Below are 57,671 nucleotides of genomic sequence, written 5' to 3'. Positions count from 1 at the left end.
GATTTATTAGATTTATGTTATGCTGTTTTGCATTCGTCACTTTATAATAAGGATTTAGAGAATGATATTCAGAAAATCCCTCTTCCTATGGATTCTAACGTGTTTTGGAAACTGATTCAAATTGGGAGTACTTTGCGAAATCAAGAAAGGGAATAAATAAAAAAGCATCAGCTATGGCTGATGCTTTCTAATTTTTAGGGCAAAAAATTAGCGGCGAAAAGATGGACTTTCATTTACTGATTCGTCTAACTTTACGGTTTTACTTTTTTAGAAGCAACTTTAATTTCATGTTTTGCAACCTTATCATTTGCTTTAACTTCAAGAACATAAGTTCCAGCTGGAAAACCTTCAAGACTTATTGTTTTTGAAACCTCTAATTTGTTTGCTGCAGATTCTCCAGCATAAAGTAAATTGTGATTTTCGTCGTAGATAGAAAATGATGATTTTTGAACAGCGTCTAAAGTAAAACTTACTACTTTTCCTTCTCCGGTTTTAATGTTCAAAATATAATCTCCTTTTCCATCAATGGCATAAGAAAATACAGTTGCTAAAAAAAAGGCCGCAACTAACCCTGTTTTGGTAAATCTTGTCATGTTTTTTTTAATGTTTATTACTAATGTGGAACGCGCAAAACTACAAATACAAATTTAATTTTATGCAAAAAAAAGCTCTTTTTTAATGGTGTAAAATGCTGATTTAAAACTATTTCTGTATTTTGTTTACACTATATACGTAATTACTGGTGTTTTGGATGTTTTTTTACATCATTTTTTTAATGACATAAAAACCAGTGTTATACATTTATTAAGAATAGTTTTTCAAAAAATAATAAACAATGAAATCTGCTTGAGTTTAAAACAAAAAAAAACAGCTCAATAACCACAAAGAGCTGTTTTTAAAACTTACGTTTTTTAACTTTACTAACTATCTAACCTTGATTTATACTTTATGAGAAGTATAACTTTTTTAGCGTACTGCTACGCTTGTATTTTTTGCAGAAAAACCTGCTTTGTAAACTGATGAAACCGCTTTTTTGATAATACAGTTGCATCATCTGTAATGGTGATTTGATGCGTTACTTTTTTTACATTATCCTCAACTTCTAAGAAGTAAGTTCCTTCTGGAAATTCTTCAAGATTAAAAGTTCTTAAAATTCCATCTTTACCTGAAGCATTTTCAGAATAAATTAGAGATCCGTCTTTGTCGTAAATTGCCAGATTTGCTTTTTGCACTTTATTAAGAGCAAATGTTATAAGCTTTCCGTTAGCTTTTATTACATGAAGATTAAAGTCTTCATTTCCATCGATTGCATACGTACTCATTCCAGTAAAAAGTACCGCACATACTAAACTCAATTTTAAAATCTTTTTCATAATACTTAGTTTTAAATTATTAGTTTAATTCTCTGATGTAAAATTACTACAGAAGTGCGTGTATTTTAACAACTCTATTTTCCAATTTCGATGCTGTATTCTCATTTACGAAACCGTTATAGGTTAAAATATGAATATTATTTACTGTTTTTGTTAATTTGGTTGTTATTTTTCAATGATTTTCTTGATTTTGAATTTACGTTGAGTTAAGAATTTATTTACATGTATTATGTGGGTTTAACCGCAAAGCACGCAATGAGTTTTAATTCGTATTACATTCAGAAAACACAAAGTTCGTAAAGCAATTTCAACACAATACTTTGCGAACTTTGCGTTTTTATAAATTTAGCATATTAAAAATCCTTGCGTGCTTTGCGGTTAAAATCTCATTTCAATAAAGCACAAAAAAAACAGCTCAATAACCACAAAGAGCTGTTTTAAAACAATCACGTTTTTTAACTTTACTAACTATCTAACCTTATACTTCAAACAAAGTATAAATTTTTACAGCGCATTGCGGCGCTTATTTTTTGTTTAATAAGCAGTCAAAAGAGCTTTTGAAGATAAAAGCGAACTTTCGTTTGTTATTGTAATTTCATGTCTTGCTTTTTTAACGCTGTCTTCAATTTCTAAGAAATAAGTACCAGCAGGAAATTCTTCTAAGCTAAAAGTTCTTAGAATTCCTTCTTTACCAGAAGCATTTTCAGAATAAATTAAACTTCCGTTTTTGTCGTATATACTAAGGCTTGCTTTTTGAGTTTGATTTAAAGCAAAAGTGATTACTTTTCCATTAGCTTTTAATACGTGCAAATTGAAAGCGTTACCTCCGTCAATTGCATATGAACTTATTCCTGATAAAAGTATTGCACATACTAAACTCAATTTTAAAATCTTTTTCATACTATTTAGTTTTAATTATTTATCTCCAATTTCTGAATGTAAAATTAGGCTCTAGATTGCTGTTTTCTATTTACTCTATTTTCCAATATATGTGCTATATTCTCATTTACGAAACCGTTATAGGTTAAATTTTGCGTTATTTGTTATGTTTTGGTTAATTCGCTTGTTATTATTTAATGTTTTGTTTAAAAATAAGATAGGGTTGATTTACCGAAGTTTCTTAGAAAAATGATCTTCATAAAACTCTTTGCACATTTTAAGGTTAAATCTTACCGGTTAAAATCTTAGTTCAATATAAGGACAAAAAAAACAGCTCAATAACCACAAAGAGCTGTTTCTAAAACTTACGTTTTTTAACTTTACTAACTATCTAACCTCATTTTTATACTGTATGAGAGTATAAACTTTTTTAGCGTATTGCTACGCTTGTATTTTTTGCAGAAGAATCTGATTTGTATACTGCCGAAATTGCTTTTGATGATAATGTTGTAAAATCATCGTTTACGATAATTTCATATCTCACTTTTTTAGAATTGTCTTCCACTTCTAAAAAGTAAGTTCCGTTTGGAAAATCTTGTAAATCAAAAGTTCTTAAAATTCCATCTTTACCTGCGGCATTTTCAGAGTAGAACAAATTTCCTTCTTTATCGTATATTGCTAATTTTGCTTTTTGAACTTGGTTAAGACCAAAAGTGATCATTTTTCCGTTTTTCAATACATGAAGATTAAAGTCTTCATTTCCATCAATTGCATAAGTACTGAATCCTGATAAAAGTACTGCACATACTAAACTTAATTTTAAAATCGCTTTCATAGTATTTCGTTTTAAATTGTTATCACTAATTTTCTGATGTAAAATTACTTCAGTGATTCCTGTTTTTTATTTACTCTATTTTCCAATTTATATGCTGTATTCTCATTTACGAAACCGATATAGGTTAAAATTTGAATTATTGTAGGTGTTTTTGTTAATTCAGTTGTTATTTTTTAATGATTTAAGATTGTTAATATTTTTTATAAACTCCTGTATTCTTACAAAAAATACCAGATGACTATAAAAACGTTTGATTAAATACGATTTTGGAAAAAAAACATTCAGAAAAATATCAGTTATGAAAAAAACGACGATTTTCTCCTGTTTTTGAATTGTATTTTTGTGCAAAATTCTCAGTTACGAAACCGTTATAGGTTAAAATTTGAATTATTTTAGGTGATTTTGTTAAATTTGCTATTATTTTTTAAAGATTTTATCATGAAGACAATTGCCCCAGCTCTTGAAGTGATAACTAGCTCATACGGAAGTTCTTTTACCTATACTAAACACGCCGAAAAGACCAATAGCAAAGCTCATTTATGGCATTATCATCCAGAAATTGAGTTGGTTTATATAAACGGCGGGGCAGGAAAAAGACAAATAGGAAGCCACGTTTCTTATTACACAAATGGCAGTTTGATTCTGATAGGCTCTAATTTACCGCATTGCGGTTTTACAAATGAAAATACGGGAAATACAAACGAAACAGTCATTCATATTAAACCTGAATTTTTAGGAAATGACTTTTTTGTAGTTCCAGAGATGAAGAAAATCCAAAATATTTTAAGTCAGTCTAAAGGCGGAATTGCTTTTGGCGGTGAGACTAAAAAACAAATTGGAAAGAAAATAGAAATGATGGAACATCAGCTTCCGTTTGAGCGTTTGCTGACACTTTTGAGTGTTTTGGACGAACTTGAATCTTCTGAAGAATACACCATTTTAAATGCTGATGGTTTTTCGTTGGAGCTTCAAACGCAAGACAGTGATCGTATGAATGTGATTTTTAATTATGTAAAAGATCATTTTCAAGAATCGATTGCTATCGATGAGGTTTCGAATTTGGTGAGTATGACTACACCTTCATTCTGTCGTTATTTCAAAAAGATTTCAAATAAAACATTTACAGAGTTTGTGAATGAATATCGTTTGGTTCATGCTTCAAAATTATTGGCCGAAAAAGCAATTAGTATAAACGAAGTCTGCTACGAAAGCGGTTTTAATAATTTCAGTCACTTTAGTAAATCATTTAAACAATATACAGGTAAAAGTGCCTCGCAATACCGCCACGAGCATAAAATTATAATTAGTTAACCCGGTGGGTGTATTTATTTTCAACACATAGGAACATAGCTTTTACAGTCGAAAATTAGGCGTTTCACTTTTTTTAAACACACATAGCTACGCTATGCGAAAGAAACATGTTTCTTTTGTCTCCTTTTAGGTATAAAATCGTATGTTTCTATGTGTTAGATTGTTTTTTGAACAATTATACCCAACGGATTTAGTTAATAGTTTTGATTAAATTTATCAGTCACGACCCGAGCGATAGCGAACAGGCGAAGCAATTACACGAATTAGTTTGTGGAGAATTCGTGACACTTTTTGCCACTGATTAAAGGATTATATTGATTTTTAGAATCTTTATATAAGTCACACAAAAAAATAAATTCGTGGAAATTTGTGTAATTAGTGGCAAACCAGCTTTAAGAGAAAATAATCTATTAAATCTGTGCAATCTGTGGCAAAAGAAAATAAATCCGATTAGTGAAAACTGGTCGGATTTTTCATATAATTATTTTGAAAAAAGGTATATTTACATTCCTTAATCGAAAAATGATAAAAATGAAAAACTTTAAAATTTGGGTATTTGCCGTTTTCTTGTGTGTTTCGTCAATGTCGTACGCGGCAAAAGTAGACACGCTGCAAATTGCCAGTACAGCGATGAGTAAAACGTACAAAGCAGCTGTGGTTTTACCCAATTCGTATGCTAAAAGTAAATCGGCTTTTCCGGTAATGTATTTGCTGCATGGCGCTTACGGACATTTTGGTGATTGGTTAAAAAATACTCCAAATAAAAAATTAGTTCAAAATTTATCAGATCAATACAATATAATTATTGTAATGCCAGAGGGCGAAACGTTTAGTTTTTATTTAGATAGCCCTGTAAATCCAGGAAGTCAGTTTGAAACGTTTATTACGCAGGAAGTAATTCAGAAAGTGGATAAAACATATAAAACCATCAGCAATAGAAACGGAAGAGTAATAACGGGACTTTCTATGGGCGGACACGGGGCTTTGTACTTGTCAGCCAAACATCCTGATTTGTTTTGCGCTGCGGGCAGTATGAGCGGAGCAGTAGATATGGGTACAATGCTTAATCGCGAATCTTCGGCACAAGTGGTAAAATTGATGCAGCCCGTTTTTGGAGATAAAAGCGATAATTCGGCATTATATGCACAACACGCCGTTATGGGAATGCTGGATAAAATAAAAGACAATAAACTGCCGTTAATAATTGATTGTGGTGTTGATGATTTTTTGATTGAACCGAATAGAGAATTGCATCGCAGAATGGTTTATGATAAAATAGAACACGATTATACAGAGCGTCCGGGAGCGCATACTTGGGAATATTGGGAAAATTCGCTGCCGTATCATGTATTATTTTTTAATAAAATACTGCTTAAAAATCAGGTTGTTGCAAAAAAATAAATGAAAATCTCGTTTCAAAGCCAACTAAAAACTTTTTTTGGTTTGGTTTTTGGAATACCTTTATAAATCTAAAAAATAAAAATTATGAAAAAGATACTTACCCTTTTTGCGGTTGTTGGATTAATCGCTTTTACAAGTTGTGAAGGACCAGAAGGGCCTCCGGGATTGGATGCTCCAATGCCTGTGGCTTTTGAAATAGAAACTAGTTTTAGTTTTAATACGACTGATGGATACATAATTTCTGATTCTTTTTCTAAGTATTTGAAAACAGATTTATATCAGAATGAGTCAGTTTTAATTTACAGATTAGAAGGAGTTAATAATTCAGGATCTGATGTGTGGCAGTTAATACCAACTACTGTATTTTTCCCAAATGGTGACTCTATCACCTATGATTACAATTTTAGTAAACAAGCATTTACAATTTTTGTTGGAGGGGATAATGTAGCAGGAAAGCCATCTTTTATTAACAAACAAGTGTTTAGGTTTGTTGTTATTCCTGCTGATTTTGGGGTGTCAGTTAATAAAAGTAATTATTTTGAAGTGATGAAAGCTTTAAATTTGAATGAAAGCCAAATACAAGAAATTAAATTGTAGTTATAGAGTTTGTAGCATATAAAAAAAGGAAATCGTAAAGATTTCCTTTTTTTATTTTATGTTGCATGTATTTTTTAGTTCTTAATAAATGGTTTTTGAATAATGCCGTAAGAAGAGCTTCTTTGCATTGTAATAAAATATGTTCCTGTTTTTAAATTTGAGACATCTAAACTTACTAGATCTGAGTTTATTATTGTTATTGGCGTATTAACTGTTTCTCCTTTAATATTTACAATATTAATTTGATAGAGTGATATATCGCGGCTTTCAATATTTAATAATGATGATGTTGGATTCGGATATATTTTTGTTCCATCTTCATATGTGCTTCCGTATAAAGAAACTTCATTACTATAACTAGAAACGCTTCCATATGTTGATTTATCTATGTTGATATAGTTTATTTTAGAAATTCGTCTATACTTGTATGATTCATCGAATATAAAAACCATACCAGTTCTACCAGAGCTTCTTATTGTAAATTTTTGAGAAGGTAAGTAATTTTTTGATGTAGCTCCTAAAATGTTTGACCATGTAGCTGTAGAATTGCTTTGAGTGCCAATTGATTGAACTTGCCATTGATAGGAAATATCATTAATCATGAAATTTTTGCCTGTTATATCAGTATTATCTATTATAGGTGTAGATCCAATTATAGTATCAGGTGTTTCAAAACTTGTACTCGATAATATCTTTACGACTTGATCACAACAGATAGTATTGTTGTAGCCAATTGTTCTGACCAAAACCTTTAATAAATTACTACAGCTTTTGATGTCTTTGTATATTGAGATTCTTCTTAATAAGTAGTAGTTGTCTTCTGCATCTGATATTTCAGTGGGTTTAAAATAATTTAATGTTGAAGAGTTTTCATTTGGTATTGTAATCCATTTTAGAGAACCTCCTAAAGCTTTATTGGTTTTAGCATATTCCCATTCAAATCTTTCAACATCAGTGAATCTATCAAGTCTAGAGTATGTATGGAATGGATCGTCTAAAATGTCTAAGTTAACTTTAACTTTATTTTGACCCCCACTTACATCAATTGGATTAATATTTATGTGTTCAATAAAACCATCTGAATTTGGCTCTGCGTATACTAAAATGGTATTCGATGTTATTGGTGAAGGTACAAGAGTAATAGTTACACTGTTGCTTTTATTAGGTTTGTCATAACTATAATTATAGCCAAGACTTCTGGTAATAGTAAAATTACCAGGTTCTGTAACATAGTCTATATATAGAATCTTATTTACATTATCTAAATTTAAGAATCGCACACTTGTGTTTCCATTGGATGCCCAAGATGAGTTTATGCCATAGGATTGATCTTGATAAGGATTTAAATATTGAGATCCAGTTATTGGAGCAGGTTTGTCTCCTAATCGCACAGTTTGGTTACAGCATAAAGTATTTGGTATTTTTGTTGGGTTTGGTGCATCAGCAGGAGGATTAGCGCCGCTATTGTTCATTGTTGGGTTTTTGGTAACTTTAATATAGCCGCTTTTGTAAGCAACGTTGCTGCTGGTTTTATATTCAGCATAAATTTGACCACCCAATTCAGAAATACTGTTCCAGTTTATATTAATTATAAAACTTTGGGAGGCTGTTTTACCTTCACCAAAGAATAAAGGTACACTGCTTCCGCCAATTGCTACACTGGGGTTTAGTCCGCTTACAACATAAATAGTAAGTGTGCCGTTGTTTCCAGGGATAGTTGGCATTTCGACTTTTACACCTAAAGATATACTTGAGTAAGGTGTGCCTCCAAGATTAATTGAACTTCCATCAAAACCTGCACCATTCACTAAAGTTGGTGTAAGTGTAACTTTTTGCCCAAACATCGAGATGCTTAGTATAAAAGCTAAAACGAGGTAAATGTAATTTTTTCTCATAATAAATAATTTAAATAGTTTGTAATGAGATAAATATAAGTTTAAAAGACGTGTAATCTTTCTTTTTAATGTTAAAATGTAGTATTTGTTTTATAATTTAACGTTTGTATTCTTGTTAGATATAAAAAAAGGAAATCCTAAGATTTCCTTTTTTTGTATTTATATGTTTTGAAAATTATTCTTCTTCGCTGTTATCAGTAAGTTCTTTTTCTTTACCAAATTTAAGTGAAACCATAATTCCAACTAAAAGTGAAAGTGCAATAAATCCTAAAGAAGCCCATTCTGGTACGTGGATGAAATCGTGCAGTAACATTTTTAATCCCACAAAGGCTAAAATAGCAACTAAGCTGTATTCTAAATAACTGAATTTTGCCAGCATATTGGCTAAGAAAAAGTACATAGAACGCAGTCCAAGAATGGCAAAAATATTAGAACTAAATACTAAAAACGGATCAGATGTAATGGCTAGAATGGCAGGAACACTATCAACAGCAAATAAAACATCCATTACTTCAATTACAATCAAAGCAACAAACAATGGTGTTGCGGCTCTTTTGGCTGTTTTTGTCGAAATGAAAAACTTTTCGCCTTCCATATGAGAGGTAATCGGAATGATTTTCCCTAATGCTTTGTAAACGAACGAATCTTTAGGCTGAAAATCTTCGTCTTCGCCTGAAAACAACATTTTTATCGCTGTAAATAATAAGAAAGCTCCAAATAAATAAGTCGTCCAAGTAAACTTATTGATCAACATTACTCCGAAGAAAATCATTAGACCACGGAAAACAATTGCACCTAAAATTCCCCAGAATAATACACGGTGCTGGTATTTTTGCGGAATTTTGAATGACGCAAAAATAATAGCAATTACAAAAATGTTATCTACACTTAAGGATAACTCGATTAGGTAACCGGTAATGAATTTCATTGCGGCTACAGCTGGTTTTAAATTATCAGGGTTTTCGATATAGTCTGTAGTGTACAGCCAGTAAATAACTCCTGAAAAAAGAAAAGATAAAGTAACCCAAATTAAGGTCCATTTGCTGGCTTCTTTGGTGCTGATGATATGGGGTGTTTTATTGAATACACCTAAATCTAAAGCAAGAATAAAAATTACGGCTAACAAAAAGAAAGTCCAGACTATCATGATGAATTTTTTAAATGATGTACAAAGATAAGTTTTGAAGTTTAACTTGAAAATTAATTATTGAAAAGTTAATGGTGAATTTTAAGGAAAGAATGTGTTTGCAAACCCCGTTGTGTTTATACACAAAGTTTGTCATTTCGAAGAATGAGAAATCACACTAGAAATTCTGTAAAGAAACTCTTCAATCTGTGTCGATCAACGAGTGTGATTTCTCCCTTCGATCGAAATGACAAGATTGCGTAAACGGATTAATAAATAAAAAAAGTGCCAACAATTACGAAGGCACTTTTATAATATAATGTAAGCTTTGAATTATAGCGCTGAGTTAACAGTTTTGATAATTCTAGCAGCAATTTTGTATGGATCTCCGTTTGAAGCTGGTCTTCTGTCTTCCAACCATCCTTTCCATCCTTTTTGAACAGTCATTAAAGGAATTCTGATAGAACATCCTCTGTCTGAAACTCCATAAGAGAAATCGTGAATAGAAGCAGTTTCGTGTTTACCAGTTAAACGTTGGTCATTGTAAGCACCGTAAACCGCGATATGCTCAGCAGTAACAGGACGGAAAGCCTCACAAATTCTTTCGTAAGTAGCTTGGTCTCCACATGATCTTAATACTTCGTTAGAGAAGTTAGCATGCATACCTGAACCATTCCAGTCTGTATCTCCAAGTGGTTTTGGGTGGTATTCGATATAGTAACCATATTTTTCAGTCAAACGATCTAATAAGTAACGAGCAACCCAAATTTCGTCTCCAGCTTTTTTAGCACCTTTAGCGAATAATTGGAATTCCCATTGTCCGCAGGCAACCTCTTGGTTAATACCTTCAAAGTTAATTCCAGCAGCGATACATAAATCAGCATGTTCTTCTACTAATTTTCTTCCGTGAGTGTTTTTTCCACCTACAGAGCAGTAGTACATACCTTGTGGAGCAGGATAACCTCCAACAGGGAAACCTAATGGCAATAAAGTTTTAGTATCCATGATGAAATACTCTTGTTCGAAACCAAACCAGAAATCATCATTATCATCATCAATCGTAGCTCTTCCGTTAGAAGGATGTGGAGTTCCGTCAGCAAACATAACTTCACACATTACTAAATATCCGTTAATACGAGTTGGATCAGGGTAAATTGCAACAGGAACTAATAAACAGTCAGAAGATCCACCTTCAGCTTGTCTTGTTGACGAACCATCAAATGACCAATTTCCAAGTTCTTCTAATGTTCCTTTGAAATTTTCATGCTCTTCAACTTTAGTTTTACTTCTAAGATTTTGAGTTGGCTCGTATCCATCTAACCAAATGTACTCTAACTTAATTTTAGCCATAATAATATAATTTTGTTTTTTTGTTTTTTCGCTGGGTCAAATATAGATTTATTTTTTTAGTCCTAAAAATTAGGGGGCTATTTTGTTTATCGGACTATAATTTTTTTGAGAAGCGCAATTTTGAGAGGGGTATATTTTTAAAAAAAGCAATTTTTAACACCATAAAAAAATAAATTCGTAATAATTTGGGGCTCTTTTTGAATTTTAAGGTTAAGGAATTATGAAAAAATGTTTATTTATTGAGCAATACTGTTGTTTTTTGTTATAATTCTTTGCGAGAGATTCATTATTCTTTGAAAAAAGTGTCTTCTGTTGAGAAATCGTTGTTCAAAATTCTCGAATTTATGTTTAAAACAGGGGATTTTATTGTTTATATTTGTCGATCATTTTTCAATGAAAATTAGTACGAATTTTTAAAATTATATACATGTCAACATTACGTTTCCAAGCTTTGCAAGAAGCTTCTACTAGAAAGCCGGTACATTTTGAAGAGATTGGTAGAAAATCAAATCTTTTTGGTTCAAATGTGTTTAATGAAAAAGCCATGAAGCAATATTTAACTTCAGATGCTTTAAAAGGAGTAAGAGATGCTATTCAGCATGGAACTAAAATCGAAAGAAAACTGGCAGATTATATTGCCATGGGAATGAAAGAGTGGGCGTTGGCAAAAGGTGTTACACATTATACACATTGGTTTCAACCTCTTACAGGAACAACTGCTGAAAAACATGATGCTTTTTTTGAAACTTCGTATGATGGCAGTGATCCTGTAGAAAAATTTGGAGGTGCGCAATTGGTACAACAAGAACCAGATGCTTCAAGTTTTCCAAACGGCGGAATCAGAAATACTTTCGAAGCTAGAGGTTATACAGCTTGGGATCCAACTTCGCCAGCTTTTATATATGGAACAACTTTATGTATTCCTACTGTATTTATTGCTTATACAGGAGAAGCTTTAGATAATAAGATACCTTTATTAAGAGCATTGTCTGCAATTGACGAAGCAGCTACAGAAGTTTGTAAATATTTTGATAAAAACGTAAAAAAAGTAACAGCAACTTTAGGTTGGGAGCAAGAGTATTTCTTGATTGATAAAGCTTTGGCAAATTCTCGTCCTGATTTAATGATGACTGGAAGAACTTTATTAGGACATACTTCGGCAAAAGGACAGCAGTTAGACGATCATTATTTTGGATCTATTCCAACTCGTGCACTTACTTATATGAGAGATTTAGAGCAAGAATGTATGCTTTTAGGAATTCCTGTAAAAACACGTCATAATGAGGTTGCGCCAAATCAGTTTGAGTTGGCTCCAATTTTTGAAGAAACAAATCTTGCTGTAGATCATAACTCTTTATTAATGGATGTAATGCAAAAGGTTGCAGAACGTCATGATTTTAAAGTTTTATTTCACGAAAAGCCTTTTAAAGGAGTAAACGGTTCGGGAAAACACAATAACTGGTCGCTGGCGACAGATACAGGAGTTAATTTATTGAGTCCGAGTAAAACGCCAATGAGCAATTTACAGTTTTTAACCTTCTTTATTAATACCATCAAAGCGGTTAATGATAACGAAACTTTGCTTCGTGCTTCTATCGCTACAGCAAGTAACGATCATAGGTTAGGAGCAAACGAAGCGCCGCCGGCAATTATGTCTGTATTTATTGGAGCACAGTTAACAAAAGTATTGTCTGAATTAGAAAGTGTAACAACTGGAAAATTATCTCCAGAAGAAAAAACAGATCTTAAATTAAATGTAGTTGGTAAAATTCCAGACGTATTATTAGATAATACAGACAGAAACAGAACTTCGCCTTTTGCATTTACAGGAAACAAATGGGAGTTTAGAGCTGTTGGTTCAAATTCTAACTGTTCTAATGCCATGACAACCTTAAATGCTATTGTAGCAAAACAGTTGTTTGACTTTAAAAAGGAAGTGGAGAATTTGATTGAGTCAAAAGACATGAAAAAAGATGATGCTATTTTTAACGTTTTAAGAGAATACATCAAACAGTCTAAAAAAATACTTTTTGAAGGCGACGGTTATAGTGAAGCTTGGGAAAAAGAAGCAGGAAAAAGAGGTTTAAGTAATTTTAAAACTACTCCAGAGGCTATTAAAGCTAAAGTTTCTAAGCAAGCTTTAGACTTATTTTCTGAACTAGGCATCTTTAATCATGTTGAAGCTGAAGCGCGTTACGAAATAGAATTAGAAGAATACACTAAGAAAATTCAGATTGAAGGAAGAGTTTTAGGTGATATCGCTAGAAATCATGTTATTCCTACTGCAATACGCTATCAAAATACTTTGATTGAGAATGTAAAAGGTTTAAAAGAGATCTTTGGAAAAGAATTTGAAACGATTGCAAAAGAGCAAATTATTTTAATAAAAGAAATTTCAGGTCATATAGAAGGAATCAATTCTAAAGTATTGGCAATGACAAACGAAAGAAAGAAAGCAAATCAATTAACTGATGCACAAAAAATGGCAGAAGCTTATTGCGATAAGGTAAAACCTTATTTCGAAGACATTCGTAACCATTGTGATAAACTGGAGCTTTTGGTTGATGATGAAAGCTGGACATTAACCAAATACAGAGAATTGTTGTTTACTAAATAACTTTCATTAACATTAAGTTAAAGCCTGTCTGTAAAAAGATAGGCTTTTTTTGTGATTATGTTAATATAACTGTTTCAGGTTTGAAATATATCTTTTGTTTTGGCATAAATGTAAGGAAAATGTAAAAAGTAACTTTTTTCTTATTAAGGTAAAATTGAAATACAGCAGTTCGTCGTTATAGTTTCGCATTTCATCGAAAACAGATTAAGATCTTGTAAAATACGTATTTATACCTGTTTTGATTATCGAGAAGTTTTCTAATTTTGAATATGAAAATGAGAGAATTAGCAGAAAAAACTATTCTCAAATGATGGTTAAAATCCCCCAGATTTTCTCCCCAAATTGCATATACCTACATAATAATTTGTATTAATAACCAATTAAATATATTTATTATGAAAAAAGTAATTTTAAGCATCTCCGCGATGCTATTTGCAGGTGTAGCGTTCGCTCAAGGTAATGTGAGTGATGTAGATCAGTTAGGTTTGTTAAATGGTGCATTGGTAATCCAAGTGGGATCATCAAACAATTCAGATGTTGATCAAATAGGTATTGCAAACGTTGCAATTGTTGGACAATACGGAGATGATAATGAGTCTAGTGTTGCACAATTAGGAGCAGGAAACGTTGCTGTAGTTACTCAAATTGGAGATGACAACAGTTCAACTATCGCACAAGGAATCTGGGTTGGAAACTTAGCAGTTACTACTCAAATCGGAGCTTACAACAATTCTGATGTATTGCAAGTAGGTAATTTTAATGATGCTTACACTACTCAATTTGGAGCATTTAATAATTCAACAACATTGCAATTTGGAGATGACAACACTGCAGCAACTACTCAAGTAGGTTTCTTCAACAATGCCGCTACATTGCAATTAGGATGGGATAACTACTCTAGCATTGAACAATATGGAATTGGAAACTTTGCAGCAACTGCTCAATTTGGAAACGACCATATTAGTACAGTTACTCAAACTGGATTCCTAAACGGAAGTATAGTAATCCAATCTAACTAAATAGAACCAAGAAAAGGAAGAATTTGATTTATTAAGTTCTTCCTTTTTTTTCTTAGAATTCTTTTTTACCACAATACCACAATTATGAAACGTTTTGCCACTTATATTTTCCTATTCATTACAGGAATTTTATTCTCTCAATCAATTGATGGGAATAGAAGTGATTACGTTTTAAATGAAATGAACAATCGCAATCAAAATCAAATAAACCAATACATTAAAAGCAGAAATATTGTAACGGTTTCGCAAATTGGAAATTACAATCAGGCCAATATAACCATTATCAGTAATAATGCAAATGTAACCGCTCAGCAAACAGGAAACACCAATTATATGAATGTTTACAAAAAAGCTGACGAAATCAATCAATCCTACACGCAGACAGGCAACAATAATTATATAAGCGATTATTCCTTGTACACAAGAGGAGTCGCTTCAATGTCAATAAATCAGAACGGCAGTAATTTAACGGTTTTTAATTCAGGTTCAAATTCTATATCTAAAGATTTGATTATTAATCAATCTGGAAATTCAGGAACAATATTTATATTCAATCGTTAGAATTATGAAAAAGTATTGGAACATAGGAATTGTTTTTTTTGCCCTTTTTTTTCTGAATCAGGATTCTCGCAGGTAGTTTATAAAGAAGTAAAAGCTAAGATAGAAGTAAAAGAAATTGAAAATCTTCTTGCTATTACTGGAACCGTAGAGAATTTAAAATCTGAGTTCAAGAATATCTCGTATAAGTTGACAGTATTCAAAAAAAGCAAATCAGGTTCAAATAAATCAAATAACGGACAAGACGGCAGAGTCACATTAGAGCCCATTCAAAAAGTTGAGTTATCAAAAACACAGGTCAATTTTACAAAAGAGGATGAGATCATAATACTGTTATTAATTTATGATGAAAATAATGCCATTATAGGCAAGGATAGAGTTGTTTTTGGAGAGAAAAATGAATCAGATTCCGGTAAAGCTATTCCACAAGACGGAATCGAAATGATTGGAATTGTTGCTAATGACACTAAAACAAAATTGGGAAATGATTTTTACGATTATTTTTATTCGCAATATTCGAAACTAAAAATCAATACCAGTAAAATCGTAACTGTTCAAGAGGAATTGACTTTTGGGCGTACAACAAAGATTACGATTTTAGTGGATGGCGAAATAATAGAAGAATTTATTTCACGTCCAGATGAAGATTTCTTAAAATATATGGCTGATACAGCTGCTTCTAAAGCATTTAAATATTTTAAGGATCTTGAAAAACAAAGCAAAATTATAACTCAATACTAAAATTGAGGAACGTTTTGTGTCAAGAAGAGTTGTGTTTTTAATGTAGGAAATAAAATTTATCAATATGAAAACTTTAGCTTTACTAGTTTGTCTAGCAGGTTTTAGCGCAGTCTCAAATGCGCAGGATCTTGCTTATAAGCCTATTAATCCTGCTTTTAGCGGTGGTGATACTTTTAATTATCAATGGCTGCTTAGTTCTGCCCAAGCACAAAATGATTTTAAAGAAGATCCAACTACAGGATATAAACCACAGACTGATTTGGAACGTTTTAAAAGTACTTTGAATAATCAGCTGTTAAATAGGATTTCAAATTCGTTATTCGATGATCAATTTGGATCAGCAACAGGTTCCGGAACAGGAACGGGGACAGGCACAGGTACTGGAACAGGAACTGGCGGCGGACTAAAACCAGGAACATATGTCTTTGGAACATTGTCTGTAGATATTTATAATTCTAATTTAGGAATGGTAGTAGATATTTTAGATATCGATACAGGCGAACAAACACAAGTAATTATACCAGCTCGATAAATTCTGGTTCCTTGTTTTTTTTCTTATACGTCAATTAGGTTCATGTTTTACTGTAAATAACTTATTATGAATAAAAGTCCCCTTTTTATACTTTTAATAACTTGCCTATTCTCAGGATGTGGAGCTTATTTTAACCAGCCAGTAGGAGTTCAAAAGGCAGTTTTTGGAGAAAATACTCCTGCAACTACCGCATTAGTCGATATGCCTAAACCTAAAGAACAAATTGTTGTTGGGGTTTACAAATTTAAAGATCAGACTGGGCAGTATAAAGCTACTGAGTTAGGAAGTACTTTTAGCACTGCGGTTACTCAAGGTGCAACTTCAATTTTAATTAAAGCGCTGGAAGACTCTAAGTGGTTTATTCCTATAGAGCGTGAAAATCTGGGTAACCTTTTAAATGAACGAAATATTATCCGTTCGACACGTCAGGAATATGCCTCAAAAACAGAAGCTAATGAAGCCGTTTTAACACCGCTTTTATTTGCAGGTGTTTTACTTGAGGGTGGAATTATTTCTTATGATACTAATATTATTACAGGAGGTTTTGGTGCAAGATACTTTGGTGCGGGTGGTTCTACTCGTTACAGACAAGATCGTGTAACAGTATACTTAAGGTTGGTTTCAACTTCTAACGGAAAAATCTTAAATACGGTTTATGTTTCTAAAACTATTTTGTCTCAAAGTGTAGATGCGAGTTTATTTCGATATGTAAATCTAAACCGACTTTTAGAAGTAGAAACCGGTTTTACTCGAAACGAACCTATTCAGTTAGCAGTAACAGAAGCAATCGAAAAAGCTGTTGAAGGACTTATTGTAGACGGAATTAAAGATAAACTATGGGAAGTAAATGCTCCTCAGAATAAAATTGATGCTTTTGTCGCTGAATATGATAAAGAAAAAAGCGAAGCCGATTTGGCTCAATTATACAATAGAAATTTGAGTGAAAGAAGAGCCCGTTTTGGATTGGAAGCTTCGGGAGGAGTTGCCTTAATGCAGGGTGATTATGCAAATCCAGTTCCAAAACCACTGATTAGAGGTGCCGCAAAATTTTTCTTTACACCAACATTTGCTTTAAGTGCATCGTCAAATGCATTTTGGCTGGCAAACAAAAATAAACTCGATGCAGGATATGTTTCCTTAGACCTCAATTTAGAATGTTTAATCTTACCTCGTGATGTATTTACCCCTTATATTTTTGCTGGAACCGGGGTTGAGTTCAATAAAAAATACGAAAACATAGCCAGTAAAGTTCAGTTTGGCGGCGGAGTCGAATATCTCGCAACAAATTATCTGGGAATAAAAGCCTTTGGCGAGTTTAATGTTCCCTTTAGTGATAATGTAGATTACTTAGTCAGCGGCGTTCGAGATGATTACTACTGGCGGTTTGGTTTAGGATTGACCTATTATTTCCCAAAAAGTTATAAGTACAAGAAGAAATAATAAAACCTCGTGATATTTCCAGGTTCTTTATAAAATGATTACAGGAGTAAATACAATGTAAGTTTAATAAAATTATGTCTCAAATGAAAATAGGATTAAAAATTTTGGCGTGCTTTATTCTTTTGATGTCTTGTAGTGAAGAACAAGTTGACGACACAGGAACAGCAGTAGTAAAAGGAAGAGTTGTTGATATTCGAACCTACGAAGGAATCGCAAATGCCCGTGTTTTATCGAGCCCAACAACAAGCACTGTATTCTCAGATAAAGATGGTTACTTTATTATGGAAAAAGTACCAGTAGGAAAATATTCTTTTCAAGCGCAGAAAGATGGATTTATTGCCAGATTTCAACCCGCTACAGTTGAAAAAGATGTTCCGGTAGAAATTATTTTTGAGTTAGAAGTATCTACAGCAAATAATAAACCACCTGAAATTCCTACGCTTACAGCTCCTTTGGATAATGCTACTTCTCAGGCTTTAAGTTTAGACTTGACTTGGACTTCGACAGATCCGGAAAAAGATCCAATGACGTTTCAAGTTACCGTTAAAAACGGAACGACTGATGAAGTTAAAACTTATTCTGATCTTAAGGCTACAACTTTAAAAATTACAGGTTTAGATTATAGTACAAAATACTATTGGCAAGTATCGGCAAATGACGGAATCAATAAACCTACAAATAGTGCAATAACTTCTTTTACAACATTAGCATTTCCAAATCCGAGATATTTGTATGTTAAAAAAGTAAAAAATAATAATGTCATTTATACTGCAGATGAAGCTGGAAATGAGCTTCAGTTATCGCCATCATCAGTTAATAGTTACAGGCCGAGAAAAAATTTGAGTATCAATAGAATTGCTTACATAAGTTCTGACGGTTCATTAAATCAAATTTTTACCATGAATCCTGATGGTACAGATGTCAAAAAAGTGACCAACTTTATTCCAATCGCTGGATTTAATATGGATCATGTTAATTATTGCTGGAGTACAAACGGTAGACAGATAATTTATCCTAATTTTGATCAGCTCCTTCGTATAGACTCAGATGGTTCAGGTTTAGTCCAGATATTTAAAACCCCTAATGGTAAGTTTATATCAGAGTGCGAATGGAGTCAGGACGGCAGTCAGATTGTACTAAAAGTAAATGACGCCTCAGGTTATAATGTCGAAATATATGCTATAAATATGGCTGGAGATGTCTTGTATCAAATACTTTCTGGAGAAAAAGGTGCTGCGAGCGGTCTTGGTATTACGATAGATAATAGTAAAGTAGTTTATACCAAAGATGTTTCTGGTTTCGAAAATTCGACCTACAGACGATTAGATTCTAGAATATTTATTTACACAGTAGCAACAAATACTTCGGCTGAATTAGACACTCAAAAAGAGAATGGTTTTAATGATTTAGACGTTAAATTCTCGCCAAACGAAGCAAAAGTCATCTTTGTTAATACGTCGAATGATGGATTATCTGCTAAAAACATTCAAACAGCAAGTATATCTGATAGTTCAACAAGGACAACTCTATTCCAAAACGCAGCAATGCCAGATTGGAAATAAACTTAAAAGACCAATTTTTTCAAAATAGTTAATCAGGGGAAATCGGCAGAAATTAGTTTCTGCCGATTTTTTTGTGAATCATATAATCGAATAAGTCAAAGAATTAAAAAAAGGGATTATCTTTGCACCACATCAACACAAACTAATTTTCATGAGTTCAGATTCTAGCAAAAGATATGCACAAAGAGGTGTTTCGGCATCAAAAGAAGACGTACATAACGCTATAAAAAATATTGACAAAGGCTTGTTTCCGCAGGCATTTTGTAAAATTGTACCAGATTACTTAACGCAAGATTCAGAGCATTGCTTGATTATGCATGCAGATGGAGCAGGTACAAAATCATCTTTGGCATATATGTACTGGAAAGAAACTGGAGATATTTCAGTTTGGAAAGGCATTGCGCAAGATGCTTTAATCATGAATATTGACGATTTATTATGTGTAGGAGCTACAGATAATATTTTGCTTTCCTCTACAATTGGAAGAAACAAAAACTTAATTCCTGCTGAAGTTATTTCGGCAATTATAAACGGAACAGAAGAATTAATTAACGAATTAAAATCATTTGGAGTAACTATTCACTCAACAGGCGGTGAAACTGCAGATGTTGGCGATGTTGTGCGTACAATAATTGTAGATTCAACTGTTACAGCTCGTATGAAACGCAGCGATGTTGTAGATAATGCTAATATTAAGGCTGGTGACGTAATTGTTGGTTTGGCTTCTTTTGGTCAGGCAACTTACGAAAAAGGATATAACGGCGGAATGGGAAGCAACGGTTTAACTTCTGCACGTCATGATGTTTTCGGGAAATATTTGGCTAAAAAATATCCAGAAAGTTACGATGCAGCAGTTCCAGAAGAATTAATTTATTCAGGTCAGGTTAGTTTAACTGATGATGTTGAAAACAGCCCAATAAATGCTGGTCAATTAGTGCTTTCGCCAACGAGAACGTATGCACCAATTATCAAGAAAATTTTAGACACTTATACACCAAACGATATTCACGGAATGGTGCATTGCAGCGGAGGCGCACAAACTAAAATTTTACATTTCGTAAAAGATTTACACATTATAAAAGACAATTTATTTCCAGTTCCGCCATTGTTCAAGTTAATTCAAGAACAGTCAAAAACAGATTGGAAAGAAATGTATCAAGTTTTCAACTGCGGTCACCGTATGGAAATTTATGTTCCTGAGAATATTGCACAAGATATTATTGCCATTTCGAAATCATTTAATGTTGATGCACAAATCGTAGGTAGAGTAGAAGCAGCTGATGCTAAAAAACTAACAATTACCAGCGAATACGGAACATTCGAATATTAAAATAATTCACCATATAAGTGGTATAAGTTCATTTTAGTTACTTTTCAAGCGATTTTAATATGAACTTATATCACTTATATGTTTTAAAAACATTTCATTATGTACGAACTGCTTTTTTGGAGATATTTAGACGAAATTTACCTAAACCATCATGAAGTTTACGAAGCTCTTGTTGAAAAAGAAGGAGTTATCGGCCTGGAGAAACTTCCTGTTGAGGTAATTATAAATCGCATTAATTCTGTCTTTTCAAAATGGGAAAGAATTGATGAAAATAGCTGGAAAAATAATGCAGGAAAAGGTGCTTTTCAAGTTATTACAACTCCGCAAAGTGTCAAAATAGATTGTTATGGCACCGAAGGAAAAACTATGAATCAATTGGTCGATTTGATGCTGGAATTTAAATGTCCGCTTTACGATCCTCAAGTTCCGGAGCGTTATGATGAAATGAGTGAATAAATTTTTTAGTTCAATAAGTTTATGAATTTCGTCGTGATAAAAGTTTTGCTAAAAACCCGAAGATTTTACAAAGAATAACCAAAAAGCAAACTATGACTGTTTCCAATTTTTCTTTTTCAGATACTTTAATTTTAGAAGATGAGGTTGTTTTATTACGATCACTTCAAGAATCAGATGTCGAAAATTTATTAGAAATATCACTTAATGAACCTGAAACATGGAAATATTCGTTAATTGGTGCCGATGGTAAAGAAAATTTGATCAAATACATTCAGTCCGCTGTAAAAGCAAGAGAAAATCAAAAAGAATTCCCTTTTTTAGTTTTCGATAAAAAAGCTAAAAAATACGCAGGTTCAACACGTTTTTACGATATTAATCTCGAATATAAAACCCTGCAATTAGGGTACACTTGGTATGGTTCTGCTTTTAGAGGAACAGGACTTAATAAACACTGCAAGTTTTTACTGCTTCAATTTGCTTTTGAAACTTTAGGAATGGAGCGCGTAGAATTTCGCGCAGACAATAATAACGAAAGAAGTGTTGCCGCAATGAAAAGTATTGGCTGTAAAGTCGAAGGCGTTTTGCGCAGTCATATGCCAACAGCAAACAGCGATGTTCGTCGTGATTCTATTGTTTTGAGTATTTTAAGAAACGAATGGTTTGATGAGGTAAAAGAAAACTTAAAACAAAAACTTTAATAAAAGAGCCAAAGGCTCGAACCATATTGTAGGGCTGGACTTCAGTCCAGTCTAAACAAAAACAAGAGATAGTATAAAGCTAGATTTTAATCCAGCAAAGATTTATTCTATATTGTTTCTAAGTCGCTTTTTAGCAATTGCTTATTTTGGAATTGCAGTTTTGGAACTTAATAAATCATACAATTTTTTGTTGTCATTTGATAATGTAGACCAACTCTGTATGGACGAATATTTGCATGAAATACTTGTACTACAATAACTAATCTCAATTGTTATATTTTCACCTGCGCCACAAGTCAGTTGTGTAGTGGCAATAGCTGGATCCTTTATGATTTGATGTGTATATTTTGCTAAGCTGTCAAGTTCTTTATTAGTGAAATTTAATTTGTTTTGAACTTTTTTTCTCTTTTCCATCCTTTTGCTTAATCCATTCTTCTGAATAGGCATCATCATAAGTTACATAAATAATTTTCTTTTTTGATTCAAAAATGATAGTACAGTAATCTTTTACTTTTATATCTGTATTCTCTTTTTTGTGAGAACAAGATTGAGATGTAATGAATACTATAATTGCTGAAACTAATAAGATATATTTTTTCATGAAATGTAATCTTTTTATATTTCAAAGATATTTAAAACCTTTTTAGAAGACTATATTTTATGTTTTTTTAAAAACATATTTAGTTGTAATTTTCTAAACTAAAAACAAAGGCAAATTGTTTTAGTAATTACCTGATATGTTTTAGATAAAAATAGAATGATTAAAAAATTCACCCAATGAATAGAATAAAGTGCAAAAGTCTTCTTTTCGGATTTTCATTTTTGCTGCTTGCTACCATTTCAAATGCACAGAAAAAAACAGTGGAAAAAAGAAACTTAATTCAATATGTCGATCCAATGATAGGAACCGCAAAAATGGGACATACTTACCCAGGTGCTACAGTGCCTTTTGGAAGCGTACAATTAAGCCCGGAAACCGATACGATTGCTTACAGTTTAAATGGGAAATATAATGGTGAAGTTTATAAATACTGTGCCGGCTATCAGTATGAAGACAAAACGATTGTAGGCTTTAGTCATACTCATTTCAGCGGAACTGGGCATTCAGATTTAGGTGATTTTTTAATTATGCCTACAACGGGAAAATTACAATTAAATCCAGGTGTTGCATCAAAACCGTTATCGGGCTATAGATCGGCATTTTCTCATTCGACAGAAAAAGCAGAGCCGGCTTATTACAGTGTTTTTCTAGAAGATCATAAAATAAAAGCAGAACTTACGGCAACAACTCGCGTTGGAATGCACCAATACACATTTCCAAAATCTGATGATGCACATGTAATTCTGGATTTAACTTCTGGAATTTACAATTATGATAAAAAGAATGTCTGGACTTTTGTTCGTATAGAAAATGATACGTTAATAACAGGATACCGTCAGACAAATGGATGGGCGAGAACCAGAACGGTTTATTTTGCAATGTCTTTCAATAAACCAATTAAAAGTTACGGACAGGCAGCACAAGAAAAAAGTGTGTACAGAGGTTTTTGGGGAAGATTTGATCAAACGAAAAACTTCCCAGAAATGGCAGGTCAGAACCTAAAATTGTTTTTTGATTTTGATACGAATGAAGGCGAAAAAATCAAAATTAAAATGGCTTTATCCCCTGTTAGTTCGGCTGGCGCATTAGAAAATATGAAAAAAGAAACACCTGATTGGGATTTTGAAAAAGTAAAAAGACAAAGTCAGGAAGTTTGGAATAAAGAATTGAATAAAGTTCAGATTGAAACCATTCAAAAAGAAGATTTAGTTAATTTTTACACCGCAATGTATCATGCATTTTTAGGCCCGACCGAATACATGGATTTAGACGGAAATTACAAAGGTTTAGATATGAATGTTCATAAAGCCGAAAACTTTACCAATTATACCAGTTATTCACTTTGGGATACGTATCGTGCTTTACATCCTTTATTTAATATTGTTCAGCCAAAAAGAAATGCAGATATGGTAAGTTCAATGCTGGCACATTCAGATCAAAGCGTTCATAAAATGCTTCCAATCTGGTCACATTATGCAAACGAAAACTGGTGCATGATTGGATACCATTCTGTTTCAGTTGTAGCAGATGCGATTGTAAAAGGAAATATTAGTTTTGATGCCGAAAAAGCGCTTCAGGCTTGTGTAAATACTGCAAAAGTGCCGTATTATGATGGATTAGAATTTTACATGAATAAAGGATATGTTCCAGAAGACAAAAACGGTGCTTCGGTTTCTAAAACTTTAGAATATGCTTATGATGACTGGGCAATTGCACAAGCTGCAAAGAAATTGGGTAAAACAGAAATTTACAATGAATTTATCAATAGATCGAAAAATTATAAAAACGTCTATGATGAAAAAACAGGTTTTATGCGTCCGAAATTAAACGATGGAACTTTTAAGAAAGAGTTTGATCCGCTTGACACGCATGGTCAAGGTTTTATTGAAGGAAATTCTTGGAATTACAGCTTGTACGTTCCGCAAGATCCTGCTGATATGATTAAATTAATGGGCGGAAATGAGAAGTTTAAAGTTCGTTTAGATTCGTTATTCAACATGCATCTTCCGGACAAATATTTTGAGAATACAGAAGACATTACAAGAGAAGGAATAATTGGGAATTATGTTCACGGAAATGAGCCTTCGCATCACGTTGTGTACTTGTACAATTGGACAGATTCTCCATGGAAAGCTCAAGATAAAATTAGAATGATCTTGAAAAAAATGTACAGAAATGGTGCTGATGGTTTAGGAGGAAATGATGATTTCGGACAAATGAGTGCTTGGTATATTTTTAGCAGTTTAGGATTTTATCCCGTTGCTCCCGGTTCTGATGAATATGCATTAGGAAGTCCGTTGCTGAAAAATGCTGTTTTAAATTTAGAAAACGGAAAAACTTTCGAAGTAGAAACCGTAAACCAATCTGATAAAAATGTATTTGTGAGTAAAGTTCTGCTGAATGGAAAACAATTAGAAAAACCATTTTTAAAACATGCTGATGTTATGAATGGCGGGAAAATAACATTTTATATGAGCAGTAAACCGAATAAGAAACAATATTAAAATTAGTTTTATGTTTGTCACCCTGAGCGTAGTCGAAGAGCTTTTATAACGAAAATGGGCTTCGACTTCGCTCAGCCTGACAAAAGTTTGTAAATGAGCCAAACGGTGTAATATTAAAATTCGTGAAAATTTGCGTAATTCGTGGCTAAACAACAAAAAAGTTCACGAAATTTGCATTTCAAATATTAGAAAAATCATTATGAAAATAAATTTAAAATCAGGAATTGATAAACTGCTTTTCGGGATGAAGCAGAACGATGTAACAGCTGTTTTAGGAAAACCTGATAAAAACTATAACGACGAAGATGATAATGTGATTTTTGTATATAATGCATACAAAATGAGATTAACATTTTATCAAGAAGAAGACTTGAAATTAGGTTATATAGTGGCTTCTAGTAATGATTTAGAAGTTTTTGGCTTCAAGTTAATCGGAAGAAAAATTGCTGATGTAAAGAAAGATTTTGCAGCAAAAGGAATAACAAAATATACCCAAGAAACTTTTGATACGTTTGAGAATTATTTCAACGAAGACAATTGGTTTATTCTGCAAACAGAATTTGATGAAGTAGTGAAATTTGAAATTGGAGCAATCATCAATGATAAGGATGAATTTGCTTGGAAATTTCCAGTGAAGAAATAAACTCTTTTTTGTCAGGCTGAGCGAAGTCGAAGCCCAACTCAGTGCTAATTTAACTTGCAATGGCTTCGACTTCGCTCAGCCTGACAAACTACAGCATAAAAAAAACCGCAATCACTTGTCGGTTTTTTTGTTTTCAGTCAAAAGGAAATTAACCTTTCAGCCAAGCATTTTTAAGTTTTCTTTTGAAGCGTCAGTAGCTTTAAAAGTTTCAGATTCTTCGTAAGGCAGTTTTACTGTTCCTTTTATCGTTTCTTCTTTACCGCCGCGTTTAATTTTTAAAGTAATAGGATCGTTTTCTTTCCAGTTCTCACTTTCAGTTATTAGATCGTAGATATTATCTAGAGAGTAAGGTTTGTTGTTTACCGAAAGAATAATATCACCGCCTTTTAGATTTAAATTTTTAAAGAATTCGTTAGTTCCAACATCAGAACGAACTGCGATTTCTTTAGTCTTTTTATCTACACTAATGTATGGAGTTTGTCCTTTAATAAAAACTGGCGCCGCTTTTTTCTCAACGGCTTTAGTTACACCAACTTTTGCTAAATAAAAATCATAAGGAATAGGAGTAGTTCCTGCTACATATTTGTTTAAAAATTCGCCTACTTCAGGATAAGTTAACTGCGTGATTTTTGCAAATAGCTCATTATCATTAAATGGTTTGTCAACGCCATATTCACTAGATAATTTATGCATTAAATCAAGGATTCCTCTTTCTCCATTGCTTTTTTCTCTAATAATAATGTCAATACACATACCAATTAAAGCTCCTTTTTGGTACACATTTAAGTATTGATCTTTGTAAGGCTGTTCTAAAACATTGGCACTCATTTTAGTAAAAGACATAGTATCATCTAAACTTTTAGACTGCTCAATTTTGTCTGCAATACGAGTGTAGAACTCACCTTCGTTAATTAAACCTTGATTGATTTGAAAAAGGTTGGCAAAATATTCTGTAACACCTTCGTACATCCATAAATGTTCAGACATTTTAGGTGCATTATAATCAAAATACTGGATTTCTTTTGAGTGAATAGTTAATGGCGTTACGATATGAAAAAACTCATGAGAAACGACATCTTTCATTGATTCTACCAGTTTTTCTTTTGGCATTGATTCTGGCAGTACAACAGTTGTTACAGTTGGGTGCTCTAAAGCTCCAAAACCGTGTGCATCATCTTTTGCTAAGGTTGATAAATACAATAAAACAGTATATTTTTTATTTGCATTTACTTTTCCTAAAAAGTTTTTTTGCGCCGTCATCATTGTTTTCATTTCCGGCGTGATGCTTTCGGCAGTAAATTTTCCAGTTGGCGAGTAAACAGCAATTAAAATATCCATACCATTTACATTAAACTCAGTATAATCTGGTTTAGAATACATAATAGGATTTTCGACTAAAACAGCATAACGTGGAGTTGTAAAAACATCGCTTGTTTTGCTTGGATCCTGATCTGTCATAGAAGTTGCTCCCCAAAGTGTTTCAGGATGTGTAATAGTAACTTTATAAGGAATCTCTAATTTGTCTTGAAAATACCCTACAAAGCCATGTGTATTTACTAAGAAATTAACTCCTGCATTGATGTTAGTACCTGCGGGCGAGAAAATATCATCATTGCCAAAACCAGTTCCTTTTTCAGTATCGAAAGTGTCATTAACTAAATACGTGATTTTTTTTAACGCTTTTGCATTCGAAATAGACCATGAATTATCGTCGATTCTTTTTACAGTTAAAGCATTTCCTTTTGCATCAAAAGCTTTGAAATCTTCTGAATTTTTTCCGTAGTTATCAGTTGAATAAGTTCCTGGAACCGTTTTCGGAATGCTGTAAACAATCTCGTCTGTCTTGATTTGAGGAGGAGTTACCGTTACTAAAACTTTGTCGTCTTTTACATCTACAAGATTGATGTTAACATCTACAACATTGCTTTTTCCTGCTGAAGTACTTCCAGTTTTACAGCTCCAAAGCGTTACAGCAAGAGCTAAAGTGTAAAGTATTTTTTTCATTTGTTTAAGTTTAGTTATTCGTATTTGACTAAAAAAAGTAAAATTGTTACAATAAAGCAAAAAATAAAAAAAACTCCTGACACTCAGGAGTTTTAATTTAGTCGAATTTGTTTTTTATATAATATTTACCATCTAAATCTTCATCAAAATCATCAATTTTAACGGGTTTCGGTTTTGGTTTATTGGCAATGGCTTTCTTTTTCCACATCTCAAATTTTTCAAGAGGCATTTTCTTCTTCATGATTTCAAGAACTTCTTTTTCTGCCAACCCAAATTCTTTTTTTATGACTTCAAATGGATTTTTTTCTTCTAAGGCTAATGAAACAAGCTTCTCGGTTTGTTCCCAATTCAATTCTTTGCGGTTACTCTTTTTCATCTCGTGAAAATTAATTCAAAAATAGAGGTTAATGATTAATAGATTGATTTTCATTTTATGTATCAATATTAATAAAAAAAATAATTAGTTGGTTCGATCAAGTATGTTTTTTTTACTGTTTTTTTTCGGAATTAAAGGATCGCAATTTTTGAAACGGAATTTTTAATAAATTTCTTAATTGATTGTTTTCTTCAGGCAGCATATGTGTGTCGACTCCGTAAATTAACTCTTCTTTTGGTAAAGTGGTAAAAGTTCCAAATAGTCGATCCCAAACAGAGAAAATATTGCCATAATTGCTATCTGTGTAAGGCAGTACATAATGATGGTGTACTTTGTGCATATTTGGAGAAACTAAAAAGTAACTTAAGAAAACATCTAATTTGTTTGGCAGCGAAATGTTGGCATGATTAAATTGAGTTGCAATTACAGATAATGTTTGGTATAGAAAAACCATCCACATAGGACTGCCAACTACAAGAACGCCAAGAGTAGTAAATACAAATCGAATTATACTTTCTCCCGGATGATGTCTGTTTGCAGTTGTTGTATCGATCCAAGTGTCTGTGTGATGTATAATGTGAAAGCGCCACAGAAACTTTATTTTATGTTCAATAAAATGCACTAAATAAGCACCTATTAAATCTAATAAAAGCAGTCCGATAATGGTATACAGCCAAATAGGAATTTCGGGCAGCCATTGTAGAATGCCAAAATGATTTTCGGTTGTCCAGCTTGCAGTTTTTATTAGAATAAAAGCCAGTACAAAATTGACGATTATAGTGGTAAATGTTAGAAAGAAGTTGATTCCTGCATGCTGCCATTTATGGTATTTCATTTGAAAGAGAGGAAAAGTATTCTCTATTATCCAAAAAAAAGTAATGCCTCCCACTAAAATTAAACTGCGATGTGATGATGGAATGGTGCTGAAATAAGAAATAATTTCGTTCATAACAAATTGGTTTAAATAGATTTGAAATGTTCTTTCTTTAAAAAAAAGAGGAAACCAAATACTTGAATATCTGATTTCCTCTTAGAATGTTTTTTAGCTGTACTATTTTTAAGCTTTTTTTATCAAGCTGATTATGAAAAGTAATACCCAAGCTCCTCCTACGGCAACAATAATCTGCCATAAAAGTCCGCCGCCGCCAATTCCGAGTTTGCCGGCAATCCAGCCGCCAACAAAACCGCCGATAATTCCAACGATAATATTACCAAATAATCCAAAACCTGCACCTTTCCAAATCTGACCCGCAAGCCAGCCTGAAATAGCTCCTATAAGTAAGAAATATAAAAATTCCATAGTTTTAAAGTTTAATAGTTATACAAGTTAAATTATGCAGCGTCGTGGTTTTGCAGCAATGATTTATAAATAAATCCAGCTACAATGGCACCTAAAATAGGGGCAACCCAAAATAACCAAACTTGTGAAAGAGGTTCTCCGCCAACAAAAATAGCTTGCGATAATGATCTCGCAGGATTTACCGATGTATTTGTAATAGGAATACTGATTAAGTGAATAAGAGTTAAAGCCAAACCAATTGCGATACCGGCAAATCTTCCGTTTGCAAACTTATCTGTTGCACCTAAAATTACTAACAAGAAGAATAATGTTAGAACGAACTCAGCTATAAAAGCAGATTGCAGTGAATATCCATCAGGAGAGAATGCTCCATATCCGTTTGATGCAAAAGCACCTGCTTGTGTATTGTTAATTGCGTTTCCTGCTTTACCCGTCCAAATAATAAATAATGTTCCAGCAGCAGCAAGTGCACCAATACATTGCGAAATGATATAAGGTAAAAGGTCTTTTGCAGGAAATCTTCCTCCAGCCCATAATCCAAACGATACGGCTGGATTAAAATGTCCTCCTGAAATATGCCCTACGGCATACGCCATTGTTAATACGGTTAAACCAAAAGCTAAAGCAACGCCCGCAAATCCAATTCCTAGATTTGGAATTCCTGCTGCAAAAAGTGCACTTCCGCAACCTCCAAAAACCAGCCAATAAGTTCCAAAAAATTCAGCAAATAATTTTTTCATAATTAAATAATTTTAGATTAATAGATTTGATTAATATTGGGTGTATTGATATGCCCAAAAAACCAAGACGATCTGTAAGGGCAAACGTACAAATAAAATCCATTTTGGTAAACCAAAACTCGCTTTTTTATTTTGATACATATACAAATTGGCAGGAAAAATTGCAATTAATAATGCAATAATTCCCCAAGCTGCAATATGTGTCGAAAAAGAAAGTGTTAGAAGAATGCCTAATAGTATTTCGGCAGCTCCACTTAAAATATTTATTACTTTGGGGTTTTTGAATACAGGAGGTATAATTTTAATATACATTCCAGGATTTCTAAAATGATTTAGTCCTGCAAGTATATAAAGAATCGCCATCAAATATAAATGCCAAGGTAAATTCATGATAGATAGTAGTTTATCACGAATTTATAAAAAAATTAACAATTATAACATTACAAGCTGCTTTTTTTTAATGGTATATTAAAAGCTTATTTACTGCGTTTAAAATTTACATTCATAATAATGATCGCCAGAATAATTAAAATAATTCCAATCCATTGAGAAAAAATCACTTTTTCATTCAATAAAACATAAGCCATCATTACAGAAACGGGTAATTCTAATGCCGAAACAATACTGCCTAATCCAATTCCGGTTAACGGAAAACCTAAGTTCAATAACATAGGAGGGATGATAGTGCCAAACAAAGCTAGAATGATTCCCCACTTAAAGAAAATATCAAGATTAAAAGAACCAGTCTGCGTAAAAAAAGCAAAGGAGAATATAATTACAGCACCGCCCAAAAGCATATATAAGCTACGCTGAGCCGATGAAATTTCTGTAGCGACACGATTAGCAGTAAACATTGTTGTAGTAAAAGATGCAGCAGCTAACACACCCCAAACAATTCCGCGCCAATCTAGTGCAATATCATTATTGATGATATTAGTGGCTAAAACCGTTCCAACAAGGACAATTAAAACGGCAATAACTTTTTGTTTTGAAGGCAGTTTTTTTTCTAGAATCATTTCAAGTAAAACACCCATCCAAACAGTTTGCATCAATAACACGATACCTATAGAAACTGGTATATATTTTACTGCCAGATAATAAAATAAACTTGTCATTCCTAACGATGTTCCCGCAAGCATTAAACTGAATATGTTTTTTTGATGAAGCTTTTACAACGGTTCCTTTGTTTTTTGCTTTTTGAAAAGCATTTATAAGCAAGATACCAAGTATACCAAGTATAAATTGAGAAGTTGTAACTTCGGCTGTTGTATATCCTTCAGTGTAAGCCATTTTTACGAAAGTAGCTAACATTCCGTAAGTTGTAGCTCCTAAAGCAACTAAAAATACTCCTTTTAATACATTGTTTTGTAACATCTTTATGATTTGTTTTGAAAAAATTAAGCGGGCAAAGGTAAGGTATTTTGTTTAGGAATTAATAGAAAATATACGCAAACGTTATCATTGTGCGTGTTTTGGTTTTTTATTTTAGTATTATTTTAGGGATTCTTCAGAAGAATATTTTTGGCAGAAATAAAAAAAGTTCCCAAAGATTTGAACTTTTGGGAACTTTAATTGTTATTTCAAAAAAGGAATTTGAAAGTATTATTTTGTTGGTTGATTTTGATAGGTTTCAATTTCAAAAATCAAAGTTGCATTTGGCGGAATTACGCCTCCAGCTCCTTTTTCGCCATAAGCTAAGTTTGAAGGAAGGAAGAAAATTGCTTTTTCTCCATCTGTCATCATGTCTAGAGCTTCAATAAAACCAGGAATCATACCATCTTTTTTACCAACTGTAAAAGGAAAAGCCTTGTATCCGCCTTGAGCATCTCTATTTGCGTCGTATTTGCCATAAGCTTTTGCTACATTGCTCATGCTGCTGTCAAAAAGACTTCCGTCTTCAAAATAACCTGCATAATGAAAGTAAATTGAAGAACCTTCAGCACCTTTTACGCCAGTTCCTTTTTGTGTAATTACATATTTTAAGTTAGAAGCTGTTGTAGTTGCTTTAGCTTTTGTTGCTGCAAAGTAAGCAGCCTTATCTTTAATTACTTTTTGACTTTCGGCTTTTTTAGCTTCTTGTTTTTTTGCATCATCTGTAAGGACTTTTACCGCATCAAATTTTTTAGCAGCAACACCTTTACGAGTAATAGTAATTTTTGTCATTATATCGTCTTGAACAATCTTATTTACATTATCCATTCCAGATACAACATGTCCAAAAATAGTGTGTTTACCATTAAGCCATGGAGTTTCTTTATGCGTAATAAAAAACTGGCTGCCATTTGTTGCAGGTCCAGAATTAGCCATTGCAAGAACTCCTCCTTTTTCGAATTTTAATTCTTCGACAAATTCATCTTTAAATGAATATCCAGGGCCTCCAGAACCATTTCCGTCAGGATCTCCTCCTTGAATCATAAAATCATTAATAACTCTATGAAATTTTAAACCATCGTAAAATGGTTTTCCTTTAAGTCTCTCTACTTTTACATTAGGATTTTTTCCTTCTGCAAGAGAAATAAAATTAGCCACTGTTACAGGAGTTTTTACATATTCTAACGATAGAACGATGTCTCCTTTTGTTGTAGAAATAGTAGCAAATATTCCCTCATCCGGGTTTGGTTTAGCAACAGGTTTAGCTGTAGGTTTTGCAGTCGTTACTGCTGGCTTAGCAGCAGGTTTTGCGGCTGGTTTTTTAGTGGTTTGCGCTTGAATATTTACAACCGCTAAACAAAATAAAAATAAAAGTTTAAACTTCATTGCATTTTAAATTTAAGTCAAGAAATATAATTACAAGTTTTATAATTATGGTTTTTCTAATAATTGAACTTCAAAAATAATATTTGCATTTGGTGGTATAACACCGCCGGCTCCAGTTTCTCCGTATGCTAAATGTGCAGGAATAAAAAGAACTGCTTTATCTCCAAATGATAGCTGCTCGATACCTTCGATAAAACCTGGGATCATACCGTCTTTACGACCTGCTTGAAAAGGAATTGGCTGATAACCTTTTGCTTCAGCTCTTGCTGCATCAAATTTTCCAAAAGCTTTGTTTACATCTTCAATACTTGAATCAAACAAAGTTCCATCTTCTAAGAAACCAGCATAGTGAATGTATATTTGAGCGCCAGTAGCTGGTTTTTTACCTGTACCTTTTTCAGTGATTATGAATTCTAAACCAGAGTGGGTTTTTGTTGCTTTTGGTTTTAAAGAAGCGTAATAATCTACTTTTTCTTTTTGCACTCCCGCAAACTTACTTTTCTCTTTTGAAGCTTCTGCAAAATAATCATGAAGTACTTTTTCTGCATCAAATTTTTTGGCAGCTTCTCCGTTTCTAACAATAGTAACAGAAACAATACTATCACCTTGTACCACTTTGTTTACTACTTCTTGACCTTTGTCGACAACGTGACCAAAAATAGTATGTTTTCCGTCTAACCAAGGAGTTTCAGTATGAGTAATAAAGAACTGACTGCTGTTTGTGCCAGGACCATTATTTGCCATTGCTAAAACACCAGCTTTGTCAAATCTCAAATCTGAAATTTCATCTTTAAATCTATAACCTGCATCTCCAGAACCAGTTCCTTCAGGATCTCCAGTTTGAATCATGAAATTTTCTATAACTCTATGAAATTTTAAACCATCATAAAAATGTTTCTTTTTCAAGTAATCTTTGGTAACAAACTCATTTTTGCCTTCGGCTAAGGTTACAAAGTTAGCTACTGTAACAGGTGCTTTTTTATAATCTAATTCAACAATTATATGTCCTTTGTTCGTTTCAATATCGGCATATAAACCATCAGGCAGGCTGCTGTTTTCATTTTTACAAGAGTAAAACGAAGCAGCGGTTAGTAATAATACTAAAATACTTTTTTTCATTTTTAAAATGTTTTTTTATGGGTTTATTGTATCTTTTTTTGGTGTCGCTGCCGGAGCTGCTGTTGTACTTTTTACAGTTTGTTTTGGAGCTGCCGCAGTTTTTGAAGCTGCTGCTGGATCAGGAACAAAATTACGAAGCGTAACAGTACAGATTAAAGGTTGGTTTGTTCCTATTTTTTTATTATCGCCATGATAGCCGTAAGCAATATGTGATGGAAATAAAAAGGTAACAGTTTCATTTTTTTTCATGTACTTGATTCCGTCACGTAATCCCATCATAATATCCTGTTTGTCTACATAATACGTCTGAGGGCCAAGATCAGCTTCTGAGTAGATGATTTTGCCATTAATGTCTTTTACTTCTAAATTAAAATAGGCAATATCTCCTTTTTTTGGTGTAGCTGTATCCGTATTGTTTTTTTCATCATAAGAAAACCAATATCCTTTTCTAGTAGCATAGTACTTTACTTTTGGATTTGTTTTGATGATCTTTTTGATAACATCTTCTTCATTTGCAACCAGTTTTTTGTTTCTGTCGGCTGACTTTTTCATAAAAGTACCCGAAGCTCTTGAAATTGGTTTTCGAGCTTCTTCGTGATGTTTACAGCTTGCCAGTAAAACAGTAAAAAGCAGTGTGTAAATACTAATTTTTAAGTAGTTCATACGGGGTTATATTTTTAGTTTACTTACCAAATTTTCAAACTTTTTAAGCGTTTCTTCCATTGTAGCTTCAGATCTTCCGCCAGCTGCGTTGCTGTGGCCTCCGCCGTTAAAATGGTCGCGTGCAAATTGGTTAACATCAAAACCTCCTTGTGAACGGAATGAAATTTTGATGATTTTTTCGTCTTTATTTTCTATAAAAATAGCTGTAAAAACAATACCTTTTATACTTAATCCGTAATTTACAATTCCTTCAGTATCACCCTTTACATAATTAAACGAATCTAATTCGTCCTGTGTAAGTGATGTGTATGATGTTTGATGCTCTTCTAGAACTTTCATGTTTTGAAGTGCACGTCCTAATAATTGCAGACGACTGTACGAGCTATTATCAAATAATAAAACTGGAATTTGAGTGTTCTCTACACCTAAATCAATTAATTCTGCAATAATTCGATGCGTGTTTCCTGTTGTTCCCGGAAAACGGAATGAACCAGAATCTGTCAAAATTCCTGTATAAATGCAAGTTGCGATAGTTTTATCAATATCTTCTTTTTTGTTTAAAAAGGAAATAAAGTTATAAACCATTTCGCAAGTAGATCCGTACGAAGTGTCAGAATAAGTATAAGCTGCATAATCATCAGGTTTTTGATGATGATCAATCATAATGAAAGGTGCAGTTAATCGAGCCAAAGTGTGCTCCATTTCGCCTACACGATGCAGAGCATTGAAATCAAGTGTGAAAATTAACTCGGCTTCTTCTAATATTTTGGTACAGTTTTCAGTATCTTTTTCAAAGATTTTAACGGTTTCTGAGCCTGGCAGCCAAGCTAAAAAATCAGGAAAATCATTAGGCGCAATTACAGTTGGCTGATGGTTATTTTTGAGTAAAAAATGATATAAACCTAATGTAGATCCCATAGCATCGCCATCTGGACCTCTATGCGGAATTATTACGATTTTCTTTGGAGCGGCAAGCAACAATTGTATTGCTTGAATATCTTGTATTTTCATAGTGTGCGAATTTACATTTTTTTAATGTAATGTTGAAATCATTTTATAGATTAACACACTTTTATCAGTTGTTAGTTTTTGATCCTATTTTTTATTGCAAATGATTATTGAAAACGTTGATAAAGAGTAAATTAAAGCCATTTTTGGTACAGCTTATATTTAGCCCCCTTAACAATCTGTGATTTGTAAATACCAATTGAACCTGAAGAAAAGTAAGCAATTGTACAGCCAAGTGCGATAAATATTCCGGGTTGAATGCCAAATAATTCCATTCCCATAATGGTGCAGGCGATAGGAGTATGGGTTGCTCCTGAAAAGACAGACACAAATCCTATTCCTGCTAAAAGAGCGATAGGCATCGGGATAATTAAAGATAAGGCACTGCCTAAAGTGGCTCCTACAAAAAATAATGGAGTTACTTCGCCGCCTTTAAAACCAGCTCCTAAAGTGAATCCTGTGAATAAAATTTTAAGCAAAAAATCATACCATTGACTTGGGTTTGAAAATGATTCAACGATAACAGGAACACCAAGTCCAGAGAATTTAGTAAAACCAAATCCTGCAATTGCAATGGCTAAAATTGTTCCTCCAATAACAGGACGAAGCGGAGGATATTTGATGTTTTTTGAAAAAAGCGAACTCCAAAAATGGGTGCTTCTTGAAAAAAGTAAAGCCGCAAAACCTGAAAGAAGACCAATTAGTAAAGTGTAAAAGAGGTTCAAAATACTTAATTCTGGTATTACAGGAATGCTGTAATGGGTATGTTTTATTTCCCAAAATTCTACCGTAAAATAAGCGGCATATGCTACTAGAAATGATAATAGGATGCTTTTGAAATTGATTTTACTGAAGTATAAAACTTCTAACGCAAAAATGGCACCCGCCAAAGGTGTTCCAAAAACAGAAGCAAAACCTGCACTGATACCCAGAATTATTAGAATTTTGCGTTCAGAATTGTCTAATTTGAAAATTCTGGTGAATTGGTCAGCGATAGCGCCGCCCATTTGTACAGCAGTTCCTTCACGACCCGCTGAACCTCCAAATAAATGTGTAATTAAGGTTCCTAAAAGTACTAAAGGAGCCATTTTAAGCGGAATTACTTTTTTGGGTTTTTCATATTCTTCAAGCAATAAATTATTGCCTTTTACAACAGATTCTCCCCAATAATAATAACTTAACCCAACTAATAAACCGCCAAATGGTAAAAGGAAGATAATCCAATCGTGCTGTATTCTAAACTGCGTAACCCATTCTAAAGAAACAAGAAAAAATGCAGAAGCAGATCCTGAAAGTATACCTATTAAAGCACAGATAAGAATCCATTTAGGAATATCAAGTAGTAGTTGTTTTGGGTTTTGAAAAGCCATCCAAAGATTAAAAATATTTTAGCCACGAATTTCACGAATTTTCACGAATTAATGTTTTTTTTATTGAAGAAAACAAAAGAAATCTTTTAAAATTTTTTAATCAGTGATAAAACAAAAAAAATAATTAGTGGTAATTCGTGAAATTAGCGGCAAAAAAACTATTGAACAACAGCTGTAAATTCAATTTCAACTAAATATTCAGGAGCAACTAATTTACTTATTTCATAAAAACCTGTAGTTGGTTTTACATCTTTAAAGAAAGCAGAATGTGCTCTGGCTACATCTTCAAAAGTAGAAATATTGGTAGTGAAAATTCGTGTTCTAATAACGTCTTTCATTCCAACATTCAAATCTTCTAAAACCTTTTCTACACGTTCAAGAATGTTATAAGTTTGAGCATAAGCATCGTCTGCTTTAACATTTTCGCCGTCAACAATTGCAACAGTGCCAGAAACTTCAATGATATTGCCAATTCTTACAGCGCGGCAATATCCCATTTTGTCTTCCCACGGTGATCCTGTTAAGATATTTTCTCTTTTCATTTTGTGTGTTTTTTTGAATTGTTCTTTACGTTTTTAAAAACAAATTCAGGTTAATTAATGTGCTGCAATTTATAAAATATGCTTGGTAAAAAGAGTCGTAATTGTTTGAAATCCCTTTGGTAATTATTGTTTTTTGTGATATTTTAAAAGGATAATTTATCTGTTGGATGTAATTTCTAAAAACTTGTTTAAACATATAGATTTTATATTTCGAAAAGAATACAAAAAGAAGCATATTTCTCTCACACAGCTGTGCTATGTGTATTTTAAATAAGTGAAACGCCTTTTTTTGATAAACTATAGTCTATGTTTCTAATTGTTGAATTAATTACGTGCAAAGGGCTATAATTCTTGAATTTTATGATATTTGATGCTCTTCATAAATTCTAAGTTTATTTTGTGTGCTGGTAAGATGCTGCTGCAAAATTTCAATTTTGTTAAGTAAATGGTAAATAGCATCAATTCCTTCAAAATTAATTTTTAGGTCATAATGCATACGAATCATTTTTTCTATGGCAGGCAGTTGTTCAGGCTGTAAATATTCTTCGTTTTCTTCGACAACAATTTCGACTAAGCCATAATTATGCAGCTCTTTTATAAAAGTATTTTCAATTTCGTTATACAAACAAAACTGTTTTATTAAGATTAAGCTTTTGTTATTCATGATTTCTTAGTTTAGCTAATTCTGCAAATAATTCTTTTTCTTTTTCAGATAATTTAGTTGGTAATTTTAAAGTATACGTTATATATAAATCACCAAACTGATTGTCTTTTTTGTAAACAGGAAATCCTTTTCCTTTTAGTTTTACTTTGGTTCCCGGTTGAGTTTCGGGTGCTACTTTTATTTTTACTTTTCCATCAAAAGTATTCACATAAATTTCTCCGCCTAAAATTGCCGTGTACAAATCCAGATCAACATCGGCATATAAATTATTGCCTTCACGTTTAAAGTCAGAGCTGTTATTAATTATAAAAGTAATGTACAAATCGCCGTTAGGCCCGCCGTTTGCTCCGGGCGCTCCATGATTTGGAATTTTTATAATCTGTCCGTTTTCAACACCAGCCGGAATCGTAATTCGGATATTTTTACCGTTTACATTTAAGTTTTGTTTGTGAGTGGTATAAGCAGATGCTAAATCAAGCTGTAATTCTGCATTAAAATCCTGTCCACGATATTTTGCTTGAGCTCTTGAACCTCTTCCAGAACCGCCATACATAGAATTAAAGAAATCGGAAAAATCACTCTCAGAAAAATTACCTCCGCCAAAATCAGTATAACTTTGATTTCCGCCTTGCTGTTGTCTCGAATATTGCTGCTGATTTGGGTCATAGCCTGCCTTTTCAAATTCATCGGCATGTTTCCAGTCTTTTCCATACTTATCGTATTTTTTACGATTTTCGGGATTGCTTAAAACCTCATTTGCTTCATTTATCTCTTTGAATTTTTGTTCCGCTTCTTTATCATTCGGATTTAAATCGGGATGATATTTTCGTGCCAGTTTTCGATATGCCTTTTTGATATCGGCATCAGTAGCAGATTTGGTAATGCCTAATATTTTATAATAATCGATATAATCCATTTTTTAGAATTTTATAATATTAAAAGAATTAGCCGCTTGGTTTTATTTTGGAAGAAGTTATTTTTTTGAAATTTTAGAATAACTTTTTAAAGTTTTGAAGTTAGTAATAAGTTGTTTACTATCAAAGAAATAATGTTAGTTTTTATTTGTAAAATGTAGGATTAATTTTGGTTATGAAAGTTTTGTCAGATATTTGTTAGAGATTTTTGGCAGGTTTTTTGCTTCCAAAAATTAGCCTAATATATTGTTATAATAGTCTTAAAGTTGTCGCACCAAACTTATTTATATTATTTTTGTGATGCTTGACTTACGATTTTATAAAAATTTTAAAGCCGATTCGATAACACCTTTTCAATGAAGCATCTTTTATTTTTCATATTATTTTTTACAGCTCTAACAGTTTCAGCGCAGACTGAATTTGGAGGCAAGATGAAGCCAATTCCGGCACCTAAGTTTGGCGCAAAGAAAAAAGAACCAATTCCGCAAGTCAAAAATCCGCAGGCAGAAACTGCAGATGTACCTAGTATAAAAGCACCAAATATTTTTGAAAATAAAAGTATAACGCCAACATCTCAATTCCAGATCGGACAAGAAAAGAGCAAGTTCACAATGTCTACAGAAACAGATTTTGCCAATCCAGGGGATCAATATGTGGCAAAAATGGAAAAAGATATAAACAAAGCTTTAAAAGATGCTGGTTTAAGAGAAGGTCGAGGAACGCTGGTGAAGAAAAATATTTCCTTAGGAGATTTTAGAACCAAGTCACAGTATTTTATTGTAAAATTCCGTGATTTTGGTGCTATTGACGGCGATTTAGTAAAAGTTTCTTCTAATGATAAAGTAATTAGAGATCAGATATTTTTAGATTCTAATTTTAAAGATGTAAAAATTGATCTGGTAAACGGTTTCAATAAATTAGATTTTGAAGCTCTAAATATTGGTTCTCTAGGAGGAAATACTGCCGAAATTAGAGTATATGACGATAAAGGTGAATTAGTAACCAATGATTATTGGGATAATCTGGCTGCCGGTTTTAAGGCTTCGATTATTGTTACAAAAGAGTAATTTTTTTAAGATACTAAGGTGCTAAGGTTCTGAGATACTAAGAAAAAAGTAGTATTTTAGAACCTTAGCAGCTTAAAACTGAAATTAAAAAGCCAAGAAAAAACTCAGAACCTTAGAATCTTAGCACCTTAGTATCTTAGACTAAAACGGATCTGCCGTAACTCTAAACTTCATTTCGGCTTTTATAGTAACATCTTTTGTAAGTGTTTCTTTTAGGGTAACCTTAGTTCTGATTTTATATTTATCTGCCTTGATGTATTGATCTAATTTTTTATCAGTGCAAATTAAATCAATCGTGTTTGTTGTTGCATTTATATTATCCTGATACGCTAATTCTATTTCATCAGAATCTGTTGTTGAAATGTATAAGTGAACAGATTTTAGAAAAGTAAAAGTTTTGTCTGAAGGATCAGCAATAGCTAATTTTAAAGATCGAAGTTTTACATCTTTTACTAAACTTGCCTTTGTTTTATTGTTCTCAAATTCTGCTGATGAATTTGTGGTTACCTCTGGAGTAATTATTTCTGATGGCAGATTGATTGGCGATGTGCTATTAATTTTAATAGAAGTTTCATTTGATATATTAAAACTTAGTAAGTCATCAACAGCATCGCAAGACGTTAATGCTACTGCTAATAAAAGGGCGATTGCAATAAATTTTGATTTCATATTTAAAATTAGTTTGGGTTTTTCGGTAGATACGAAATATTTTGGTTTTTGGATTTTTTGTTTTTAGGTTCAAAGATGCAAAGGTTCAATGAAAAAAAGCAAATGTTTTTTAATAAAATTATAAACCTCTGAACCTCTGTTACTCTAAGCCTTTGAGCCTAAAAATCGGAACGTTGAAAAAAAATATTTATTTTTCAACGTTCCGATTTTTCAATTTCGAATATAAAAAGTATTTTTGCGCATGCAACACAACGTACTTATTTTAGATTTCGGATCGCAATATACTCAGCTTATTGCGCGTAGAGTTCGCGAATTAAATATATTCTGCGAAATTTTCCCATACAATCACTTTCCTAGTGATTTATCAGCTTACAAAGCAGTAATTTTAGGCGGAAGCCCATTTTCTGTTCGTGCAGAAGATGCTCCACATCCTGATTTATCTCAAATTAGAGGTAAACTTCCAATGCTTGCCGTTTGTTACGGAGCGCAGTATTTAGCTCATTTCAGCGGTGGAGAAGTAGCAGCTTCAAACACTAGAGAATACGGTAGAGCTAATTTATCTTATATAAAAGAGAACGAAGTTTTCTTTGAAGGCGTTTCAGAAAACAGCCAAGTTTGGATGAGCCACAGTGATAGTATTAAAGCACTTCCAACAAATGCTGTAAAATTAGCAAGCACACATGACGTAGAATTTGCCGCTTATAAAATTGAAGGCGAAACAACTTACGGAATTCAATATCATCCAGAAGTTTTCCATTCTACAGATGGATCAAAAATGCTGGAGAACTTTTTAGTAAAAATTGCCGAAGTTCCTCAAAACTTTACACCAAATGCTTTCGTTGAAGAAATGGTGGGAGAATTAAAAGAGAAATTAGGAAACGATAAAGTAGTTTTAGGATTATCAGGCGGAGTAGATTCTACAGTTGCTGCGGTTTTATTAAACCAAGCAATTGGTAAAAATCTGTACTGTATTTTCGTAAACAACGGACTTTTGCGTAAAAACGAATTCCAAAGTGTATTAGATCAATACAAAGGAATGGGATTAAATGTAAAAGGTGTTGATGCGGGAGATCGTTTTCTTTCTGAATTAGCAGGAATCAGCGATCCTGAAACGAAACGTAAAACTATCGGACGTGTATTTATCGAAGTTTTTGATGATGAATCTCATTTGATCGAAGATGTAAAATGGTTAGCACAGGGAACTATTTACCCAGACGTAATCGAATCTGTATCGGTAAAAGGGCCATCGGCAACTATTAAATCACACCATAATGTAGGTGGATTGCCAGATTATATGAAATTACAAATTGTAGAACCACTTAGAATGTTGTTTAAAGACGAAGTTCGTAGAGTTGGAGCTACTTTAGGCATAGATCCTGAATTATTAGGAAGACATCCTTTTCCAGGACCAGGATTATCAATTAGGATTTTAGGAGATATTACTCCAGAGAAAGTACAAATTTTACAAGATGTAGATTCTGTATTTATTGAAGGATTAAAATCTTGGGGATTATATGACAAAGTTTGGCAGGCTGGAGCAATTTTGCTTCCTGTAAACAGTGTTGGTGTAATGGGCGATGAGCGTACTTACGAAAAAGTAGTGGCGCTTAGAGCAGTAGAATCAACAGATGGAATGACTGCTGATTGGGTTCATTTACCGTACGATTTCTTGATGAAAGTGTCAAATGACATTATAAATAAAGTAAAAGGCGTGAACCGCGTGGTTTACGATATCAGCTCAAAACCACCAGCAACAATTGAGTGGGAATAGTATTGTTTTTCAAATTAAGGCGTTACATTTGTAACGCCTTAATTTTTTAAACCTACTATTTATGAGAGAATTTTTAACGATTTCTCTTGTGTTTGTTTTGTCTTTTAACAAAATAACTGCACAAGACTCAATTATTGAGCACAAAATTCAAAAGGGAGAAACTGCTTATTTTATAGCCCAAAAGTATAAAGTTTCTGTAGATGAGATTTACAAACTCAACCCCGAATCGCAAAATGGAATTCAGGACAATCAGATTATTAAAATCCCTATTCATTCTGCAGAAAAAATAAAACAAGACCAGCAGATTACTCATGTTGTTGGCGCAAAAGAAACTCTTTTTGGCTTAGCAAAACAATACCATGTTTCTGTAGAAGCTATTCAAAATGCAAATCCAATTCTTGCCAACGGACTTCAAATAGGTCAAGAATTAAGTATTCCAAATCCTTTAAATCTTTCAAAAACAGAGAATGTAAGTTCTTCAAAAGCTGCACATTTGGTTGCGGCCAAAGAATCGCTGTTCAGTATTGCCAGACAATACAATGTTTCAGTTTCTGATTTAGAAAATGAAAACAAGGATTTATTGCAAAACGGATTGCAGATTGGGCAGTCAATTGTAATTCCGAATAAGCGAAAAACTTTAGACGGAAGAGTTCGTGTTATCAATCAGGAAACTTTTTTTCATGTGGTTGAACCAAAAGAAACTAAATTTTCGATTGCAAAAAAATATGGAATTTCTATAGATCAATTAGAATCACAAAATCCTGAAATTGTAAACGGATTAGTTGTTGGTAATAAGTTAGCCATTAATACAAAAGAAATTAAGCCAACAAATGAAAATGAGGAACTGATGCTTGCTTTGGCAGAAAAACAAGTCGTGGTTGAAAAAACTAAAGCTAAAACGGTAGAAATTACTGATTTGAAAGACAGACTTGTTATTCAAAAAGAGATGAATCAGAAGATTATTAAAATTAATGATTTAAAGGTTAATTTGAATGATATGAATGGTTCAAAAGAAAATTCAGTCGAAAAATTGCGATTGGTTCTGGAGGCTAATAAAAATGTTCAGGATGTTTTAATGGCTAAGCTGGATTCACTGGTAAACACGATGAATAGTGATTTGGTCGAATTAAAACGAATGGATATTTTAAATGTTGATGAATCTAAACGTTTAGAAAAGCAATCTTATGCGAGTATTTCGCAAACAAGTGAGTTGTCGTCGCAGTTAAAAAAAGAACTGGCTGAAAATCGAAAAGCATATGCTGGTTTGATGAACAAAGTCGAGAAAATTGCTGTTGAAGAAAATCAAGAGTACAAAAAGAAAATCCGCGAAAGCGAAAAAAATAACAATGTATCATCTATACAGCAAAGACTTTCGGTGGAGGAGGTAAAACGTTACAAGATTGAGCAGGAAAAAGGAGATGCACAAAATCAATTATTGATTGCAAAAATAGATTCTCTGGATACTCAGAAAAAAATCGAAGTAAAACGTCACATTAGTAAAGCTTCTTATTATAGTATGGAAGCTAGAAAATTTGATGATAAACTAGCACTTGTAAAACTGAAAAAGTATCAGGATGAAGCAGTTAAAAAGTCAAATTTTACAGGTGTTTCAAAAGTAGTTTCATTAGAAGAAATGAAGCGTGAATTGGAAGAAAACCCGCTTAAAAGCGACAAAACAGTAAAAGTTGAAGTTTATGATAATCTTCGAGAAGTTTCAAACGGCTATTACTTAGTTTTAGGTATATTTACAGACGCAATGCTGCGTGATAAGTTTATTATGAAACTCATTGATTCTGGCGATTTTAACGCCAGCTTTTTCTTTAATATAAACAGTCTTTCGTATTATGTTTACTCAGATAAGTTTAAAAACATGGAAGAAGTTTTGTATCAATGCAAGAAAAAAGAAGAAGATGAGTTATATAAGAACATTATTATTGCAAAATTGGAAGTTGATCTTAGATAATAACTGCAAGATTTAACAAGTGGCTTGAATCTTGTATAAAAGAAATTATTATCTTGTTAATTGAATTAGAAATTAAATTGTTTTAAGCCATATTATGAAGTATTTTTCGACCTTATTATTCCTTGTTTTTTTTGTAACCTGTTCTGCTTTTTCTCAGGAAAAGGTAGTAAAATATACTGTTTCGAGTGGAGAAACAATAAATCAGATTGCACAGAAATTTAAGGTTACGCCTTTTGATATTTACGAATTAAATCCAGATGCAAGAAGAGGTTTAGTACCCAATTCAGTTTTATTAATTCCTACAACTGCTGTTAAAAGTGCGGTAAAAACTACAACTGCTGCGGTAAAAATGACTGAAAGTTCAAAAGAAATTATTCATGAAGTACAGCCAAAAGAGACGTTTTACAGCATCGAAAAAAAATATAATATTTCTGATGAAGCATTAAAAGCAGCAAATCCGTTTCTTGAAAAAACAGGCGTGCAGATTGGTCAGAAATTAGTAATTCCCGCAAAAGGATCTGCTTCAAAATCTGTGGCTGCAGCAGATAAAAAAACAAAAGAAAAAGTACAAGAAAAGTACATATACCATGATGTTCAGCCAAAAGAAACTAAATATTCTATTGCAAAACAATATAAAACTACGGTTGAAGATTTAGAAAAAAGAAATCCAGATATCGTTTCAAATCTGCCAGTTGGATATCGATTAACGATTAAAGGAACAGCACCAAAAACAGAAAGTACTGCTGCAAATGTTGTTAAGCATGAAGAAGTTAAAAAACCTGCTGAACCTGCAAAAAAAGCAGTCAGCTACATGGATTATCAGGTAAAACCAAAGGAAACTTTTTACAGCTTATCAAGAACGTTTCATTTATCGCAAGAAGAATTAACGGCACTTAATCCTGCACTTTCAGAAGGTGTAAAGGAAGGAATGGTTTTAAAAGTTCCAACAGGATATTTAGCGCCGACTCCAATTATTGCACAACAGCAGCCGATTGAGAAAGTGCTTGAAAATAAAAGCTCTGGAGGAATACAAATTGTAGACAAAGTAAAATCTGAAACTGTTTCTGTAAATCCTGAAATAGTAGAACTTAGTAAAAAAAGAAGTCAGGGTGATCGTAAAAAAGTGGTTTTACTGCTTCCGTTTAATTTGGCTAAATTACAAAGCGACACAACGGGAACTGCTGCTCGCTTGAAAACGGATAAATTTCTAAATATGACTCTTGATTTTTACTCAGGAGCAATGATGGCGATCGATTCAGCGAAAGTTTTAAAACTTCCAATCGATGTTTCAATTTATGATTCGCAGGAAACAAAAACAACGTCAAATATTTCAAGTTTAATTCCAAAATTGCAAGATGCTGATGCTGTTGTAGGCCCATTTTATCAAAATAATGCCGAATCTACTGCAAATACATTAAGATTGTATAATGTTCCAGTTATTTCGCCATTATCAAAAGATGCTGCGAACCCAATCGAAAATTTATATCAAACGATACCGTCAAATGAGGTTGTTCGAAATACTGTTTTCGAGTATATGCGTGCTAAAAATGGTAATATTGTTGCCGTTGTAGACAAGAAAAAGGAATCAGTAATTAGTTATATTAAACAAAATCAAAAAGGAGTTGTTTTTGCAGCTTTGACTGAGGCAGGAGGTTTAGACGCTGCTAATTTAAAAAGCTTATTACTGCCAAACCGAATGAATTATGTTGTGATGGAAACAGGGAATACAGCAATGATAAAAACGACTATAAAAGCGTTGTTGGATGCACAAAAAACGTGTCAGGTGCAATTGGTAATTTTAGAACCAAACAGCACGCTTGATACAGATGAGATTAGTTTTGATAATCTGGTAAAACTTAAATTAATGTATCCATCAGTTACTCGTGACAGCGATGATCAGGCGGTTTCAATCTTTAAGAAAGACTATAGATTAAAAAACAAAATCTATCCAAATACATATGCGACAAGAGGTTTTGATGTAACTTTTGATACGATGATGCGTTTGGTTCAAGGAAAAACATATCAAGAAACAGCAGATTTAATGACTACACAACAAGTGGAGAATAAGTTTCAGTTTTATAAAAAAGAAGATGGCGGACATGCTAATAAAGGGGTCTACATTTTATATTATGATTCTGATTTAACTTTAAAAACTGCAAATTAATACTAGCATTAATCCAGTAAATTAGATGTGAAAGTTTACTAATTATTTAATTTAGGATATAGAATAAAAAATCCGTGCTGCTTTTTTGCAACACGGGTTTTTTATTTGTGATTTTTTAAAAGAATCGTGATATAGATTATCGTGACAGATTAAAAATGGTATTTTTGTATCTCAAAAATTAAAATAAATTGATGGTAAAAATAAACCACGAACAGTCATTTTTAATAGAGGATATATTGTTTTCTTTTGCTTTGAAAGCCGAAGCTGCCGAGGTTTTTGAAAGATGTAATACGATTATGACCGGAATAGGGAAGGTGAATGCTGCTTACGAATTGTCGAAAGTTTTGCAGCATAAAAAGCCTTCATTAATTGTTAATCTTGGATCTGCTGGAAGTAATTTTTTTAAGAAAGGTGATATTGTCTGCTGTACGAAATTTATACAAAGAGATATGGATGTTCGAGGTTTAGGATATGAGCTCTACGAAACTCCATTTTCTGGTCTGCCGACAGTTTTTGAATATGGCTTAAAAATGGATGGTTTACAGGAAGGAATCTGCGGAACTGGAGATAGTTTTGAAATGGGGCATTCTGAGGTTTTGTATAATGTTGTAGATATGGAAGCTTATGCATTGGCACTGATTGCTATGAAAGAGGATATTCCGTTTTTATGTTTAAAATACATTTCGGATGGTGCGGATGATAATGCAGCAGAAGACTGGCTGGTTCAGGTTCATAAAGCAGCATTGGCTTATGGAAAACTTTTTAAATTAGGATTAGATCAGTAATCTCCTCAATAACTAAAAACATAAAAAAAAGAATATAAATATTGTAAAACAACATTATGACATCAAAAGTAACTTATTTAGGTGAATTAAGAACAAAATCAATACATGTGCAATCAGGAAGCGAAGTTATCTCTGATCCGCCTGTGGATAATTTCGGAAAAGGAGAAGCGTTTTCTCCAACAGATCTTGTTGCAAATGCTTTAGCAAGCTGCATGATGACGATTATGGGGATTAAAGCTCGTGATATGGAAGTAGATCTAATCGATTCGACTGCTGAAGTAACTAAAATTATGAATGCAGAACCACGTCGTATTGGTGCAATCGAAATTGTTTTTGAAATGAACGGTGTATCTGATGAGAAAAACAGAACTATCCTAGAGCGTGCTGCAATGACTTGCCCTGTTTTGTTTAGTTTAAATCCTGAAATTGAAAAACGAGTTACTTTCAACTGGAAGTAATCTTTTATTCACATAAAAAAAGCCATTCATTGTTGTGAATGGCTTTTTTGCTTTTGTATATTATTGTCCTTTTTCAGGTCTTAAATCCTCTAAAATTGGAGTTGCTATACTTTTAAGTTCTTTTTGCAACGTCTCATTTTTTTGCTCAAAAATTACAATATTGTTTTTGCCTTTTTTAAGCCAGCATCCCGGAAGGTATAGAGTTTGCTGTGGTCCAACACTCCAATAACGACCAATGTTGATTCCGTTTACAAACACAATTCCTTTACCCCAATCACGCATATCTAAAAAGGTGTCTCCTGTTTTGCTAAGTGTAAAAGTTCCTTGGTATAAAGTAGGACGATTTACTTTTCCAGAATTTTTATAAGCTGTCAAATCTGGTTCTTGACTCATAGGTAATTTATACATTTCCCAATCACCTGTAATAGTTTGACCATTAATAATAACAGGGCTTATAATTCCTTTGTTATTTTCGTTGATTTGAGAACCATAATTAATACGTCCCATGTTTTCGACTACAATATCTAAAGTAGCGTTAAAAGGAACTTCGATGTCGCAATCGTATTTTTTATAGTATCGGTTTAATTCTGCTACTTTTTTTCCGTTAACATAAACGATTGCATAATCACGTAATCCTTTTAATTCCAGTTTTCCACTGATTGGCTGTGTGAATTTTTTGCTGTACCAAACATAACCATCACCTTGATTTAATTGTTCAAAGGTTTGTGGAGTATCTTCGTATACTGGGCTTATTTTTGCTTTTAAATCAGCTAAATCAACCGTTTTTGTTAATGCTATTTTCGGAATTTCGATAATTGGCATTTTTTCTGGAACGGCAGGAGTTTCGCTTGTTTTAAGCAATTCTCTTAAAGCATTGTATTTAGGAGTTGCCCATCCTGCTTCACTTATAGGAGCATCATAATCGTATGATGTCATATCAGGCTGAATATCGTGTTCTTTGTCGTAATTAGCACCAGAAGTGAATCCGAAATTAGTACCGCCATGAACCATATAATAGTTGAATGAAACCTTATTATCTAAGTATTTTTTAGTCTGACGAGCGGTTTGTTCTGGTTTTTGCGTTGGGAAAGGTTCTGCCCAATGATCTAACCAGCCTGGATAAAACTCGGCAACCATATAAGGCCCTTGACCATTATTGAATTTATTTACAACTTCTTTTAATTTTGCAATATCACTTTCACCATTTGCAGTTGGCAATGCGCCTGGTAATGCACCGCCTTCAAATAACCAGCTTCCGTCTGAAGTGAAAAAAGGAACTTCAAAACCAAGATCTTTTAATTGCTGAAATACGGCTGCGCTGTATTTTTTATGTTCTTCTAAAGGAACATCTTTTCGTTGTGCAACATACGAACCAAATTCGTTTTCACCCTGAACCATAATAATTGGGCCGCCTTTGGTAATTTGTAAATCTTTAACCTGATTGTATAATTGTGTAAAGTAAGCTTTTGTAGCTGCTAAATATGCTGCGTTGTTACCGCGAATAACCATATTAGGTACATTCTGCAAGAAAAAAGGGTAACCGCCAAATTCCCATTCAGCACATACGTACGGACCTGGACGAAGAATTACAAATAATCCTTCTTCTTGAGCTGTTTTTATATACTCTGCTAAGTTTTTATTTCCTGTTTTAAAATCCCATACACCGGGAGCAGTTTCGTGGTAATTCCAAAACACATAAGTAGCAACGGCATTTAATCCCATGGCTTTCATCATTTTTAGACGATGACGCCAATATTGCTGTGGAATACGCGAATAATGCATTTCACCTGAGTGAATCTGTATTGGTTTTCCATTCAATAAAAAATCTCCTCCGCTTATAGCGAAAGTTTGTTTTTGCTGTGCTGATGCAGAGAGCAGTGTAAAAAAGGCAAATAGGAGGGTGTAGTAAACTTTTTTCATTTTTCAAAGTAATTAAAAATCTTTTTAATAAACAAAAGAGCGCTATAAATTTGCGCCCTCTTGCTTCTACTAACTAACCAATAAATTTATTCCGCGAATTCTAATTTTTTTAATTTATTCCATCCGCCGCGTGTGAAATCAGGAATTTCTACAGGTGCAGAACCATTATCAAGAGAAATTTCTGTCAAAGGTCCTAAACAAGACCATTCTGCTAAATCATAAACATCCATATCTAAAGGAAGTCCTTTTTGAAGGCAATAAATTAAACGGTAATCCATGACGAAATCCATTCCACCGTGACCACCTACTTTTTTAGCTTTTTCTTCGATATTTTTTACAATTGGGTGCTTGTATTTTTCCATTAATGCTTTTTTCACATCTTCTGGAACAAATGAGTGAGCGTTTAATTTTTCATGATTTGGTTTTACGTCATCACTTAATGATTTACCGTCTAAAGCATATCCTTCTAATGGATATTTGTTTGCAAAACCTTTTGTACCGCTTAACTGATACATTCTGCTGTACGGGCGAGGAGAAGTAACGTCGTGTTGAATTTGGATTGTTTTTCCGTTTTCAGTACGAATCATAGTCATGGTGTGGTCACCGTTTCTAAAATCTTTAATTTCCTTACCTGATTTTTCTTTGATGTAAGCAGGATTTCCAACTGCTTTAGTATCCATAGAAACTAAGAAATTCATTTTGTCTCCACGGTGAATGTTTAATGCCTGACAAGCTGGTCCCATACCGTGTGTTGCGTAGATATCGCCACGGTGTTTAATGTTGTAATCCATTCTCCAGTTGTTCCAATATTCTCCCCAAAATGGTTGTAATCCGTGAATGTAAGATCCTTCTGCATGAAGAATTTCTCCAAATAAACCTTGTTGTGCCATGTTTAAAGTGGTAAGTTCGAAGAAATCATACACACAGTTTTCCAACTGCATACAGTGCTTACGAGTTTTTTCTGAAGTATCGATAAGATCCCAGATTTCTTTCATTGTCATTGCACCTGGAACTTCAATAGCAACGTGTTTTCCGTCTTTCATTGCCTGAACACCAATTTGTGCGTGGTGTTTCCAATCTGTAGCGATGTAAACTAAATCAACATTTGGTAATGCTGTAACTTTTCTCCATGCATTTTCATCTCCAAAAAATTCTTGTGCTTTAGGAAAACCAGCTTTAGTTAAAATTTCGTTAGACGATTGTGTGTTTTTTTCAAGCATATCGCAAAGTGCTACGATTTCGACACCTGGTATATGTGTCATACGTTCTACAGCTCCTGGACCACGCATTCCTAAACCAATAAAGGCTACACGAACAGTTGGAATTGGAGTAGTTGCTAATTGCAGTACATCTTGTTGTCCTTTTGCACGAGCCGGCGTTTTGGTTTTGATCATTTGTGCCGACGCGATTGTGCATCCAAACAAAAGACAGGCAGCTAACATGAATTTTAAAATACTAGTTTTCATAATTTGAATTAATTTGATTTGAAAATGATTGATAATCTAAATGCTGATTATCGGGAATTATTGTTTTTGTATTTGTGATTTTTAAGACCAGTTAAGGTAAAGCTTCAAAATTTATCTCTGGCTTTTTATTTGCTAAAGGTCTTGAAAAAATTGTTTTTGGTGCTGTATAGTTATTAAAAAAGCCTCCATTTTTTAAATAAAAAGAGTTAGCGTCAAGTCCGCCTGCAAAATCCATTCGGTATTCTTTAGCACCCGTATTGTCAGTTGTAAAGCGCGCCGAATTAATTTCTGACCAAACTCCTTTTTCGTCGCAAATCCATTGATTATTGAATAAGACTTTACGAGAAAAATCGCCTTGTTCTGGGATAAAATTCTCTAGAAATGAATGAAATCTTTTTAAATAGGTGTTGGTTTGCGGGCGGTTAAAGCTCGCAATCAAAAGCCATTTTCCTTGCTCTGGTGCGTAAAAGTAGGCTGTATAAGTTGTTGTGTTGTTGTTTAGTGGAAATCCTTGTAGTAAAAATTTGTAAGTTGTTCCTGCTTTCCAGTTGTATTTTAGGTAACTCTGTCCTCCTGAACCTTCGTTTCCGAATTCGCCGGTATGTACATTTTCACCTTTTTTAAGCATTTTTATTTTGTGTGATTCTGGAATACTGGCCGGATCATCCGTGGTAAATGGACTCCAAACAGAGAATAAAACTCTTCTTTCGGAAGCGGAATTGACTTGAATTCCAAAATATCCTTCTCCAAAGCCATTTGCCATAAAATAGGAACCAATTTTGTCCTCATTTTCAGGAACAGTAAGTTCGTTGTAATACCATTTTGCATTGGTGTTTTCTGGAACTTGATAGTTTAAGTGCACAGATGGTCCGCGACGACCCCAATGGTAGAAGTTTCCTTCGTTGTTAGGAACAAAAGCTATTTTTGCATCGTAATCATCACTTGAAATCGTTAGACGATTAATTGACGGAAAACGATCACCTGTTTTGCTGATTCCTTTTATTTTGACTGCAACATATCCTTCTTGGTTTATTTTCCAAGTTCCTGCTGTAACTGCTTTTTTTGATGCTGTAAATTTTACTCTTTTAGCTTCATTGTTGATGGAAAACTCAAGTTCTGATTTTCCAAAAACTTGTACTGATTCTTCTACAGTAATTTGAAAAGTTCCTGCTTTCGAAACTCTAAAATAAGCTGTAAAATATTCGTCAGAATTAGTCCAGTTTTCAATACCGTTATCCGTAATTGTATTGCTTTCGTCTACATGTTTAGAACTGTATGCATTACCGGCTAGAGGGAGTGAAATTTTTGCTTTTGGATTTTCTAAACTTGTTTTTTCGCTAAAAGCATCATTACTGGCTGTGCAGGAAAAAGCGGTTAAAGCGAGAATTAAGCAGAATATGTTTTTCATAGTTATAGGTAATTTAGGTTTTTCTTTTTTTTGAAGTTCCTCTCTAATGAACCAAATTAGAGAGGCTTCAAAAACAAAAACAATTCTAAACAATTATGGGTTTTGAGTCAGTGTTCCTGGGTAAGCATTTATTTCTGACTGCGGAATGTATTGTACTACTCTAGGGCTAGAAGCAGGCCAGTCGACCATTGGTAAATGAGGTCCTGGATAGCGACGTGTCATAGTTTGTCCGTTTCTATATACATCATAACCACGATGTGCTTCAAAAGCTAGCTCTAATTGACGTTCTTCGTCTACACGCTGTGCAGCATTTGTATTGTCTAATGAGGTATAGCCGCCGCCAACAATTGATCTTGAGCGAATAATATTTAAGTTCGTTAATGCACTGTTATAATCTCCTTTTTTAACATAGGCTTCTGCCATATTCAAATACAACTCATCTAATTTTGAAATAGGAGGAGAGTACAAGTGAGAATCATTGTTTTGCAAAGAACATTTTGTAACATAGTACATAGGATAAACTCTGTTTAACAACATCATGTAATCCTTTTCTCCTATATACGTTTTTCCTTCGTACACAATTGAATATTGATTTTCGGCTGCATTTACTACGGTTAAGTTGTAATTTGTACTTCCGATTGTGATATAATACGAACCATTAGAATTTGTTTTAAGAGGCTGCTGCATATAGTTATAACCAGTTTGAGTACCTGCAGTATTTTTAATGTCGTAGATAAAACGGAATGCTTGAGTTTTATTTCCAGCATCGTCTGTATCGTATTGCGGATCAATAAAAGCCCAACGAGCATCTTTTTTTAAACCTGATTTTCTTAATAAATCCAAGTATTTTGCACTTGCGTACATTTCGCCCCATCCTTGACCTTGAATGTTTGCATACATACCGCCAATTCCGTAATAGTGATCGTAACCTGAAAATTCTGATGCTACACGTTTAACAGCAAAAATAGTTTCGGTTTGTTCATCAGAATCTGGTGCATAAGTATTAGATTTCATGAAACTTTCACGGCTCAATAATTTGTACTTTCCACTAGCAATTACTTTGTTAGCATATTCTATAGATTGCGTTGCATAATCCTGATTTGGATTTTCATAAGTACCACTCATATATAAATATACTCTTGAAAGCATTGCTTGAGCAGCTTCTTTTGTTGCATAAGCTGCAGATCTGTCAACAGTCATTAAAGATTCTGCTTTTTTTAGATCGCTGATTGCTTGTGCATAAGTATCTTTTACCGTTGATCTATCTGGTAAGACAAGGTTATTTAAATCTGCTGGTAAACCATTTACAATTGGCACACCTAAATTAGTTTCAGGCGATTGAGAATAAGGTCTTCCATAAGTACGGCATAAGTAAAAATAAATCATACCTCTTAAGTAATAAGCTTCACCTAGTTGTTGATTTACAGTTGCACTTTCACCTTCTGTAATCATTTTAATCAAATCACTTGATTGCGAAATAATTTTATAACTATTGTTCCAAAAAACAGATAAACGATCATTATCTGGAATGTGTTGATACGAAATAAACGAGTAGAAAGAATCGGTAGATGTTCCTCTAATCATGATGTTGTCGCCAGGATATTCTCCAACACGATGCATAACATCAGACCATCCTTTTAATTGTGCGTAACAACCGTTTAATAATACGGCTACTGCTGCTACTTTATCTTCTTCAATTTTGTCTTTTGTGTATGCGTTAAAGGGTTCTCTGTCTAACTCACATGAGGACAGAAAACTAATTGCCATACATAATATAAATATTTTTTTCATGATTTTGTTTTATAGAGTTACGTTAAGTCCTAATACAATTTTGCGTGTTGAAGGATATACTTGTGTTGCTACACCTGTAATAGAATATTGCTTCGTTGCATCATTGTATGTAGGAGGCAGTTCAGGATCTACTCCAGAATAATGGCTGATGGTAAATAAATTCTCTCCAGCGATGTACAATCTTAAATTTGAAATATTAAGGCTTTCTATTGGCATGTTATATCCAAAAGTGACACTTCTCATTTTTAAGTATGTACCCGTTTCTAAGAAACGTGATGATGCTTTGTTTGATTGGCTGTTGTTATCATAAAGAGCCTGCGGATGTGTTGCAATATCTCCTGGTTTTTCCCAACGGCTCCATCCACTGTGAAGATTCATTTGGTTTCTGTCATTATAAGCACCATCTGAGTCAAACTCTGCTCTCGCATAATTGTAGATTTGACCTCCAACAGAATAACTGAAAATAGCTGCAAAATCAAATTTCTTATAGCTTAAACTTGTAGAGAATCCTCCAAAAAAGTCAGGAGTGTAAGTTCCCATTACTTTTCTGTATTTAGAAGCTTCACCATAGTTGCTTGTTTTTACACGTTCGCCAGCGGCATCAGTAGTGTACCATTGTGGTTTTCCGTTTTCAGGATTAACACCTGCCCACTCCGTTACGTACCAGCTGTCAACATCATTTCCTGGTTTTAATAATTTGTTTGCAGAACCTGCAACACCACTTCCGTCACCCACAATGATTTCCTGTTTGTCTCCGTAAAGTTTTGTTACCTTGTTTTTATTAGTACCAATGTTGGCATCTACAGACCAGTTAAAGTTTTCATTTTTAATAATGTCTACGTTAAGAGAAGCTTCAAAACCTCTGTTGTTTACTGCACCTACGTTTCTCCAAATACTGGTAACTCCAATTACCCCTGGAAGCGGTACTTGGTACAACAAATCAGAAGTGTTTTTGTTGTAATAATCAAAAGTAAGATTTACTCGCTTAAAGAAGCTTACATCAAGACCAACACCGCCGGTAAATGTTTTTTCCCAGCTTAAATCAGGATTTGCTAATTGCGAGATTAAGGCTCCAGGACTTTCATTATAACTGTTTTTAGAGAAAGAATATAATGGTAAGTGAGGATATAAGCTATTAGGACGATTACCTACTGAACCATAACTAGCTCTAAGTTTTAAATTATTGATGTAATCTGCATTAAAGAAAGCTTCATTATGAATGTTCCATCCTGCACTAATAGAGTAGAAGTTACCATATTGTGCATTTTTTCCAAAGTTTGACGCACCATCACGACGGAAAGATACTTGTGCTAAATAACGATTGTCATAAGAGTAATTTACATTTGATAACAATGATTGTACTGCCCATTGTGATCTTCCGCCCGCTACTTTTTCAGGAACCGCAGCAGCATCTGGAGCTACAATTCCAGGAGGAATTCCTGTTGCAATTGCTTGGCTGAATTTTCGGTTGTATTCATTCCACTCATAACCTGCAACAGCATTGATAGAATGGTTACCAAATGATTTATTAAATTTTAATAATTGATTGGTGTAGATTCTATTATAAGTATCAAAATTATCTTCGATTCTTCCTTTTACAGCTTCACCATTAGATGATCTTGGATCTGTGTAATAAGATGAGTTTGAATTTCCAAAAATGAAATTATTTACAGAGGCGAAAGTCAGCCAGTTTGTAAATTTAATATCAAAATCAAGATTGGTTCTTACTGTATACAATTCAGATTCTCCATAATTCCATTGTAAATCGTACAAGTAGTTTGAACCTGTAGTGTTAACCCAAGTCGGGTTTGGAGCGTTTCCTACCAAAGTACCGTCTGGTAAATACGGGCTGTCCCATGGCATATTTCCATATAATGCACCAACAGAATGCTGCTGATCGTAAGTAGTTTCTCTAGTTAAGTTTACTTGCGGACGAAGTGTGAACCAACTGCTTGGTTTGTACTCAAACTTCATAAGACCATTGTATTTCTTGTAATCATAACCTTTAACAGCACCAGTTTCATTATAAAGACCTAGAGAAACATAGCTTTTGAAGTTTTCTCCTCCGCCGCTGAATGACAAGTTGTAGTCTTCTGCAATACCAGTACGGGTTGCATTATCCCACCAATCATAGTTTTTGTTTCTTAGCTCAGGATTCCACCACCAAACGTTTTGAAAAGTTTCTTTGTTGGCAAACGAATCGTATAAGTCATACAATTCAGCACCATTCATGATTTTGAAATTTCCGTTGTTTAAGGTTGTCATGGCTGTTTTTGCAGAAAAATTGATTACAGGTTTACCTGCTTTTCCACTTTTTGTAGTTACTACAATTACACCATTTGCACCTTGTGATCCATATACAGCAGTAGAAGCGGCATCTTTAAGAACCGTCAAGGTTTCAATATCAGCTGGATTCATATTGGCAGAGCTATTCCCCACGATAACACCATCAATCACCCATAAAGGATCTGTACTTCCATTGACGGTTGTTTTACCTCTAATAACTATCTTGGCTGGCGCTCCAGGCTGTCCGCCTCCAGTGTTTACATAAACACCAGTTGCTTTACCAGCAAGCATGTTTTCAACATTTGGTGTCGTAACGTCGACAATTTTTTTATTGTTTAAAGTTTGTAAAGAACCTGTCAAACTTTCTTTTTTTACTTTGCTGTATCCTACTACAACAACTTCGTCCATTTGCTGTCCAGCTTCTTTCATAACAATTTTCAGAATACCGTTTCCAGCTGGAACTTCTTGATCCTGCATTCCCATAAAGGTAAAGACCAAAATAGCGCTGTCATTAGGAACTTCGATGGCAAAACTTCCATCCATATCAGTTTGCACTCCTTTTGTAGTGCCTTTTATATTAACATTTACTCCCGGAACAGGAATTCCTTTTTCATCTACAACTTTACCTTTTACAATTTTTTGAAATGCCAGAAAACTGGTGTCGTTTGTCGAAATTTCTTTTGCAGGTGCCGCAGTTGTAATTTGAAAGCTTAAGGACAACAGAGATAATAATGTTGTTTTTAAAGTTTTTTCAAGTACAGTATGCAACCTGAAATTTTCAGGTTTTTTTGAGAATACCTTCTTCATACTCTTGATTTGGTTTTGGTTACTAAATGTGTTTTTTGTCTGGTCGTTTTTATTTTGATTTTTTAAGTTTTTTAGTCTTTATTTTTTTGGTTTTTTACTGACTAAAAAGAGACTTAAATAGATCAAAAAAAGGCGAAAAAAATCGCTTGAAAACTTTATTATTTGACGAAACTATCGATTATATTTTTATT

At 33.3% G+C, this 57,671-nt stretch carries 49 protein-coding genes and 3 pseudogenes (1 of these 52 running past the window's edge); 22 read left to right on the top strand and 30 right to left on the bottom strand.

The features are described from left to right. On the top strand, window positions 1–156 hold the 3' portion of the coding sequence (locus BOW55_RS10925; RefSeq protein WP_129024144.1) for a type ISP restriction/modification enzyme. It extends 300 nt beyond the left edge of the window; the window shows 156 of its 456 coding nt (coding positions 301–456); its start codon lies off the left edge, out of view; the stop codon is at window positions 154–156. 95 nt (window positions 157–251) lie between these two features. Here the strand turns inward: BOW55_RS10925 and BOW55_RS10920 are convergent, their stop codons facing one another. The 4 genes and pseudogenes from BOW55_RS10920 to BOW55_RS10905 form a co-directional block, all read right to left on the bottom strand. Further along, window positions 252–593: a secretion protein gene (locus tag BOW55_RS10920; protein ID WP_241686537.1), complete on the bottom strand. Its 342-nt coding sequence runs from the start codon at window positions 591–593 to the stop codon at window positions 252–254. A gap of 373 nt (window positions 594–966) precedes the next feature. Then, window positions 967–1,373, bottom strand: a pseudogene (locus tag BOW55_RS10915) (T9SS type A sorting domain-containing protein). A 534-nt stretch (window positions 1,374–1,907) separates the two neighbouring features. Next, complete coding sequence (locus BOW55_RS10910; RefSeq protein ID WP_089056516.1) at window positions 1,908–2,273, bottom strand: T9SS type A sorting domain-containing protein; 366 nt, start codon at window positions 2,271–2,273, stop codon at window positions 1,908–1,910. Between the two features lie 409 nt (window positions 2,274–2,682). Next, complete coding sequence (locus tag BOW55_RS10905; RefSeq protein ID WP_089055177.1) at window positions 2,683–3,087, bottom strand: T9SS type A sorting domain-containing protein; 405 nt, start codon at window positions 3,085–3,087, stop codon at window positions 2,683–2,685. Between the two features lie 438 nt (window positions 3,088–3,525). Here BOW55_RS10905 and BOW55_RS10900 point away from each other — a divergent pair, with 438 nt between their 5' ends. The 3 genes from BOW55_RS10900 to BOW55_RS10890 all read left to right on the top strand — a co-directional run bounded on the left by BOW55_RS10900 (window position 3,526) and on the right by BOW55_RS10890 (window position 6,396). Further along, the gene (locus tag BOW55_RS10900; RefSeq protein WP_089056518.1) at window positions 3,526–4,398 is read left to right on the top strand and encodes an AraC family transcriptional regulator; all 873 of its coding nucleotides are present in this window, start codon (window positions 3,526–3,528) and stop codon (window positions 4,396–4,398) included. Window positions 4,399–4,929: 531 nt separating this feature from the next. Next, window positions 4,930–5,799 (top strand): alpha/beta hydrolase family protein, encoded by an 870-nt coding sequence (locus BOW55_RS10895; protein ID WP_099720312.1) that lies wholly within the window; start codon window positions 4,930–4,932, stop codon window positions 5,797–5,799. Window positions 5,800–5,883: 84 nt separating this feature from the next. Then, a complete protein-coding gene (locus BOW55_RS10890) occupies window positions 5,884–6,396 on the top strand; it encodes a hypothetical protein (protein WP_129024143.1) in 513 nt (170 codons plus the stop codon). Window positions 6,397–6,470: 74 nt separating this feature from the next. On the opposite strand, the gene BOW55_RS10885 is transcribed toward BOW55_RS10890, so the two are convergent. The 3 genes from BOW55_RS10885 to BOW55_RS10875 all read right to left on the bottom strand — a co-directional run bounded on the left by BOW55_RS10885 (window position 6,471) and on the right by BOW55_RS10875 (window position 10,767). Then, window positions 6,471–8,291: a T9SS type A sorting domain-containing protein gene (locus BOW55_RS10885; RefSeq protein ID WP_129024142.1), complete on the bottom strand. Its 1,821-nt coding sequence runs from the start codon at window positions 8,289–8,291 to the stop codon at window positions 6,471–6,473. A 175-nt stretch (window positions 8,292–8,466) separates the two neighbouring features. Next, on the bottom strand, window positions 8,467–9,438 hold the full coding sequence (locus BOW55_RS10880) for a TerC family protein (RefSeq protein WP_129024141.1): 972 nt from the start codon (window positions 9,436–9,438) through the stop codon (window positions 8,467–8,469). 312 nt (window positions 9,439–9,750) lie between these two features. After that, window positions 9,751–10,767, bottom strand: coding sequence for a glutamine synthetase beta-grasp domain-containing protein (locus BOW55_RS10875; RefSeq protein ID WP_089055173.1), 1,017 nt, complete (start codon window positions 10,765–10,767; stop codon window positions 9,751–9,753). 427 nt (window positions 10,768–11,194) lie between these two features. On the opposite strand from BOW55_RS10875, the gene BOW55_RS10870 reads away from it, so the two are divergent. The 10 genes from BOW55_RS10870 (at window position 11,195) to BOW55_RS10825 (ending at window position 21,720) form a co-directional block, all read left to right on the top strand. Then, window positions 11,195–13,384: a glutamine synthetase III gene (locus tag BOW55_RS10870; RefSeq protein ID WP_129024140.1), complete on the top strand. Its 2,190-nt coding sequence runs from the start codon at window positions 11,195–11,197 to the stop codon at window positions 13,382–13,384. A gap of 395 nt (window positions 13,385–13,779) precedes the next feature. Continuing rightward, window positions 13,780–14,403, top strand: a complete 624-nt coding sequence (locus tag BOW55_RS10865) for a hypothetical protein (protein WP_129024139.1) — start codon at window positions 13,780–13,782, stop codon at window positions 14,401–14,403. Between the two features lie 84 nt (window positions 14,404–14,487). After that, window positions 14,488–14,964 carry a hypothetical protein gene (locus tag BOW55_RS10860; RefSeq protein ID WP_129024138.1) on the top strand — a complete coding sequence of 159 codons (477 nt, stop codon included), beginning with the start codon at window positions 14,488–14,490 and terminating at the stop codon, window positions 14,962–14,964. 15 nt (window positions 14,965–14,979) lie between these two features. Next, window positions 14,980–15,702 (top strand): curli production assembly/transport protein CsgE, encoded by a 723-nt coding sequence (locus tag BOW55_RS21330; RefSeq protein ID WP_241686536.1) that lies wholly within the window; start codon window positions 14,980–14,982, stop codon window positions 15,700–15,702. Between the two features lie 64 nt (window positions 15,703–15,766). Then, window positions 15,767–16,234 (top strand): curli assembly protein CsgF, encoded by a 468-nt coding sequence (locus BOW55_RS10850; RefSeq protein ID WP_129024137.1) that lies wholly within the window; start codon window positions 15,767–15,769, stop codon window positions 16,232–16,234. Between the two features lie 66 nt (window positions 16,235–16,300). Beyond that, entirely contained in the window at window positions 16,301–17,674 is a 1,374-nt protein-coding gene (locus BOW55_RS10845) for a CsgG/HfaB family protein (protein WP_129024136.1), read from the top strand. An 83-nt stretch (window positions 17,675–17,757) separates the two neighbouring features. Then, window positions 17,758–19,236 (top strand): carboxypeptidase regulatory-like domain-containing protein, encoded by a 1,479-nt coding sequence (locus BOW55_RS10840; RefSeq protein ID WP_241686535.1) that lies wholly within the window; start codon window positions 17,758–17,760, stop codon window positions 19,234–19,236. A gap of 151 nt (window positions 19,237–19,387) precedes the next feature. Continuing rightward, window positions 19,388–20,566, top strand: coding sequence for an AIR synthase related protein (locus tag BOW55_RS10835; protein WP_129024135.1), 1,179 nt, complete (start codon window positions 19,388–19,390; stop codon window positions 20,564–20,566). Between the two features lie 99 nt (window positions 20,567–20,665). Continuing rightward, entirely contained in the window at window positions 20,666–21,022 is a 357-nt protein-coding gene (locus BOW55_RS10830; RefSeq protein ID WP_089055166.1) for a hypothetical protein, read from the top strand. A 92-nt stretch (window positions 21,023–21,114) separates the two neighbouring features. Further along, window positions 21,115–21,720, top strand: coding sequence for a GNAT family N-acetyltransferase (locus tag BOW55_RS10825; RefSeq protein WP_129024134.1), 606 nt, complete (start codon window positions 21,115–21,117; stop codon window positions 21,718–21,720). Window positions 21,721–21,861: 141 nt separating this feature from the next. Here the strand turns inward: BOW55_RS10825 and BOW55_RS10820 are convergent, their stop codons facing one another. Then, entirely contained in the window at window positions 21,862–22,134 is a 273-nt protein-coding gene (locus BOW55_RS10820) for a hypothetical protein (protein ID WP_129024133.1), read from the bottom strand. After that, complete coding sequence (locus BOW55_RS10815) at window positions 22,091–22,321, bottom strand: hypothetical protein (protein WP_129024132.1); 231 nt, start codon at window positions 22,319–22,321, stop codon at window positions 22,091–22,093. Before BOW55_RS10815 ends, BOW55_RS10820 begins: the two co-directional genes overlap by 44 nt. A 176-nt stretch (window positions 22,322–22,497) precedes the next feature. Between BOW55_RS10815 and BOW55_RS10810 the strand changes: the two genes are divergently transcribed. Both BOW55_RS10810 and BOW55_RS10805 read left to right on the top strand, forming a co-directional pair. Next, window positions 22,498–24,825: a GH92 family glycosyl hydrolase gene (locus tag BOW55_RS10810; protein WP_129024131.1), complete on the top strand. Its 2,328-nt coding sequence runs from the start codon at window positions 22,498–22,500 to the stop codon at window positions 24,823–24,825. Between the two features lie 199 nt (window positions 24,826–25,024). Next, window positions 25,025–25,468, top strand: coding sequence for a hypothetical protein (locus BOW55_RS10805; RefSeq protein ID WP_089056530.1), 444 nt, complete (start codon window positions 25,025–25,027; stop codon window positions 25,466–25,468). 148 nt (window positions 25,469–25,616) lie between these two features. Here BOW55_RS10805 and BOW55_RS10800 read toward each other — a convergent pair. The 15 genes and pseudogenes from BOW55_RS10800 to BOW55_RS10730 form a co-directional block, all read right to left on the bottom strand. Continuing rightward, window positions 25,617–27,472 (bottom strand): annotated as a pseudogene (locus BOW55_RS10800) (peptidase M61). A 97-nt stretch (window positions 27,473–27,569) separates the two neighbouring features. After that, window positions 27,570–27,848: a DUF2805 domain-containing protein gene (locus BOW55_RS10795; RefSeq protein ID WP_089055159.1), complete on the bottom strand. Its 279-nt coding sequence runs from the start codon at window positions 27,846–27,848 to the stop codon at window positions 27,570–27,572. A 112-nt stretch (window positions 27,849–27,960) separates the two neighbouring features. Continuing rightward, on the bottom strand, window positions 27,961–28,797 hold the full coding sequence (locus BOW55_RS10790; protein ID WP_129024129.1) for a sterol desaturase family protein: 837 nt from the start codon (window positions 28,795–28,797) through the stop codon (window positions 27,961–27,963). Between the two features lie 108 nt (window positions 28,798–28,905). Further along, window positions 28,906–29,148, bottom strand: coding sequence for a GlsB/YeaQ/YmgE family stress response membrane protein (locus BOW55_RS10785; RefSeq protein ID WP_089055158.1), 243 nt, complete (start codon window positions 29,146–29,148; stop codon window positions 28,906–28,908). Window positions 29,149–29,180: 32 nt separating this feature from the next. After that, window positions 29,181–29,888, bottom strand: coding sequence for an aquaporin Z (aqpZ, locus tag BOW55_RS10780; protein WP_129024128.1), 708 nt, complete (start codon window positions 29,886–29,888; stop codon window positions 29,181–29,183). 30 nt (window positions 29,889–29,918) lie between these two features. Beyond that, a complete protein-coding gene (locus tag BOW55_RS10775; RefSeq protein ID WP_129024127.1) occupies window positions 29,919–30,278 on the bottom strand; it encodes a DoxX family membrane protein in 360 nt (119 codons plus the stop codon). An 86-nt stretch (window positions 30,279–30,364) separates the two neighbouring features. After that, a pseudogene (locus tag BOW55_RS10770) lies at window positions 30,365–31,262 on the bottom strand (EamA family transporter). A 228-nt stretch (window positions 31,263–31,490) separates the two neighbouring features. Continuing rightward, window positions 31,491–32,645: a peptidylprolyl isomerase gene (locus tag BOW55_RS10765; RefSeq protein ID WP_129024126.1), complete on the bottom strand. Its 1,155-nt coding sequence runs from the start codon at window positions 32,643–32,645 to the stop codon at window positions 31,491–31,493. 45 nt (window positions 32,646–32,690) lie between these two features. Further along, window positions 32,691–33,764, bottom strand: a complete 1,074-nt coding sequence (locus BOW55_RS10760) for a peptidylprolyl isomerase (RefSeq protein ID WP_129024125.1) — start codon at window positions 33,762–33,764, stop codon at window positions 32,691–32,693. Between the two features lie 15 nt (window positions 33,765–33,779). Next, window positions 33,780–34,427, bottom strand: coding sequence for a gliding motility-associated peptidyl-prolyl isomerase GldI (gldI, locus tag BOW55_RS10755; protein WP_129024124.1), 648 nt, complete (start codon window positions 34,425–34,427; stop codon window positions 33,780–33,782). 6 nt (window positions 34,428–34,433) lie between these two features. Continuing rightward, window positions 34,434–35,438, bottom strand: a complete 1,005-nt coding sequence (locus tag BOW55_RS10750; protein ID WP_129024123.1) for a bifunctional oligoribonuclease/PAP phosphatase NrnA — start codon at window positions 35,436–35,438, stop codon at window positions 34,434–34,436. Between the two features lie 131 nt (window positions 35,439–35,569). Next, entirely contained in the window at window positions 35,570–36,805 is a 1,236-nt protein-coding gene (locus BOW55_RS10745) for a voltage-gated chloride channel family protein (protein ID WP_129024122.1), read from the bottom strand. Window positions 36,806–36,963: 158 nt separating this feature from the next. After that, window positions 36,964–37,347 carry a RidA family protein gene (locus tag BOW55_RS10740; RefSeq protein ID WP_099719842.1) on the bottom strand — a complete coding sequence of 128 codons (384 nt, stop codon included), beginning with the start codon at window positions 37,345–37,347 and terminating at the stop codon, window positions 36,964–36,966. Window positions 37,348–37,705: 358 nt separating this feature from the next. Next, complete coding sequence (locus BOW55_RS10735; protein WP_129024121.1) at window positions 37,706–38,011, bottom strand: chaperone modulator CbpM; 306 nt, start codon at window positions 38,009–38,011, stop codon at window positions 37,706–37,708. Then, window positions 38,004–38,927: a DnaJ C-terminal domain-containing protein gene (locus BOW55_RS10730; RefSeq protein ID WP_129024120.1), complete on the bottom strand. Its 924-nt coding sequence runs from the start codon at window positions 38,925–38,927 to the stop codon at window positions 38,004–38,006. The genes BOW55_RS10735 and BOW55_RS10730 overlap by 8 nt, the downstream gene beginning before the upstream one ends. A gap of 354 nt (window positions 38,928–39,281) precedes the next feature. Here BOW55_RS10730 and BOW55_RS10725 point away from each other — a divergent pair, with 354 nt between their 5' ends. Next, a complete protein-coding gene (locus BOW55_RS10725) occupies window positions 39,282–39,992 on the top strand; it encodes a hypothetical protein (protein WP_129024119.1) in 711 nt (236 codons plus the stop codon). Between the two features lie 141 nt (window positions 39,993–40,133). Here the strand turns inward: BOW55_RS10725 and BOW55_RS10720 are convergent, their stop codons facing one another. Continuing rightward, the gene (locus tag BOW55_RS10720) at window positions 40,134–40,661 is read right to left on the bottom strand and encodes a hypothetical protein (RefSeq protein WP_129024118.1); all 528 of its coding nucleotides are present in this window, start codon (window positions 40,659–40,661) and stop codon (window positions 40,134–40,136) included. Window positions 40,662–40,902: 241 nt separating this feature from the next. On the opposite strand from BOW55_RS10720, the gene guaA reads away from it, so the two are divergent. The 5 genes from guaA (at window position 40,903) to BOW55_RS10695 (ending at window position 47,802) form a co-directional block, all read left to right on the top strand. Next, window positions 40,903–42,432 carry a glutamine-hydrolyzing GMP synthase gene (guaA, locus tag BOW55_RS10715; RefSeq protein WP_089055145.1) on the top strand — a complete coding sequence of 510 codons (1,530 nt, stop codon included), beginning with the start codon at window positions 40,903–40,905 and terminating at the stop codon, window positions 42,430–42,432. A gap of 61 nt (window positions 42,433–42,493) precedes the next feature. Then, window positions 42,494–44,395, top strand: a complete 1,902-nt coding sequence (locus tag BOW55_RS10710; protein ID WP_129024117.1) for a LysM peptidoglycan-binding domain-containing protein — start codon at window positions 42,494–42,496, stop codon at window positions 44,393–44,395. Window positions 44,396–44,489: 94 nt separating this feature from the next. Beyond that, window positions 44,490–46,559: a LysM peptidoglycan-binding domain-containing protein gene (locus BOW55_RS10705; RefSeq protein ID WP_129024116.1), complete on the top strand. Its 2,070-nt coding sequence runs from the start codon at window positions 44,490–44,492 to the stop codon at window positions 46,557–46,559. A 191-nt stretch (window positions 46,560–46,750) separates the two neighbouring features. Further along, window positions 46,751–47,344: a 5'-methylthioadenosine/S-adenosylhomocysteine nucleosidase gene (locus BOW55_RS10700; protein WP_129024115.1), complete on the top strand. Its 594-nt coding sequence runs from the start codon at window positions 46,751–46,753 to the stop codon at window positions 47,342–47,344. 56 nt (window positions 47,345–47,400) lie between these two features. Further along, a complete protein-coding gene (locus BOW55_RS10695) occupies window positions 47,401–47,802 on the top strand; it encodes an OsmC family protein (protein WP_129024114.1) in 402 nt (133 codons plus the stop codon). Window positions 47,803–47,862: 60 nt separating this feature from the next. Here BOW55_RS10695 and BOW55_RS10690 read toward each other — a convergent pair whose 3' ends face one another. The 5 genes from BOW55_RS10690 to BOW55_RS10670 form a co-directional block, all read right to left on the bottom strand. Further along, a complete protein-coding gene (locus BOW55_RS10690; protein ID WP_129024113.1) occupies window positions 47,863–49,722 on the bottom strand; it encodes a beta-galactosidase family protein in 1,860 nt (619 codons plus the stop codon). A gap of 86 nt (window positions 49,723–49,808) precedes the next feature. Further along, a complete protein-coding gene (locus tag BOW55_RS10685; RefSeq protein ID WP_241686538.1) occupies window positions 49,809–51,164 on the bottom strand; it encodes a Gfo/Idh/MocA family protein in 1,356 nt (451 codons plus the stop codon). Between the two features lie 115 nt (window positions 51,165–51,279). After that, window positions 51,280–52,596, bottom strand: a complete 1,317-nt coding sequence (locus BOW55_RS10680) for a DUF3472 domain-containing protein (RefSeq protein ID WP_129024112.1) — start codon at window positions 52,594–52,596, stop codon at window positions 51,280–51,282. A gap of 93 nt (window positions 52,597–52,689) precedes the next feature. After that, complete coding sequence (locus BOW55_RS10675; RefSeq protein WP_129024111.1) at window positions 52,690–54,387, bottom strand: RagB/SusD family nutrient uptake outer membrane protein; 1,698 nt, start codon at window positions 54,385–54,387, stop codon at window positions 52,690–52,692. A 9-nt stretch (window positions 54,388–54,396) separates the two neighbouring features. Beyond that, window positions 54,397–57,480 carry a TonB-dependent receptor gene (locus BOW55_RS10670; protein WP_129024110.1) on the bottom strand — a complete coding sequence of 1,028 codons (3,084 nt, stop codon included), beginning with the start codon at window positions 57,478–57,480 and terminating at the stop codon, window positions 54,397–54,399. Window positions 57,481–57,671: the final 191 nt, after the last annotated feature.

The sequence above is a fragment of the Flavobacterium sp. YO12 genome (assembly GCF_004119495.1).
Lineage (GTDB): Bacteria > Bacteroidota > Bacteroidia > Flavobacteriales > Flavobacteriaceae > Flavobacterium.
Note: the sequence above shows the minus strand (reverse complement) of the source record. Positions and strands in the feature narration are given on the sequence as shown.

Coding starts and splice junctions, on each gene's coding strand:
- BOW55_RS10735 (WP_129024121.1), bottom strand. CDS start 38,011: ATGAATAACAAAAGCTTAATCTTAATAAAACAGTTTTGTTTGTATAAC.
- BOW55_RS10885 (WP_129024142.1), bottom strand. CDS start 8,291: ATGAGAAAAAATTACATTTACCTCGTTTTAGCTTTTATACTAAGCATC.
- BOW55_RS10720 (WP_129024118.1), bottom strand. CDS start 40,661: ATGAAATCAAAATTTATTGCAATCGCCCTTTTATTAGCAGTAGCATTA.
- BOW55_RS10730 (WP_129024120.1), bottom strand. CDS start 38,927: ATGGATTATATCGATTATTATAAAATATTAGGCATTACCAAATCTGCT.
- BOW55_RS10745 (WP_129024122.1), bottom strand. CDS start 36,805: ATGGCTTTTCAAAACCCAAAACAACTACTACTTGATATTCCTAAATGG.
- BOW55_RS10765 (WP_129024126.1), bottom strand. CDS start 32,645: ATGAAGTTTAAACTTTTATTTTTATTTTGTTTAGCGGTTGTAAATATT.
- BOW55_RS10785 (WP_089055158.1), bottom strand. CDS start 29,148: ATGGAATTTTTATATTTCTTACTTATAGGAGCTATTTCAGGCTGGCTT.
- BOW55_RS10895 (WP_099720312.1), top strand. CDS start 4,930: ATGAAAAACTTTAAAATTTGGGTATTTGCCGTTTTCTTGTGTGTTTCG.
- BOW55_RS10880 (WP_129024141.1), bottom strand. CDS start 9,438: ATGATAGTCTGGACTTTCTTTTTGTTAGCCGTAATTTTTATTCTTGCT.
- BOW55_RS10790 (WP_129024129.1), bottom strand. CDS start 28,797: ATGAACGAAATTATTTCTTATTTCAGCACCATTCCATCATCACATCGC.
- BOW55_RS10805 (WP_089056530.1), top strand. CDS start 25,025: ATGAAAATAAATTTAAAATCAGGAATTGATAAACTGCTTTTCGGGATG.
- BOW55_RS10850 (WP_129024137.1), top strand. CDS start 15,767: ATGAAAACTTTAGCTTTACTAGTTTGTCTAGCAGGTTTTAGCGCAGTC.
- BOW55_RS10825 (WP_129024134.1), top strand. CDS start 21,115: ATGACTGTTTCCAATTTTTCTTTTTCAGATACTTTAATTTTAGAAGAT.
- BOW55_RS10920 (WP_241686537.1), bottom strand. CDS start 593: ATGACAAGATTTACCAAAACAGGGTTAGTTGCGGCCTTTTTTTTAGCA.
- BOW55_RS10775 (WP_129024127.1), bottom strand. CDS start 30,278: ATGAATTTACCTTGGCATTTATATTTGATGGCGATTCTTTATATACTT.
- BOW55_RS10865 (WP_129024139.1), top strand. CDS start 13,780: ATGAAAAAAGTAATTTTAAGCATCTCCGCGATGCTATTTGCAGGTGTA.
- BOW55_RS10870 (WP_129024140.1), top strand. CDS start 11,195: ATGTCAACATTACGTTTCCAAGCTTTGCAAGAAGCTTCTACTAGAAAG.
- BOW55_RS10675 (WP_129024111.1), bottom strand. CDS start 54,387: ATGAAAAAAATATTTATATTATGTATGGCAATTAGTTTTCTGTCCTCA.
- BOW55_RS10760 (WP_129024125.1), bottom strand. CDS start 33,764: ATGAAAAAAAGTATTTTAGTATTATTACTAACCGCTGCTTCGTTTTAC.
- BOW55_RS10815 (WP_129024132.1), bottom strand. CDS start 22,321: ATGAAAAAATATATCTTATTAGTTTCAGCAATTATAGTATTCATTACA.
- BOW55_RS10910 (WP_089056516.1), bottom strand. CDS start 2,273: ATGAAAAAGATTTTAAAATTGAGTTTAGTATGTGCAATACTTTTATCA.
- BOW55_RS10795 (WP_089055159.1), bottom strand. CDS start 27,848: ATGAAAAAGAGTAACCGCAAAGAATTGAATTGGGAACAAACCGAGAAG.
- BOW55_RS10695 (WP_129024114.1), top strand. CDS start 47,401: ATGACATCAAAAGTAACTTATTTAGGTGAATTAAGAACAAAATCAATA.
- BOW55_RS10820 (WP_129024133.1), bottom strand. CDS start 22,134: ATGGAAAAGAGAAAAAAAGTTCAAAACAAATTAAATTTCACTAATAAA.
- BOW55_RS10835 (WP_129024135.1), top strand. CDS start 19,388: ATGAGTTCAGATTCTAGCAAAAGATATGCACAAAGAGGTGTTTCGGCA.
- BOW55_RS10840 (WP_241686535.1), top strand. CDS start 17,758: ATGAAAATAGGATTAAAAATTTTGGCGTGCTTTATTCTTTTGATGTCT.
- BOW55_RS10685 (WP_241686538.1), bottom strand. CDS start 51,164: ATGTTAGCTGCCTGTCTTTTGTTTGGATGCACAATCGCGTCGGCACAA.
- BOW55_RS10725 (WP_129024119.1), top strand. CDS start 39,282: ATGAAGCATCTTTTATTTTTCATATTATTTTTTACAGCTCTAACAGTT.
- BOW55_RS10700 (WP_129024115.1), top strand. CDS start 46,751: ATGGTAAAAATAAACCACGAACAGTCATTTTTAATAGAGGATATATTG.
- BOW55_RS10810 (WP_129024131.1), top strand. CDS start 22,498: ATGAATAGAATAAAGTGCAAAAGTCTTCTTTTCGGATTTTCATTTTTG.
- BOW55_RS10670 (WP_129024110.1), bottom strand. CDS start 57,480: ATGAAGAAGGTATTCTCAAAAAAACCTGAAAATTTCAGGTTGCATACT.
- BOW55_RS10875 (WP_089055173.1), bottom strand. CDS start 10,767: ATGGCTAAAATTAAGTTAGAGTACATTTGGTTAGATGGATACGAGCCA.
- gldI (WP_129024124.1), bottom strand. CDS start 34,427: ATGAACTACTTAAAAATTAGTATTTACACACTGCTTTTTACTGTTTTA.
- BOW55_RS10710 (WP_129024117.1), top strand. CDS start 42,494: ATGAGAGAATTTTTAACGATTTCTCTTGTGTTTGTTTTGTCTTTTAAC.
- BOW55_RS10690 (WP_129024113.1), bottom strand. CDS start 49,722: ATGAAAAAAGTTTACTACACCCTCCTATTTGCCTTTTTTACACTGCTC.
- BOW55_RS10830 (WP_089055166.1), top strand. CDS start 20,666: ATGTACGAACTGCTTTTTTGGAGATATTTAGACGAAATTTACCTAAAC.
- BOW55_RS10845 (WP_129024136.1), top strand. CDS start 16,301: ATGAATAAAAGTCCCCTTTTTATACTTTTAATAACTTGCCTATTCTCA.
- guaA (WP_089055145.1), top strand. CDS start 40,903: ATGCAACACAACGTACTTATTTTAGATTTCGGATCGCAATATACTCAG.
- BOW55_RS10900 (WP_089056518.1), top strand. CDS start 3,526: ATGAAGACAATTGCCCCAGCTCTTGAAGTGATAACTAGCTCATACGGA.
- BOW55_RS10705 (WP_129024116.1), top strand. CDS start 44,490: ATGAAGTATTTTTCGACCTTATTATTCCTTGTTTTTTTTGTAACCTGT.
- BOW55_RS10740 (WP_099719842.1), bottom strand. CDS start 37,347: ATGAAAAGAGAAAATATCTTAACAGGATCACCGTGGGAAGACAAAATG.
- BOW55_RS10860 (WP_129024138.1), top strand. CDS start 14,488: ATGAAACGTTTTGCCACTTATATTTTCCTATTCATTACAGGAATTTTA.
- BOW55_RS10680 (WP_129024112.1), bottom strand. CDS start 52,596: ATGAAAAACATATTCTGCTTAATTCTCGCTTTAACCGCTTTTTCCTGC.
- BOW55_RS10905 (WP_089055177.1), bottom strand. CDS start 3,087: ATGAAAGCGATTTTAAAATTAAGTTTAGTATGTGCAGTACTTTTATCA.
- BOW55_RS10890 (WP_129024143.1), top strand. CDS start 5,884: ATGAAAAAGATACTTACCCTTTTTGCGGTTGTTGGATTAATCGCTTTT.
- BOW55_RS10750 (WP_129024123.1), bottom strand. CDS start 35,438: ATGAAAATACAAGATATTCAAGCAATACAATTGTTGCTTGCCGCTCCA.
- aqpZ (WP_129024128.1), bottom strand. CDS start 29,888: ATGAAAAAATTATTTGCTGAATTTTTTGGAACTTATTGGCTGGTTTTT.